This is a genomic window from Mesorhizobium shonense, from assembly GCF_040545255.1.
Taxonomy (GTDB): Bacteria; Pseudomonadota; Alphaproteobacteria; order Rhizobiales; family Rhizobiaceae; genus Mesorhizobium; species Mesorhizobium shonense.
In genome coordinates this window covers 1-56,200 of the sequence record NZ_JBEPLM010000023.1, presented here as the reverse complement: position 1 = coordinate 56,200, position 56,200 = coordinate 1, and the positions used below count along the sequence as shown (strand labels likewise).

Genomic DNA, 56,200 nt, shown 5'->3' with positions numbered 1-56,200 from the left:
CCTCTTCGCGCACCAGCGCCACCACCCCTTCCAGCGCCGGCAGGAAGCCCGCCCAGTCATTCTTGGCGCGCAGGTCGCGCCAGAGCTGCTCGGAGCGCATGCGCGCCGTCGTCTGGCGCTCGACGAACTCGACCGGCAGGCAGGTGAGATTGGTGAATTGCCGGCGCAGTTCCCGGACCGCCGCCTGCTGCTCGTCGTTCAGCGGCTCGGCTTCGGCGGCGGCGATCCAGTCGCCGATCTCCGGCGCGGTTGCCTGGGCGTGCAGCATGCCGGCAAGGGTGGACATCGCCTCGGCGCGTTTCTCGCCGCCACCGACCGCCATGTGGGTCGCCTCGTCGGCGCCGAGGATGGCTAACGCATGTTCCAGCGCTTCAAGCTTGTGGCCGAGTTGATCGAGTTTTTGGAAGGACATGGCGGATCCCAACTGGAAATTGGCTGGCGCGAAAAGATACCAACGCATGGAGCTTGGCAACCCTGATCGGCCAGCAGAAGAGCTGCCCATCTTGCCTTGCGGCAGCGCTGCGTGATCAATGCCGGGAACAAACGACTGGAGGGGACAATGGTCGGCAATATCCTGACCGGGCTGGTGGCGCTGATCCACTGCTACATCGTCTATCTGGAGATGGTGCTGTGGGATACGCCGCGCGGGCACAAGGCGTTCAATCTCAAGCCGGACTTTGCCAGCGCTTCAAAAGTGCTCGCCGCGAACCAGGGGCTCTATAACGGCTTTCTCGCGGCAGGCCTGATCTGGGGCCTCTATCTCGGCGCCGGCGGATTCCAGATCAAGATCTTCTTCCTGCTTTGCGTCGCCATCGCCGGCCTTTACGGCGCGGCGACCGTCGGCCGCAAGATCCTGTTCATCCAGACGGTGCCGGCCGTGCTCGCGATCGCCGCAGTTTGGCTAGGCTGGTGAAAAAAGGGCGCCCTTAGAGCCGGATGATTTCAGGTCGAACCGACCCGAAATCTGAATCCGGCTCTAAATCAAAGAGATAGAGCATGATGTCGCCCGAAAACCGCTTCACACTTTTCGGCATCATGCTCTAGGGCTCGGGCGCCAGGTGGTGCCCGCGCGACTCCACCCTACCCGCGCGCCAAAAAGCGCGCGGGCGCCGTCGCGGCAAAATTCGCTGCGATGGATGGGAACTCAACCGTTCGGATAGTAGCCGCCGTCGGCACCGTCGCCGATGAGCGGGCTGCTGCCGGTGGCGTTCCGCAGGCTCTGGCTCACATCATCGAGCTGCGCCACCAACTGCTGATATTGCTCGGATGGTATCGCGCCATGTCCCGCCGCGGCTTCCCGTTGCGCGACCCGGCTGATGCGGACGGCCTGCCTGTGAAGGTCTCGCGCCTCGGCTGGCTTGATCTTGTCCATCTGCCTCGCGGCCGTGATGCCTTGGTCCACGCTCTGCGCCTGATCGATGAGGCCCGCCGTGCGCGGGGTATAGAAGCCGGCCGATGCGGCATAGGCGCCGGCAAACGGAACGGCGACGACAAGTGCGGCGAGCGCCGCGGTCCTGGGTAACTTGAAAGTTAGGGGTAACTTGAAAGAGCGCATGGCTGCGTCTCCCTCTTGCTGGGGAAGGCAGCGCCGGAACGACCTGCCTTCCGGCCTGGGCCGTCCGGTTTCCGTCGCGTCGCGATGTGGGAGGCACCGCCGGCGGTCCTCGGCCCCATAGCAAACTTAGGAGCGGCACCGGGCAAAGTGGAATTAAAAAACGGTAATCTTTTGCGGCCTTGTCATGCCCGCATCCTGCCCTAAAAAGTCGCATTCGGGCGCAACGTCCGGCACGAACGGATTCGAGCGGCCACTCAGCGCTCGGTGAGCTTCAGCTCGATGCGGCGGTTCTTGCTGCGCGCCTCGTCCGTATCGGCCGGATCGAGCGGCTGGAACTCGCCGAAGCCGGCGGCGACCAGCCGGTTGGCCGGCACGCCGTTCTCGATCAGGAACTTCACCACCGAGGTCGCGCGCGCCGTCGAAAGCTCCCAGTTGTCGCGATAACGGCCGGTGCCGGACAGCGGCTTGTTGTCGGTGTGGCCGTCGACGCGCAGCACCCAGCTGATCTCGGGCGGGATTTCCTTCTGCAATTCGATAATGGCGTCGGCGAGCTTCTTCATCTCGACCTTGCCGGCATCGTTGATCACGTCGGAGCCGGTGGGAAACAAGACCTCCGACTGGAAGACGAAGCGGTCGCCGACGATGCGGATGTTCTCGCGGTCGGCGAGGATCTCGCGCAGCCGGCCGAAGAAATCGGAACGGTAGCGGTTGAGCTCCTGGACACGCTGCGCCAGCGCCACGTTCAGCCGGCGGCCGAGGTCGGCGATCTTGGTGTTGGAGTCGCGATCGCGCTGCTCGGAGACGTTGAGCGCGTCTTCGAGCGCTCCGATCTGCTTGCGCAATGCCGCGATCTGCTGGTTGAGGATCTCGACCTGGCTCAGCGCCTGCTGGCTGATCTGGCGCTGGTTGTCGAGCTCGCCTGAAAGGGCCGAGGCGCGCTTGTTAGCTGCGTCGCCGGCGCCGGCCCCTTGGTCCAGCAATTGCTGAAGGCGGCTTTTTTCCGCTTCCGCCGCCGACAGCGAGGCCTGCAGGTTGGCGAGCGTATCTTCCTTGTCCTGGCTGTTCGAGCGCTCCAGCGCCAGCAGCTGGGTCAGCTCGTTGATCTGCGAGTTGAGGCGGTTGAGCACCGTGTCCTTGCCGGAAATCTCGCGGCTGAGCAGGAACTGCGCCAGCACGAAGACGGTCAGCAGGAACATGATCGCCAAAAGCAGCGTCGACAGCGCGTCGACGAAACCCGGCCAGTAGTCGATGCGGCGATCGGCGCGCCGTCTTGCCAGCGCCACGTCAGTGGACCCCTTGCTTCTTCAGCGCGTCGGCGATCTTTTCCAGCGTGTTGCGCATCGCCTTCTGCTCGTCGGACTGGGCCTCGACCCAGTCGCGCATGATCTGCTGCTCGGAGCGCATGTTCTTGACCAGGCCGGAAATGCCGTCGGCGAGGTTGGCCATGGCGGTGGCGACGCGTGGATTGGAGCCGCCGCCATTCTCCTGCAGGCTGCGCAGCCGTTCCGACAGCAGGCGGATTTCCTCCGACGGCTCGGCACGGGCCTGATCGGAGACAACGATGTCGGACGACAGATCGGTGACCGAGGACAGCCAGTTCTCGAGCTCGGTGTAGAAGCGGGTCTGGGCGCGGCCGGCCTGCAGGTCGAGGAAGCCGAGCACAAGCGAGCCGGAGAGGCCGAACAGCGAGGACGAGAAGGCCGTGCCCATGCCGGCAAGCGGCGCCGACAGGCCCTGCTTCAGCGCATCGAGCACGGCCGCCGCATCGCCGCTGCCGGGGTCCAGCGCTTCGATGGTCTCGCGGATCGAGGCGATGGTGCCGAGCAGACCCCAGAAGGTGCCGAGCAGGCCGAGGAACACCAACAGCCCGACGAGATAGCGCGAGGTGTCGCGGCTTTCGTCGAGGCGGGTGGCGATGGAATCGAGCATAGTGCGCATCGAAGAGGTCGAGAAGGCGACCGCCGACGAGCGGCCGATCATCGCCTTCATCGGCGCCAAAAGCACCGGCTCGGTGGTCTCGGAGCCGGCACGGAAGGAATTGACCCAGCGCACTTCCCGGAACAGCCGCCCGACCTGGACAAAGGCGAGCAGGATGCCGACGGCGAGCACGCCGATGATCAGCCCGTTGAGGCCGGGATTGGCCGAGAAGGCTCTCGAGATCTGGCGGGTGAGGATGGCGGCGATGAAGGCGACGATGACCAGGAAGATCACCATGGTGAGCAGGAAGACCTGCGGGCTCGATAGTTTGTGCGGATCGTAGACCAGGACATCCGAGCGCCTGCCGAAGGATCTGAGAAAAGCCATCCGTGCCCCGTTTCCGATGCCACCCGCCGCGAATTTGCCGCGACTCTAAACGGAATTGTGACCAAATTGAATGGTGCTTGGCAATATCGCCGCCGCCAAGGTTCAGAACCGGCTGATCACCAGGCAGTCGACCATGGCGGCCAGATGCAGCCCGGCGCCGGTGACGACGAAGCCGTGCCAGACGGCATTGTGGAAGCGCAGGCCTTTCCAGGCGAAGAAGATGACGCCCAAGGAATAGACGATGCCACCGGCGATCAGCAGCACGACAGAGGCCGTGGGCAGCGTTTCGACCAGCGGTCGGGCGAGCACGACGCCGCTCCAACCGATGGCGAGGTAGAAGACGATCGCCAGACGGTCGTAGCGGCCGGGCAGGAACATCTTGATCGCGATGCCCGTCGCCGCCGCGGCCCACACCACAACGATCATCGGCAGGGCCAGCGACGAGGCCTGGAGCTGAGCGAGGAAGGGCGTGTAGGTGGCGGCGATCAGCAGGTAGATCGCGGCGTGATCGAAACGGCGCAATATCCACTTCGCCGGCCACGATATCGGCCAAAGATTGTAGGCCAGCGATACCGAGAGCACGGTGAGCAGGGATACGACGTAGAAGACCGCGGCGACATATTCACCGGGCCCGGAATGAAAGGCAGCAAGCGCCAGGAAGGCCGAACCGGCCGCGATCGCCAGCACGATGCCCACGGCATGAACGATGCCATCGGCGATCATTTCGGCGCGCGAATAATGCCAGCGGCCGATAAAGGGTATTTCGATCTGGGACCCGGTTTCGACCTGGGGCCCAATTCCGATCCGGGACTCTGCGCGCGCGTCGTTCATGAGTGATCCTGCAACCCTTATCTGGGCAGTCGCGGACCAGTATTTCAAGCTTCGGTTGCGGTTTTGCGACTACAGCCGCGCGTCCTTTCGACGCGCAAAGGACGCTATAGCACTTTGATTTGCGCATGATCCTTTCCGAACCTTCGGTTCGGGGATCATGCGTAGGCGCTTCAACGCGCCGCGCCGCCGGCGTGGCTGGCTGTCAGCGCGATGCCAGGGGCTTCTTGACGGTCTTCAAGAGCGCACGCTGGATGAGTTCGTTGCCGGCGACGATGGAGCCGGCCTCCAGCATGTCCTGTCCGCCATCCATGTCCGACACGAAGCCGCCCGCCTCGCGGATGAGCAGCGTGCCGGCGGCGATGTCCCAGGCCGAGAGACCGGTTTCCCAAAAACCGTCCATGCGGCCGGCCGCGACATAGGCAAGGTCAAGCGCGGCGGAGCCCAGGCGACGGACGCCGGAAACTTCCGCCATGACGTTGCGCAGCTCGATCAGGAAATTGCCGTGCTGGCCGCGGCCGAGATGCGGCACGCCGCAGCCGATCACGGCATCGGTGAGCTTGGTCCGTCCGGCGACCCGCAGCCGGCGGTCGTTCATGAAGGCGCCGCCGCCGCGCTCGGCGGTATAGAGCTCGTCCATCGCCGGATTGTAGACGACGCCGGCGACGATCTGGCCCTGGCGCTCGAGCGCGATCGAGACCGAGAAAATCGGGATGCCGTGCAGGAAATTGGTGGTGCCGTCGAGCGGGTCGACGATCCAGCGATGCTGGCCGTCCTCGCCTTCGACGGCGCCGCGCTCCTCCATCAGGAAAGCATAGCCCGGCCGCGCCTTGGACAGTTCGGCAAAGACGATCTCTTCCGCCTTGCGGTCGGCCTGGCTGACATAGTCGCCCGGTCCCTTCATCGAGACCTGCAGGTTCTGCACCTCGCCGAAATCGCGCGACAGGGACCGGCCGGCCTTCATCGCGGCCTGGACCATGACATTGAGCAGAGCGGAACGCGCCATTTTTTCTTCCTGCTGTCTTTTCTTCCTGTTGTCCGGGCCGTCTAGTCTGCGCGGCGCACGTAAGTGATTTCGTTGGTGTCGACGATGATGCGCTCGCCGGCGGAGATGAAGGGCGGCACCAGCACGCGGACGCCGTTTTCCAGCACCGCCGGCTTGTAGGAGGACGCCGCCGTCTGGCCCTTAACCACCGGGTCGGCCTCGGTGATGGTCAGCGTCACCTGGTCGGGCAGCGAGATGCCGATCGGCCGTTCCTCGTAGAGCTGGACCGTCACCATCATGCCGTCCTGCAGGAAAGCGGCGCGTTCGCCGACGAAGTCCTTTGCCAGTTCGAGCTGCTCGTAGCTCTCGGTGTCCATGAACACCAGCGCGTCGCCCTGCTCGTAGAGGAAGGAGAAATCCTTCAGGTCAAGGCGGATCTGCTCGACGGTCTCGGCCGAGCGGAAGCGCTCGTTGAGCTTGGTGCCGTTGATCAGATTCTTCAGCTCGACCTGGTTGTAGGCGCCGCCCTTGCCCGGCTTGACGGTGTTGGTCTTGACCGCCACCCACAGGCCGCCATCGTGCTCGATGACGTAACCTGGACGGATTTCGCTGCCGCTGATCTTGGCCATGGTGAACTGATCCGGAATGAGATTTTTTCGCGCGGGACGCGCGCTTTGGCGCTTCCAAGACCACAAATCGCCCAAGGAGGCAAGGGAGGGGAGGCAAGGGAGGGAGTGGCAAGGGAAAGCGGCGAGCGAGCGGATCTCGAACCGGTCCGGCATGGCAAGTGGTCTCAGGGCAGGCGATTCGCCTTCTGCAGCGCCTGCTTGGTCTGGCCGTCGTCGAGGCCCTGCAGGAAATCGTCCATCTGCGGGTCGATCAGCCCGGCGCGGCGGGCGAGGATGTACCAGGCTCCGGCCAGGATCAGATCGGGGTCGGTGCCGATGCCGCCCATATAGAGCTTGGCGAGTCGGTTCTGGGCGGCGACGTTGCCTCCCTCGGCCGCGCGCTTCATCCAGGCGAAGCCCGATTTCAGGTCGCGTTCGCCGCCGCGCCCCTCGATCATCCAGGCGGCGAGATCGATCTGTGCGGTGTCGTAATTTTGGCGGGCGGCCTGAGCCAACAGGACGCGTGCCTTGGCGTCGTCATGCGGCCTGCCGCCGGCGCCGTTGGAGTAGATTTGCGCCATCGCGTATTCGGCGTCGGCAAGTCCGGTCGCGGCAGCCCGCTCATAGTAGACGGCGGCCTTGGCGAGGCCGGCATCGCCCGGATCCTGCTGGACGAGCAATTGGGCGAAGTTGAACTGCGCCAGGCGGTTGCCGGCCTCGGCGGCGGCCTGCATCAGCGCATAGGCTTCCTTGCTGTCCTTCTTCACATAGCGGCCGTCGAGCAGCATCAGCGCGTACTGGAACTGCGCCTCCGGCACGCCCTGCTCGGCGGCAAGCCCATACCATTTCGCAGCCTCGGCCGCGTTGAGCGGCACGCCCAGCCCGCGCGACAGGATCTCGGCGACCAATGTCTGAGCGGCGGGGTCGCCATTCTTGGCCCGCACCATGGCGAGGTTATAGGCGGTCTTGTAGAGCCCGCGCTGGAAGGCGCCATAGGCGGCGTCCGGCGGCTTGGCGCCGAAGCGATCGGGGTTGACGGTGTCGGGCGATGGCGGCGCAAGCGTCGCCGGCTGCGGCAGCGGTGTTTCTATCGGCTTGTCGGCCCGCGCAGCGCCAGCATTAGGGGCGCCAGCATTAGGGGCGTCGGTATTAGGGGCACTCGCGTCCGGCACACTTGTATCCGGCCTGGGCTGTGGCACCGGCACCGCCTCCGCGCCTGCCGCCGCGGCCGCCTGGATCGTCAAGGCAGCGGCCAACGCCGCGAGGGGAAGCCGGGAGTAGCGCACGTCAGTCCTCGAAGCGCGGCGCGGTTTCGTCGAGCAGGGCGTTGGCGGCGGCGACCGCCGCGCGCGGATCGAGCCCGTCGGCGAAGATCGCGCTGGAGAGCGCCACGAATTCTGTCCCCGTGGCCGCCACCGTTTCCACCGAGGCGAGATCGGACCCGGCCATGACGATGCAGGGGATCTGGATCATCTGCGCCCACCATTGGCCGAGCGAGAGGTTGCGCGGATGCGGCTCCGGCTTGTTGTCGTAACCGAAGCGGCCGAAGAATATATAGTCGGGGCGCTCCTCACCGAGCTCCAGCGCGTCGTCGCGGGTCTTGGCGCCGCCGGCGCCGACCATCATCTTGTCCGCCAGGCGCTCGATCGTCTCGGCGAGCTCCTGTCGGTTGGCCTCGACATGGATGCCGTCGGCGTGAACGCGGCCGGCAATGCGGCTGTCGCCGGCGATGATGACGGCGATGCCGGCGGCTTGAGCGACCGGCACGATTTTTTCGGCGAAGGCCTGGAAGGTGGCATCGTCCATGCCGTTGTCGGGCAGGATCAGCGAGGCGATGTCGCCGCCGTCGAAGGCCGCGCAGATGTGCTCGGCCGTCGCAAGCGGCGGCGCGATCAGCACGATACGGCAGCGGTTGGGCGGCGTTAAATCGTTCATTGGCCTTCGATCCCGGTTTTCGCCTATGCCGGGCGAAGATGGTTGCATTGCGGCATAAAGCAATGCGTCCGGCTTGAACAGGAGGCGGGCGAAGATAGCCGCCGAAATGCATCGCGACAGCGAAGGCTTGCGCCATCGGGGACCCCAGGCAGGAGGCCCATGATTTCAGATGTAACCGAATTTCTCGGCCGCGAAATCACCCTGCAACGGCGCTCTTTGACGATGTGCGTGTCGTCGAACCCATTTGCAGGAGATGATCATGGAACCGACAATCCGTGAAAGGCGCACGGCGAACGCAGCGGAGCTTCCTACCGCTGTCCCGCTGATGGCGCTTTCGACCGGTTTCTGGGCCTTCAAGACCCTGGCCGCTGCGCACGAGTTGGACCTCTTCAGCCGCCTCGCGGGCGGCGCCGGCATCACGGTTGCCGGACTGGCGGAAGCGCTCGGTCTCAATCCACGCCCGGCCGAGATGCTGTTGACCGGCTGCGCCGCACTCGGGCTTCTGGAGAAGACGGACGGCCGTTATCGCAATACGCCGCTAAGCGAAGCCTATCTCGTGCGCGGGAAACCGTATTACTTCGGTGGCTTCGTGCAGATGGCCGACAAGCGGCTTTACGAGGGCTGGGGCAAACTTGCCGAAGCGCTGCGCACGAACCGGCCAACCACGTGGGACCCGGCAGTGCAATCCTCGGCGTTCGAAGGCGAGGATCCGACGATGCTGGCCCTCTTCTGGGAGGCGATGCATTCGCTCTCCATGATGACCGCGCGCAAGCTCGGCGAAGCCGTGGATCTCGGTCATTTCCGCCGCCTCCTCGATATCGGCGGCGGATCGGGCGCGTACGACATCGAGCTTTGCAAACAGCATGGGGCGCTGCGTGCGACCGTGTTCGACTTGCCGCATGTGGCCGCGATCGCCGCGGGAAAAATTGCCGAGGCCGGCTTGACCGACCGCATCGAGACCGCCGGCGGCAGCTTTTTCGAACAGCTTCCCGGAGATCACGACGTGCATCTCCTGTCGATGATCCTGCACGATTGGGACGAGGCGAAGAACCACGCCTTGCTGCGCCGGTCCTTCGAGGCTTTGCCGAGCGGCGGCGCAGTCGTGATCAGCGAACTTCTGGTCAATGACGAAAAGACCGGACCAGCGCCAGCCGCGCTGATGAGCCTCAACATGCTGATCGAGACGGAAGGGCGAAACTACACGCCGGCTGAATATTCGGCGTGGCTCAAGGAAGCCGGATTTCGGAACATCGAGACGGTCTGGTTCGAAGCACCCGCCGCGAACGGCGCCGTGATCGGCCGCAAGCCGTAGAGCGCAAGGCGGAGTGGAATAGGCGCCCCGCAGTTCAAATCGAGGGCATGGCGTTGTTTAGCGGGAAACCAACGCTATGCCCTCAAATGGGCATCGGCCAACCAGCCCGGCGATGACACGCCCGCCGGCCGCGCCCCCGCGGCGGTCACAGATCCAGCTTGTAGCCGATGTGACTGGCCTTGAAGCCGAGCCGCTCGTAGAAGCGGTGGGCGTCGAGCCGGCTCTTGTTGGTCGTCAGCTGGACGACCCTGCAGCCGCGTTCACGGCATTTTTCGATCGCCCATTCCAGCAGGCGCTGCCCGAGCCTTTCGCCGCGCCGGTTCGCCGCGACGCGCACCGCCTCGATCTGGCCGCGCCAGGCACCCTGCGACGACAGTCCGGCGAGAAAGCTGATCTGCAGCGTGCCGATGACATCGGCGCCGTCCGCCATTACCGCGAGCAACTGGTTCGGGTCGCTGTCGACCGCCGCGAAGGCATCCAGATAGGCCTGCGTCAGCGGCATGCGTGTGTCCTCGCGGGCGCGGCCAAGCACATCATCGGCAAGCATGGCGACGATCGCCGGGAGATCGGCTTGCCGCGCGCGGCGGATCAGGACTTCGCTCATCGTCAAACCTCATGCTGGGCCGCTGACCTTATGCATGGCCTTCGCGCCTGCCGCAAACCGTAAGGCTGGTTTGCGGGACAGTTGATCGCGCCGGCCGGCTGACGGGACGCATCGGCTATCGCGCTCTTCCGCTTTGTGGTCTATTGCAGGTCTCCCGTCATTCTCCCGCCGTTCTCATCCCCCGCCGTTCTCACCATGTCAGGCCTGCTCAGCGATCCCTGGTTCTATGCCGCCGCCATTCCGGCGGTCCTCCTCGTCGGCCTGTCGAAGGGCGGCTTCGGCGGCGCCGTGGGTTTCGTCGGCGTGCCGCTGATGGCGCTGACCATGCCGCCGGTACAGGCCGCGGCCATCCTGCTGCCGATCCTTTGCCTGATGGACATCGTTTCGGTGTGGACATGGTGGGGCATCTATGACCGCAAGATGCTCACCGACATGATGCCGGGCGCCATCATCGGCATCGGCCTCGGCTGGCTGACGGCGGCCCTGGTGACCGAGGAGATGGTGCGGCTCATCGTCGGCGCCGTCGCGCTGATCTTCGTCTTGCGCTGGATCTATCTGCAGTTCCGCCACGGCGCCGATCATGCGGCCGAGCCGAACCGCATCGCGGCCGCCTTCTGGGGCACGGTCGCCGGCTTCACCAGCTTCGTCGCCCATGTCGGCGGCCCGCCCTTCCAGGTCTATGCGCTGCCGATCCGGCTCGACCCAAAGGTGCTGTCGGGGACGGCGGCGATCTTCTTCGCCGCCACCAATGCGCTGAAGCTCATCCCCTATTTCGCACTCGGCCAGTTCGACAGCACCAACCTCACCGCCTCTTTTGCGCTGATGCCGCTGGCGCCGCTCTCCACCATCGCCGGCGCCTGGCTGGTGCGCCGCATGCGGCCGGAGGTGTTTTATCCGTTCACCTATGCGACGGTGGCCATGGTGGCGGTCAAGCTGCTCTGGGACGGTCTTGCGGGACTCATGTAATAGCGGGGCGGCTCGGCGGCCGCGCCTGCAATCGCGGTCTCAGGCGGTGCGCGGCACCATCTGACGGGTGCCGCCAAGGGCGAGTGCGGCGCCGACCGCTATCACCAGCGCCATGCCGGCGAGGATGCCGATGTCGTGCATAGCGGGCTTCAGCACCATGTCGGCAATGATCACCAGCATCACCGCGTAGTCGAAACGCGCCCAGCTCATCATGCGCTGGCCGATGGCGAGAACCGCCGGCGTCACGCCTTCCTTGGCGACCATGGCGCCCATGCGCTCCCCGGTCGGCTTGAAGACGAGCATGCCGATCGAAAAGGTCGTGGCGTAGCCGACAAGGCCGATGACGATCCACAGCTCGGAAAAGCCGACCCAGAAGCCGCACATGACGAGGCCGAAGATCAGGGTGAGCAGGGACATCGGCGCGAAGAAGCGGCCGCCGAGTTGGCCGCTGGCGCGCATCGCCTGCAGCTTGTCCTCGATCTTGCCGGCGCGCTCGGCAAGCACGCCGAGCAGGAACAGGACGAAACCGCCGCCGACCCACAAAATGGCCGAGACGACGTGAAGGAATTTGACGATCGAGTACCAGTCCATGATGTGCTCCAAATGTCGTTCTTGTCTTGCGGGCGGCACCGGTTTGCGCCGGCCGTCGAGAGGAGCGCGCGTTTTGCGGGGGGCGTGTTTCCGAACGATGTCGCGGCGGCGACCGTCTTGTTTCGACACCGCAATATGCGTTGCAGGAGATGGCTGGCAGGAAGAGGCGGTGTCCCGTTCCGGCACAGGAAAGTCCGTTCGGTTAAAAATTCCGCCCGGCGTTAAGGCTTCATTAAGCTTTACGGGCGTTTACTATGCGCATCCAGTTTTGCTGGATTCTTACCGAGTGGTTGGAGCCACTTTGTTTGACGCCTCCCTGTTAAACTCCTGAGAGCCGCCTTATCCGCGGCTCTTTTTTTGTCGCCGATGGCTCGTCGGCGTGCGCTCCGGCGTTAACCGTTTGTTAAACATGCGCTTGCCTTCGTGGGCATCGAAGCGCATTTTCAAGCCTCAGTCGTTTAAGGGTGCAGGACGTATCGGCAAGGATGCCGAATCGGCTTGCGGCAGTGCAGGGGCGTATCGATGACCGAGCCTTCGAAGGACAGCGCGAAGACCATAAAGCTCGCGGAACGCCGGGTTTTCTCCCAATCCTTCAAGCCGCTCTACCAGGAGGGGATGGGCCTGGTCGAACAGGCGGCCGAATATCTCGACGGCAAGGGCAGGCTCGAAGCCAAGAAGCTGTCGCGCACGGCTGCAACACTCTATGCGGCCGAATCGATGCGGCTGACCACAAGGCTGATGCAGGTCGCGTCCTGGCTGCTTCTGCAGCGGGCCGCGAATTCGGGTGAAATGACCCGCGACCAGGTCGCTTCTGAAAAATCCAAGGTGCGGCTCGACACTGCTTCGGCGCATGACGAGGCGTTGGGCTGGAACGAGTTGCCGAAGGATTTTCTGGATCTGGTGAGCCGGTCGCTGCGCCTGCAGGCGCTTGTGCGGCGCATGGACGAGGAGATTTATGGCGGCGCGATGAACGACGCGCCGGCCGCCGTCCTCCGCGCCAACCCGGTGTCCGACCAGATATCGCTTCTCAACACGGCGTTTGCACGCGGCTAGCCCAAGCTTGTTTCTGGTTTGTTCACAATTCGCTGGCATCGCCATACGCCGAGGTTAGACTTGGCGCATGGGGGAAGCGATTCGCATCATCGGCATCGATCCGGGCCTGAGGCGCACCGGCTGGGGCATCCTCGAGAGCCTCGGCAACTCGCTGCGCTTCGTCGCCTCCGGCACCGTGCGCTCCGACGACAAGGCGCCGCTGGCGACGCGACTCTGCCAGTTGCATGACGGGCTGGCCGAGGTGCTGCATCAAGCCATGCCGCACGAGGCGGCGGTCGAACAGACCTTCGTCAACAAGGACGCGACGGCGACGCTGAAGCTCGGCCAGGCGCGCGGCATCGCCATGCTGGTGCCTGCGCGCGCCGGACTGGTGGTCGCCGAATATGCCCCCAACGCGGTCAAGAAAGCGGTGATCGGCGTTGGCCACGGCGAGAAGAAGCAGATCCACATGATGGTGAAGGTGCTGATGCCGAAGGCGGTTTTCGAAACCGACGATGCCGCCGACGCGCTGGCCGTCGCCATCTGCCACGCGCATCACCGCCAGAGCGTCGCCTATCGGATGGCGGCGCCGGCTGGATAGCTTTGTTCTTGACTTGTTCTTCCGGTTGGAATATTTCTTACCGGTAAGAATGGAGAAATCCGATGCGTGTGACCAGCAAGGGCCAGGTGACCATCCCGCGCGACCTGCGGGAGACGTTCGGCATCGATGCGAACAGCGAAGTCATCTTCGGCATAGAAGGCGGCAAGATCACGATCACGCCCCGCCACGACAAGGGACGGCAGGCAGATCGCGAAAGGCTCGATCGGTTTCTCGCGGCGCTTGACCGCCTGGAGGGTAGCGGGGACCAAACGATGAATGCTGATGACGTCATGGCTTTGACGCGAGATCGCTAATCTTGGCGACACTTGTTGATACCAATGTGCTTATTGATATCGCCGTTCGCGATCCTGTCTGGCTGAAATGGTCGCGGCCGAAGATAGAAAATGCGCGCAGGCAAGGCAGCTTGGTCATCAATCAGATCATCTACGCAGAATTTTCGATGCGCTACGACGCGATCGATGAAGTCGACGACGTGTTGCCCGAGCATGAATACCGACGCGAAGGGTTGCCGTTCGAAGCGGCCTTCGCCGCGTCGAGAGCATTCTTGATCTATCGCCGGCAAGGAGGGCCACGAGAAAGGATCATGCCCGATTTTTTGATCGGTGCCCATGCCGTCATTCGGGGCTATCCCATCCTTACGCGCGATCCGGCGGGCTTCAGAAAATACTTTCCTGATGTCGAGCTTATCGCACCTGACACTCATCCCTAAGAAAGCTCTCGGACATGATCGGCAAGCTCAAGGGCACGCTGGACGAGATCGACGAGGACTCCTGCCTCGTGGACGTTCATGGCGTCGGCTATGTTGCCCATTGCTCGGCGCGCACGCTGGCTTCCCTGCCGTCGCCCGGCGAGGCGGTGGTGCTGTTCATCGAGACCTATGTGCGCGAGGACATGATCCGACTCTATGGCTTCCAGTCGGCGCTCGAGCGCGAGTGGTTCCGTCTCCTGATGAACAATGTGCAAGGCGTCGGCGCCAAGGTGGCGCTGGCTGTGCTGTCGACGCTGGCGCCGGCCGACCTCGCCAATGCGATCGCGCTGCGCGACATCGCCATGGTCTCCCGTGCCCCCGGCGTCGGCAAGAAGGTGGCCGAGCGCATCGTGACCGAATTGAAGAACAAGGCGCCGGCCTATGCCGGCTCCGCCAACGGCACGATCGCCCTCAAGCAGGAGCTTGGCGAAGGCGTGGCTGCAGCGCCGATCACCGATGCGGTCTCGGCGCTCGTCAATCTTGGCTATTCGCGCGACATCGCCGCCAATGCCGTGTCGGCGGCGCTGAAATCGGCCGGCGAGGGCGCCGACGCCTCGAAGCTGATCCGCTTCGGCCTGAAGGAACTGGCGCGGTGAGGCAGCGCTTGTCCCGATCCTTGCCGTATGCAAGGAAGGCGGCATGAGCCTTTCGCCCCGCCTCATTGCCCCCGACAAGCGCGGCGAGGATGCCGACCAGAGCTTGCGTCCGCAATCGCTCGACGAATTCGTCGGCCAGGCGGCGGCGCGTGCCAACCTCAAGGTCTTCGTCGATGCCGCCAAGAGCCGCGGCGAGGCGCTCGACCATGTGCTGTTCGTCGGCCCGCCGGGGCTTGGCAAGACGACGCTGGCGCAGATCATGGCGCGCGAACTCGGCGTCAACTTCCGCTCGACGTCTGGTCCCGTCATCGCTAAGGCCGGCGATCTGGCCGCACTTCTCACCAATCTCGAAGAGCGCGACGTGCTCTTCATCGACGAGATCCACCGGCTCAATCCGGCGGTCGAGGAAATCCTCTATCCGGCGATGGAGGATTTCCAGCTCGACCTGATCATCGGCGAAGGGCCTGCGGCACGCTCGGTCAAGATCGACCTCGCCCGCTTCACGCTGGTCGCCGCGACAACCCGGCTCGGGCTTTTGACCAATCCGTTGCGCGATCGTTTCGGCATTCCGGTCAGGCTCAATTTCTACACGGTCGAGGAGCTGGAGCAGATCGTGCGCCGCGGCGCCCGCATACTCTCGATGCCGCTCGGCGACGACGGCGCGCTGGAGATCGCGCGCCGTGCCCGCGGCACGCCGCGCATCGCCGGCCGGCTGCTGCGCCGGGTGCGCGACTTCGCCTCCGTCGCCGGGAACGGCCATGTCGACAAGCGCATCGCCGACGAGGCGCTGACCAGGCTGGAAGTCGACGGGCTCGGGCTCGACGCGCTCGACCGCCGGTATCTCTCGATGATCGCCCGCAACTTCGGCGGCGGGCCGGTCGGCATCGAGACGATCGCGGCCGGGCTCTCCGAGCCGCGCGACGCCATCGAGGACATCATCGAGCCCTATCTCATCCAGCAGGGCTTCATCCAGCGCACGCCGCGCGGCCGCGTGCTGACCGCCAATGCCTGGCGGCACCTCGGCCTCGAAGCGCCGAAGGACCTCGCCCAGCAGCAGATCAGCCTGTTCCAGGAAGAGTAACGGACATTTGTCCGCCTGTCGGGCAGAAAACGGCTTGTCTGCGTAGAATCTGCTCGCCTTGGCCTAGCTGAAGGCACAATTGCCGCCTTTAAGGCAAGGGTCGCTTAATGGATCCCAAGGGCTTGGGCTGACCGATGATCACCAGACGTGGCTTTTTGCGCCTCATCGGCGGCTCGGTCCTGTCGATGGTGTCGCTCAGTGCCTATGCGGTCGGCATCGAGCCGATGCTGCTCACCCATGTGAAGCGCTATGCCTTGACCCCGCCGCACTGGCCCTCGGGACTCACGCTGCGCGTCGTGGCGCTGGCCGACATCCATGCCTGCCGGCCCTGGATGACGCCGGAGCGGATCGCCTCGCTGGTTGAGCAGACGAATGCCTTACAGCCAGACCTGATCCTGCTGCTTGGCGATTATGTCGCCGGAATGCGCCTGGTGACGGCCGACGTATCCGCACCGGATTGGGCGTCCGCCCTTTCAGGACTGAAAGCGCCGCTCGGCGTGCTCTCGATCCTCGGCAATCACGACTGGTGGCACGATTATGCCGCTCAGGTGGCCGGAGCCGGGCCGACGGTCGCGCGCCGGGCATTGGAGAGCGTCGGCATCCCGGTGCTGGAAAACGACGTCGTGCGTCTGGAGAAAAGCGGGCATGGCTTCTGGATCGCCGGACTTGCGGACCAGCTGGCGATCCGGCCGAGCAAGGCCCTGGGCCGCCACGGCTTCAAGGGTTTGGACGATCTCAATGGCACGCTGGCCAAGGTGCGAGATAGCGACCCGATCGTCCTGCTCGCGCATGAGCCGGATATCTTTCCGAAAGTGCCCAGGCGGGTTTCGCTGACGCTGTCCGGCCACACCCATGGCGGGCAGGTGCGGCTGTTCGGCTATTCGCCGGTCGTGCCGTCCGACTTCGGCAACCGCTATGCCTACGGCCATGTCGTCGAGAACGACCGCAACCTGATCGTGTCGGGCGGGCTCGGCTTCAGCATCATGCCGGTGCGTTTCGGTGTGCGGCCGGAAATCCTGCAGATCGACTTGGGTTGAGCCACCTCAGTGAAGCGACCTGATCGCGTCCATCACGTTGGGCTCGGCCTTGTCGCCGTCGAAGGCATCGACAATGCCGAAAGCGCCGCCATAACCCCATACCGACCAGGAGAAGCCGTGCGTCTCGGCGCGCGCGATCATGTCCTTGACATAGGCGGCGCGGTATTCGGCAGGCATCACATAGGCATTGCCGTATTCCTGGCGGATCATGCCGAACTCGCCGAGCGTGATGTTTTCGGGCTTGATGCCGTTGGCTGTCGCCCAGTCCTCGACGGTCTTGAACGGCGCATCCATTTGGCCGATGAGCTTGTCGGGCGTGTCCATGCCGGCGACCTGCTCGTCGAGATAGGCAAGCATGCCGCTGCGGCGCGTCCATGGCGCCTCGGCCCCGATCCTGTCGCGGATCGTCTCCAGCGCCACGTCGAGCCGGGCGCGCGGCACGGCGGTCAGCGGATAGGGCAGGCCGGTGACGTAGCGGATGAAGTCGCCGGCCCAGGTCGCGCCCTGATGCGTCAGAAGGAACGGATCATAGGAATGGAAGGTCCAGATGACGTTGTCGTCTGGGATCGCCTTCGGATCGACCTTCGCCAGCGAGGCCGCGTTCGAATAGCAGCCGCCGGTGAGGATGAGCGTCAACCTGGTGGCGGAAGATCGCGCCGCCGCGAACAATTTCTTCTGGCGGTCCGGCCACAGGTTCGTGCCGTTCCCGTCGCAATCGACGATCGGCTCGTTCATCAACTCGAAGGCGACCTGGCTCGGGTCTTCGGCGGCGAGCGTATGCGCCATCTTGCGCACGACCTCGACATAGGCGTCGAAGGTGGCGGGATCGTCCATCACCTCGCTCATGCCGATCTTGCGGCTGCCGCCGGCCGGGATCAGATGCAGGTCGACGATCACTTTCAGCCCGGCGCGGTTGATCAGGCGCGCTGAGTCCCGCACGCTGGCATAGAGGTCGTCGCGCAGTGCAAGGGTCTCGTCGGACAGGAAGGGCGAGGGATCGACCGGCATGCGCAGGAAATCGAAACCGGCATCCTTAAGCGCCTTGAGGTCATCCTCCTTCAGGAATTTGCGCCATTCCGGATAGGGCAGGATGGCGTTCGGGTCGTTCCATTTCTCCTCGCCGGTCCAGGTCGTCCACTGGTCGAGATTGAGGCCACGCTTCATCGAGAACGTCGCCGCCTCGGCGGGCAGCACGAGAGCGCCAAGCGCCAGCAGCGCCGCCATCAAGGTCTTGATCATCGCGCCCAACAGTGCCATCCCGTTCCCGCGCCGAGCGCGCCGCTCCGAACCGTCCGGAGATCCGGGGAAGGGCGCGCGAACGAACAGGTGCCTGTTCGGGCCCAAAAAGGAAAGCGCGATGGACGATCATGGTGAATCGGCGCTCGGCGCCGGGCTTTCCGGGGTGCTGACGGAGTTCGGCCACCGCCTCATGGCTCGCGTCTATTATGCCGACACCGATTTTTCCGGCGTCGTCTATCACGCGCGTTATCTCGAATTCCTCGAGCGCGGGCGCTCCGATTATCTCAGGCTCGCCGGCGTCCATCACACCGAGCTTTTGGACGGCAAGCATGGCGAGCGCATCGTCTGGGTGGTCAGACGCATGGAGATCCATTTCCGTTCGCCGGCCCGCATGGATGACATCCTCACCATCGACACGCGCACCGAGGACATTTCGGGCGCCCGCATCTTCATGGCGCAGCAATTGAAACGCGGCGGCGAAGTGCTGGTGGAGGCGAAGGTCGAGGCGGCGATCATTGGCGAGAACGGCCGGCCGAGGCGTTTTCCGAAGGAGTGGGTTGCGGCTTTTATACCGACGGGTCGCAGTTGATCCCAACGATGGCATCGCCATACTTCTGAAGCCGTTAACCGGCCCGCTCAAAGCGTAGCGCCGGACTGCCGGGCGCGGCAATGCGCCGCGCTTTATATCCTAACCTATCCTTAACCATAACGGTTCATGAAGGAATTGGTGAAGATCGGTGCAATTCGTGCGCCTTCCTTTCACCAATATTTGCCCCGAAAAGGCCGCGAAACGGTGCATTCGGGGCTTGTCCCGCAAAGCTTCAAGCTTCGCGCGATCGGATCAGAGGGATGCCCATGGGCCAGCCGACAGCGATGCCCGGAAAATCTTAAGGACTTGAGTCATGGAAAACATCGCACTCGCCGACCCGGGCGCGCATTTGTCGATATGGGCCCTGTTCATGCAGGCCGGATGGGTGGTCAAGCTGGTCATGATCGGCCTGCTCTGCGCCTCGATCTGGACCTGGGCGATCATCATCGACAAGCTCGTCGCCTATAGCCGCATGCGGCTGGCGCTCAACCGCTTCGAGCAGGTGTTCTGGTCGGGGCAGTCGCTCGAAGACCTCTATCGCACGCTGTCAGACCGTAAGACCACCGGCATGGGCGCGATCTTCGTTGCAGCCATGCGCGAATGGAAAAAGAGTTTTGAAAAGGGCGCAAAATCGGCGCTGGCGCTGCAGACGCGCATCGACAAGGCGATGGACCTGGCGCTGACCCGCGAGATGGAAAGGCTGGAAGGACGCCTCGGCTTCCTCGCCACCACGGGTTCGGCCGCGCCCTTCATCGGCCTGTTCGGCACCGTCATCGGCATCATGACATCCTTCCAGGCGATTGCCGCCTCGAAGAACACCAGCCTGTCGGTCGTGGCGCCCGGCATCGCCGAGGCGCTACTGGCGACGGCCATCGGCCTGCTCGCGGCCATTCCCGCGGTCATCGCCTACAACAAGCTGTCATCGGATGCGAACAAGATCGCGGTGCGCATGGAAGGGTTCGCGGACGAGTTCTCCGCCATACTCTCGCGCCAAATCGATGAAAAAGTGGCGCAGAAGGCCTGAGGTACGATCATGGGTATGTCTGCTGCTAGCGCAGGTGGCATAGGGCGAGGCGGACGCGGCCACAGGCGGCGTGGCCGTCATCATGGCCTGATGTCGGAAATCAACGTCACGCCGATGGTCGACGTGATGCTGGTGCTGTTGATCATCTTCATGGTCGCGGCGCCGCTCTTGACCGTCGGCGTGCCGATCGACCTGCCGGACACGCAGGCCAAGGCAATGAATGTCGACACCCAGCCGATCACCGTGTCGATCAACGCGACCGGCGAGATCTATCTGCAGGAAACCGAGATTCCGATCGAGGAGCTGGTGGCGAAGCTGCAGGCGATCTCGAAGACCGGCTACGACGAGCGCATCTTCATCCGCGGCGACAAGTCGACGGACTATGGCACGGCAATGAAGGTCATGGCCCGCATTTCGGCGGCCGGCTACAAGAACATCGGCCTGGTCTCGTTGCAGGAACAGGATCAGTAGGACGCGAAATGCGGACCGGCCTCACCTCTTCGGTGATCTTGCATGCGGTGGCGCTGGCCTTCGGGCTGTTCACGCTGTCCTCGCCGCCGGCGATGCCGGCTTCCGACGTGGAGTCGGTGGCGGTCGATATCGTGCCGATGGAAGCGATCGCGCAGACGCTGCAAGGCGACAAGAAAGCGGTCATGCATGACAAGCCTGCGCCGCTGCCGACCAAGCGGCCGGATGTCGTCCCCGACGCCCAAAAGGTCGGCGAGAATACCGTCGACACCGAGAAACCGGTGACGGACGAGGCCAAGCCGAAGCCGGTCGAGAAGACCTCCGCGCCGCCGCCGGCGCCGACGCCGACCGAAAAGCCGGCCGTCGAGGACGTGCCGAAGCCGCAGGAAAAGCCGAAGCCGGTGCCGGCGACCGAAGTGGCGCCGACGCCTGCGCCGAAGGAAGAGGTCAAGCCCGAGCCGGTCAAGCAGACCGATCCCAAGCCGACACCGGCCAAGGAGCCGACGCCGGCGCCGCCAAAGGACACGACCGCCGCCATCCAGAAGGAAGAGGTGAAGCCGGACGCTGTCGCCGAGGCGATCGCCAAGGAACAGCCGACCGAGGAGGCCAAGCTTCCGGACTCTGCTCCAGCACCCGAGGCGCGGCCGAAGCCGCAGCCGGCCCAGGCCGAAAGCGCCAAGGCGCCGGACCGCAAGGATGCGGAAAAGCCGGTCAAGGAGGCCTCCTCGAAGCCGAAGTCGGATGAGAAGCAGTTCAACGCCGACGAGATTTCGGCCCTGCTCGACAAGCAGAAGCCGTCCGGCGGCGGCGCCAAGCGCTCGACACAGCAGTCGTCGCTCGGCGGTGACAAGGATCAGGGCCAGAAGCTCTCCAAGTCGGAGCAGGGAGCCCTGGAGGCTCAGCTCGGCGGCTGCTGGACCTTGCCTGTCGGATTGGAAGGCTCGGAGAACTTCGTCGTCGTGGTCCGGTTCAATCTCGACACCGACGGCAAGCTCGACGGTCGCCCCTCGGTCGAGCAGTCGAGCGGCAACCGGCAGTTCGACGAAAGCGCCGTGCGCGCTGTTCAGAAATGCGACGTGGCCGGCCTGCAGGTCCCCGCAGGCAAGCAGGACATCTGGAACGACATCCGCGTCACCTTCGATCCAAGGGAGATGCTTGGCCTCTAGCCCCGGCGTCTGAACCATCAAAGAAAAGAAGCGAGAAAATATGAGATCCTTCCTCAAGCCGCTCCTGACGATTGCAGCCATGGCGTTGGGCATGACGGCCAGCACCACCTTGCCGGCTTGGGCCCTCGTCGAGCTCAACGTCAACAAGGGCAATGTCGAGCCGCTGCCGATCGCCATCACGGATTTCCAGTCCAACGACGCGCTTGGCGCGCAGATCACGGAAATCGTCACCGCCGATCTGAAGCGCTCCGGCCTGTTCGCGCCGATCGACAAGAGCGCTTTCATCGAGAAGATCTCGGGCCCGGACGCCACGCCGCGCTTCGACGACTGGAAGGTGATCAATGCGCAGGCGCTGGTCACCGGCAGCGTCGGCAAGGAGGCCGATGGCCGCATCCGCGCCCAGTACCGGCTGTGGGACACTTTCGCCGGCCAGCAGATGGCCGGCGAGCAGTTCTTCGCCAATGACGCCAACACCAGGCGGGTCGCCCATATCATCGCCGACGCGATCTATGAGCGGCTGACCGGCGAGAAGGGCTATTTCGACACGCGCGTCGTCTTCGTCGACGAATCCGGCGCCAAAAACGCGCGCAAGAAGCGCCTCGCCATCATGGATCAGGACGGCGCCAATGTGCGCTATCTGTCGGACGGCCGCTCCATCGTGCTGACGCCGCGCTTCTCGCCGAACCGGCAGGAAATCACCTACATGTCCTATGAGAGCGGGCAGCCGAAGGTCTACCTGCTGCAGATCGAGACCGGGCAGCGCGAGCTGGTCGGCAACTTCCCCGGCATGACGTTCGCGCCGCGCTTCTCGCCTGACGGCCAGAAGGTGATCATGAGCCTGCTGCGCGACGACGGCAACTCCAACATCTTCGCGATGGATCTGAGAAGCCGCACGACCACGCGGCTCACCAATTCGGTCGCCATCGACACCTCGCCGTCCTATTCGCCGGACGGCTCGCAGATCGTCTTCACCTCCGACCGCGGCGGCGGCAGCGGCCGTTCGCAGATCTATGTCATGGGCGCAGACGGTTCCAACCCGCACCGCATCTCGTTCGGCGACGGCGTCTATTCCACGCCGGTATGGTCGCCGCGCGGCGACCTCATCGCCTTCACCAAGCAGTCCGGCGGCGAGTTCCAGATCGGCGTCATGAAGACCGACGGTTCGGGCGAGCGCATCCTGTCCTCCGGCTTCCAGCAGGAGGGCCCGACCTGGGCGCCGAACGGCCGCGTGCTGATGTTCTTCCGCGACTCGGCCGGCGGGCCGAAGCTGGTTTCGGTCGACCTCACCGGCCGCAACGAGCAGCAGATCCCGACGTCGAATTTTGCGTCGGACCCGGCTTGGTCGCCGTTGCTGGAGTAGGGACTGAACTGGAATTGAAGAACTGGGGAATTGAAGAACTGAAGAAGCGGGGAAATCCCGCTTTTTCACGTCGTGGTCGCGTTTTGGTCAAATTTCCGCCTACGGTTCGCTCGCATCGTGGCCCCTGCCAAAAATGGCCGAGGACGGCGGCCTGAAACCAAATATTAACCGTGTTTCTTGAATGCCGGTTAACCCAAACGTGGTTACTGGGTGATCAACGAAATCACTCGAATGCGAAGGAGAGGCGGCATGGGCCGTATCGCAGCACTTACCAGAAATCCGGCGATGATCGCGCTGGTGGCAGCGCTTGCCATCACCGGTTGCGCCTCGAAGAAGACGCCGAACAGCGCGGCCGATCTCGGCCTCAACGGCGCCGGCGCCGCTACGCCGGGCTCCGCTCAGGATTTCACCGTCAACATCGGCGACCGCATCTTCTTCGACACCGACTCCTCGTCGATCCGCGCCGACGCGCAGACCACGCTGGGGCGCCAGGCGCAGTGGCTCAGCCAGTACAGGCAGTATGCCATCGTCATCGAAGGCCATGCCGACGAGCGCGGCACGCGCGAATATAATCTGGCGCTGGGCGCCCGCCGCGCCGCCGCCACCCGCGACTTCCTGGTTTCCAAGGGCGTCGCCGCCAACCGCCTGAAGACGATTTCCTACGGCAAGGAACGCCCGGTCGCCGTCTGCGACGACATCTCGTGCTGGTCGCAGAACCGCCGCGCCGTCACCACCCTCTCGGGCGCCGGATCCTGACGCCCCACCGGGCGGCAAAAATACAACATCGCGGAACGAAAGGCGGCCTCAGGGCCGCCTTTTTCATATGCGACAGCCTGAAACAAAATTTGGCCGAAGTCTCGCGTCCTGCTAAGAGCGCGAGGGCGCTTCCTCCCATTCCGATTTGGAAAGGCGCATCAGGCCAACAGATTTCACGGCGAGAGATAGAATGCATTTCAGAACGGTCCTGAGCGGCACGCTTGCGCTGCTGCTCGTATCAAGCATCGCAGCCGTCGCCGCCCCGGCGGACAGCGGGCAATCCTCCGACAGCGGGTTCACCTTCCATCTGCCGACGCTCGGCATCTTCGGCGACAAGAAGAAGGCCGAGCAGGCTCAGATGGCGCAGCAGGACGGCACCGGCATGACCGGCCTGGAAGATCAGCTGCGCCAGATGAACGGCAAGATCGAGGAGCTCAATTTCCAGATCCTGCAAATGCAGGAGCAGATGCGCAAGCAGCAGGAAGACAACGAGTTCCGCTTCCAGCAGCTCGAAGGCGGCTCGCAAGGGGCGAAGCCAACGGGCCAGAAGAAGTCCGAGGCCGCGCCGCAGGATGGCAACACCGGCAATGGCAACACGAATCTGGGTGATGCGGGTACCGGCGACTCCAGTACGGACACCGGCGTCGCCGAAGCTCCGGCGACGCAGGCTCCGGCCGATGCGGGTGCGCAAAGCGGCAGCGGCAAGAGCGTCGGCGAGGTTATCGTCGAGTCGCAGACCGGCGATCCGGGCAAGGTGATCACCGGCGCGCCGCCGAAGACCTTCGGCACCATCACGGTCGACAAGAACGGCAATGTCGTCAACGCCGAATCCGATCCGCAGGCGGGTGCGCAGGCGCAAGCTCCCGCAGCCACGGCAAACGCGCCTTCGGCCGAGACAAGCACCAAGAGCGGCAAGGGCAAGTCCGGCGGCACGGTCATGGCTTCGCTGCCCTCGACCAATGATCCGGACGAGCTCTACCGCAACTCCTACCAGTTCATCCTGTCGGGCGATTATCCCACCGCCGAGCAGGGTTTTCGCGACCACATTTCCCGCTTCCCCAAGGACGCCAAGGCGCCGGATGCGCATTACTGGCTGGGAGAATCCCTGCTCGGCCAGCAGAAATACCGCGACGCGGCGGAGGTCTTCCTGGCCGCCAGCAAGGATTATCCGAAGGCCAAGAAGGCGCCCGACATGCTGCTGAAGCTCGGCGTGTCGCTGGTCGGCCTCAAGCAGAACGACGTGGCCTGCGCCACCTTCAGCGAGATCGGCAAGCGCTATCCGGATGTTTCCGGCACGCTCAAGGAGCGCATCAAGCAGGAAAAGGCGCTGGCGTCGTGCTAGGCTGAATGCCGTTTGTTCCAAACCCGGAACCACTCTTGGGCGACATGCGCCGATGCTCGACACCGAGCCTGACATTTCGGATCGCTTTTTCTCAGACTTCGACTTTTCCAACGGCGCCGTTGCAGCCGTGTCCGGCGGCAGCGACTCGACCGCCCTTCTCTTTCTCCTCAAACATCATCTCGACCGAACCCTGCCCGCGGCAAAACTGCTCGCGGTGACGATCGATCATGACCTCAGACCAGGTTCGGCAGCGGAAGCGCAAACCGTGGCGAGCGTCTGCGCCGAGCATGGGATCGCGCACCGCACGCTGGTCTGGTCCGGGCGCAAGCCGACGACCGGCCTGGCAGCCGCCGCGCGCGAGGCGCGCTACCGGCTGCTGGCCGAGGCGGCCGAAGCGGAAGGCATCCGCGTGGTGGTAACCGGCCACACCGCCGACGACCAGGCAGAGACGGTTCTTATGCGGCAAGTCCGCGCCGAAGGGACCCGCGATGAAAGGGCCGGCGAAGAAGAGTCGAGCGAGGAGGGTCGCGGCCTCGCCGGCATGGCGCCCGTCACGCTCTACGACTGGCGCACATGTATCGCCCGGCCGCTGCTCGGCACGCGCCGGGCGGCACTGCGCGCGATGCTGAAGCGCCGCGGCATCGGCTGGATCGAGGATCCGACCAATGTCGACCAGCGTTTCGAGCGGCCGCGCATGCGCATCTCGCTTGCCGGCGACGACGGCGAGGCGCGCTTCGCGCAGGCAATCGCAAAGGCCGGACAGGCGGCCGCCGAACGCGACGACCTCGGCCGCCGCGCGGCCGCGCTGATCCGCGCTTTTGCCGACAGGCCGGCTTCGGGGCTCATCCGCCTCGATCGCGTTTTCGCTCATGGTGAAGACAGCGAGGCGGCCGTCTATGCGCTGCGCATCCTGCTCGCCACGGTCGGCGGCGTCTCGTTCCTTGTCGATCAGGCGCGTTGCCGGGCGCTGTTCGAGCGTCTTCGGTCCGGAACGCTTTGCGCCACATTGTCGCGGACCGTGGTCGATGCGCGCCGGAGCGGCATCTTCCTTCACCGCGAGGCGCGCAATCTGCCCGCCGCCGTTCCGGCGCAGGATCAGGCCCTTTGGGACGGCCGGCGCCGGATCACATTGAGCGACAGGTCGGGCGGGTTGGTGATCGCGCCCATGGGGGCCGTCGTTGCCAAACGATCCGTCCGGGAGGGCGACGTTCCGGCAAGCCTGCTACGCAGGGCGCTCGCCGCCGAACCCGCATTGTGGCGCGGCGCTGAACGTCTTGATTTTGCTGGCGGCGGTGATGTGCCGCGGCCAATGGCCAGCGTGCCGGTGGTGTCGCCTTTCGCCCGCTTCCTGCCGTCCTTCGATTTGCTGGTCGCCGCGGCAGTCGCCGCGCTGATTGGCGCGCCGCCGCTGCCGCCTTTGCCTTTCCGCGGCCATGATCGCGATGGAGCATGGGCGAAAGCTTAACCGAGGCGTGCTGTTATGCTTGGCAAGGGGAAGCGCTCTCCCTATGTTAGGCCCAAGCCTCCATCATCATCGTGGGTCCGCATGCGGACGCCAACAGGACAATAGATGAATCCGAATTATCGCAACCTTGCGCTCTGGGCGATCATAGCGGTCCTGCTCATCGCCCTGTTCAATCTTTTCCAGACGCCGCAGACGCGCGGCGCCTCAAGCGAGGTTGCCTATTCGCAGTTCCTGCAGGATGTCGCGTCCGGCCGGGTGAAGAGCGTGACCATCGCCGGCGCCCGCATCTCGGGCAACTACACGGACAACGCCAACGGCTTCCAGACCTATTCGCCCGGCGATCCGTCGCTGGTTTCGAGGCTGCAGGACAAGAACGTCACCATCAACGCGCGGCCTGAAACCGACGGCTCCAACTCGCTGTTCGGCTATCTGATCTCGTGGCTGCCGATGATCCTGATCCTCGGCGTGTGGATATTCTTCATGCGCCAGATGCAGTCCGGCTCCGGCCGCGCGATGGGCTTCGGCAAGTCGAAGGCGAAGTTGCTCACCGAGGCGCACGGCCGCGTCACCTTCCAGGACGTCGCCGGCGTGGACGAGGCCAAGGAGGATCTCGAGGAGATCGTCGAATTCCTGCGCGATCCACAGAAGTTCCAGCGGCTCGGCGGCAAGATCCCACGCGGCGTGCTGCTTGTCGGCCCGCCCGGCACCGGCAAGACGCTGCTCGCCCGCTCTGTCGCCGGCGAAGCCAACGTGCCGTTCTTCACCATCTCCGGCTCGGACTTCGTCGAGATGTTCGTCGGCGTCGGCGCGTCGCGTGTGCGCGACATGTTCGACCAGGCCAAGAAGAACGCGCCCTGCATCATCTTCATCGACGAAATCGACGCGGTCGGCCGTCATCGCGGCGCCGGCCTCGGCGGCGGCAATGACGAGCGCGAGCAGACGCTGAACCAGCTGCTGGTCGAGATGGACGGCTTCGAGTCCAACGAAAGCATCATCCTGATCGCCGCCACCAACCGGCCCGACGTGCTCGATCCGGCGCTGCTCAGGCCCGGTCGCTTCGACCGCCAGGTCGTGGTGCCGAACCCCGACATCGTCGGCCGCGAGAAGATCCTCAAGGTGCATGTGCGCAACGTGCCGCTGGCGCCCAATGTCGACCTCAAGGTGATCGCGCGCGGCACGCCGGGCTTCTCCGGCGCCGACCTGATGAACCTCGTCAACGAATCCGCGCTGATGGCGGCGCGCCGCAACAAGCGGCTCGTCACCATGGCCGAGTTCGAGGACGCCAAGGACAAGATCATGATGGGCGCCGAGCGCCGCTCGTCGGCGATGACGCAGGCCGAGAAGGAACTGACCGCCTATCACGAGGCCGGCCACGCCATTCTGGCGCTCAACGTGCCGACGGCCGACCCGCTGCACAAGGCGACCATCATTCCGCGCGGCCGTGCGCTCGGCATGGTCATGCAGCTGCCGGAAGGCGACCGCTACTCGATGAGCTACAAGTACATGATCTCGCGGCTCGCGATCATGATGGGCGGCCGTGTCGCCGAGGAGTTCAAGTTCGGCAAGGAGAACATCACCTCCGGCGCCTCCTCCGACATCGAGCAGGCGACCAAGCTGGCGCGCGCCATGGTCACGCGCTGGGGCTTCTCCGACAAGCTCGGCCATGTCGCCTATGGCGACAACCAGGAAGAGGTCTTCCTCGGGCATTCGGTTGCGCGCCAGCAGAACATCTCGGAAGAGACGGCGCAGATCATCGACGCCGAGGTGCGCCGGCTGATCGACGACGCCTATTCCACCGCGAAGACCGTGCTGACCAAGAAGAAGAAGGACTGGATCGCGCTGGCCGAAGGGCTGCTCGAATACGAGACGCTGACCGGCGAGGAGATCAAGCAGCTGATCGCCGGCCACAAGCCCGCCCGCGACCTCGGCGACGACACCCCGCCCAGCCGCGGCTCGGCCGTGCCGAAGGCCGGCACCGGCGGCCGCCGCAAGAAGGGCCCCGAGCCCGAAGGCGGCATGGAGCCGCAGCCGCAGGGCTGAGTTCGAAGAGAACAAAGGAACTTTGGAACGCCGCGGATCAAACCGCGGCGTTTTGCTTTGGGGGATCGCAGGGATTGCCGGCCCTCGATCTGGTATTTGCAACGCTGGCGATTGGCGAAAGTCGGGGTGACAGCCAATCTCCCCCGCAAGGGGGGAGATTGGCAGTTTTAGCGACGGCGCCAACAATCTCAGCGATGGTGATTGGCGAAGACGGTGGAGCATGCAATCTTCCCCTTGTGGGTCCCACGAGGGGGAAATCGGATTGTCGCCTCGGCTTCGACCTATGGCCCAGATTTGGCCCTGACGGTCACGCGAGACCAAACAAATCCCAAAAAAAGCCCGCGCATCTTGCGATGCGCGGGCCCTTCTCTGGAAGATGTGACTAAGAGGTCAGCTCTTCAGCTTGGCGTTGCAGAGGCTGTAGAAGCCGCCGCCCTTCTGGATCCACTTCAGGCCGTTCAGCGTGTTGGCGTCCTTGTTGGCGTAGTACTGCTCGAGGCAGGTGTGCATGCGGCCCTTGGCCGGGGTCTCGGTGGCAAACTTCGGCGAGATAGCGGTCGGGAAAGTCACGCCCTTCGGGGCGGCCGCGGTCGGCTTCGCCGGTTCCTTGGTGAAAGTCGCTTCCGTTGGAGCCGGCACGGTGTCGTCGTCGGCGGCGCCGGCGCCGCACTCGGCCTTGCGGAAGTCGTTCCACTTCATGCCGTTGAGCTTGTTGGCGGTCTTCGCGGCCTGATACTTGGTGCTGCATTCGGCCATGCTCAGGCCCTTACCGCCGTCGGCTGCAGCCGCCGTCGAGGTCTCGGTCTTGGTCGCCTTGGCGGGCTTGGTGTCGGTCGCAGCGGCGGTGGCGCCGGCGGCGCATTCGGTCTTGCGGAAGTCGTTCCACTTCATGCCGTTCAGTGTGCCGGCAGCCTTGGCGGCCTGATACTTGGTGCTGCATTCCTTGGCGGTCAGGCCCTTGGCCGAGCTGTCGTCGGCCGCGGCGGTCGTGTCCTTGGCCTTCTTGGCCGGCTTGGTGTCAGCCGCCTTGGTATCGGTCGCCGCCTTGGTGTCGGTCGCGGCGGAGGCGTCGCTGCCGCATTGCGCCTTGCGGAATTGGTTCCAGGTCTGGCCGGCGAGCGTTCCGGCGTCCTTGGCCGCGTTATACTTGGTGCTGCACTCGGCCATGGTCAGCGCGTTGGCCGGCGCCGCCAGGAACAAGGTTGCGACGGCGATGCCCGTCAATGTTGCAAGTCTATGAATAAGCATGGCGTTTTCTCCCTTGCTGCCGCCAGGTGGTGTCCCTATACCAAATCAATAGCTCTCAACTTCAGACTGCGCCAGATGCTTCCGGCGCGGATGCCCTCACAAAGTGTGTTCCTCCCGATAAGGTGACGAATTGCTTGGCGTCGGTCGCGTAAACAAGGTTTTGCCAGGCGGTTTTGGGCAGAAAAGCTCGCCCCGGCTGGTATATTGCCGCTACAGTGAGGGGGCATGGTAGGCTGTCGAATCACTTGACCCGCCCGCGACAATGATTTTCTAAGGAATGGTAATATATAATCACGAAATGTGATGATCGGATGCGGCCCAATTGTGGCAATACGGGCGGCTGAAAAACCGACGGGGACATTGGCAAGCATGGCAGGGCAGTATTTCGGCACCGACGGCATCCGCGGACGCGCCAACAAATTTCCGATGACGGCCGAGGTTGCCATGCGGGTCGGAATGGCCGCCGGGCTTTCGTTCCAGCGCGGCAATCATCGGCACCGCGTCGTGCTCGGCAAGGACACGCGGCTTTCCGGCTACATGATCGAGAACGCGATGGTGTCGGGCCTGTGCGCCGCCGGCATGGACGTGTTTCTGCTCGGACCGATACCGACGCCGGCGGTCGCCATGCTGGTGCGCTCGCTGCGCGCCGACATCGGCGTGATGATCTCGGCCTCGCACAACCCCTACTACGACAACGGCATCAAGCTGTTCGGCCCCGATGGCTACAAGCTCTCCGACGAGATCGAGGAGCGCATCGAAGGCATGCTCGACAAGGACATCGAGCTTGCGCTTGCCGATTCAGACGGGCTGGGCCGCGCCAAACGCGTCGATGGCGTGCATGACCGCTACATCGAATTCGCCAAGCGCACGCTGCCGCGCTCGATGTCGCTCTCGGGCTTGCGGATCGTCGTCGACTGCGCGAACGGCGCCTCCTACAAGGTGGCGCCCGAGGCGCTATGGGAGCTCGGCGCCGAAGTGGTCGCCATCAATGTCGAGCCCAACGGCTTCAACATCAACAAGGAGTGCGGCTCGACCCATCCGGCCGGGCTGCAGAAGAAGGTGCATGAGGTGCGCGCCGATATCGGCATCGCGCTCGACGGCGACGCCGACCGTGTGGTCATCGTCGACGAGAACGGCGCCATCGTCGACGGCGACCAGATCATGGCGCTGATCGCCGAATCCTGGCACCAGAACGGGCGGCTGGCCGGCGGCGGCGTCGTCTCCACGGTGATGTCCAATCTCGGCCTCGAACGTTTCCTCGGCGACATGAAGCTGCAGCTGCACCGCACCAAGGTCGGCGACCGCTACGTCGTCGAGCATATGCGCGCGCACGGCCTCAATGTCGGCGGCGAGCAGTCTGGCCATATCGTGCTGTCCGATTTCTCGACCACCGGCGACGGCCTGGTTTCGGCGCTGCAGGTGTTGGCCTGCATCAAGCGGCAGAACCGGCCGGTCAGCGAGCTGTCGAAGAAGTTCGAACCGGTGCCGCAACTTCTGAAGAATGTCCGCATCTCCGGCGGCAAGCCGCTGGAGGAAGCGCCGGTCAAGGCGGCGATCGAGGATGCTCGCAACCGGTTGGGCAAGGCCGGCCGCCTCGTCATCCGGCCTTCCGGCACCGAGCCGCTGATCCGCGTCATGGCCGAAGGCGACGATCCGCAACTGGTCGAGACCGTGGTCAACGACATTGTCGGGATCATCTCGGAAACCCGCAGCGCCGCCTGACGGAGCCGCAAGCGCAATTCCAGGAAAAGTGTAACGGTTTTCCGTCCGGAATTGCGTAAAACAGGCAACCGCCCATCGCGTTCGGAAGCCCGCCGCCCGGCGGGCTTTTTCGTGCGCCCGCGGCGCCCGGACAACGGCATACCCTCTAAAATTGTATAGATTCGTGGTTAATCGGTACGGTTAAACGGCTTTTAACCTTTGCAATTCATTATCCACGCCGAGGTTCATCTTCGGGCGGTGTCGTCCCGAGGCTTCTTAGGGGTGACAGCATGTTCAATACAGCAAGAATGGCATTGTTTGCCGCGCTGTTCGCGGGCTTGGCCGGACCGGCGTTCGCCGCGGATATTGCGGAACCACCACCGGTCGAGGAAGCTCCGCCGCCGGTCGTGGAGGCGCAGCCGGTCGACTTCGGCGGCTGGTATATCCGCGGCGATATCGACTATCACTGGTCGCGCTTCCGCGGTGGCGACTACATCACTTACGGCGCGGCACCCCAGACCCAGGGTAGCTTCGCCAGCGGCAAGCTGAAAGGCGCCTTCTCCGCCGGTGCCGGTATCGGTTATCAGGTCAATCAGTATTTCCGCACCGACCTAACCGCAGACTGGATGGGCAAGTCCAACTTCCGGGGTTCAACGGTCGGCTTCTGCGGCGGCGGCGTACCCTGCGTATCGACCGACACCTCGTCCTATTCGGCGCTGCTGCTTTTGGCCAACGCCTATGTCGACATCGGCACCTGGCATGGTGTCACGCCTTATGTCGGCGCTGGCATCGGCGGCGCATGGGTCAAGTGGGACACGCTGCACAACAGCGACGACGACGGCGATTTCTTCCATCAGGGCGGCAAGGGCTGGCGCTTCGCCTATGCTCTTATGGCCGGTGCCTCCTACTGCCTGACCGATCGCGTCAAGCTCGATGTCGGCTACCGTTACAGCCACATCAATGGCGGCAAGATGTTCGAATATGCTTCGGATAGCAATGTCGGCCCGGGGTATGACCGCGGCATCAACGTGCATGAAGTGCGCGGCGGTCTGCGCTATCAATTCGGCAGGTCCGATTGCGCCCCGCCGCCGGAACCCTATGTGCCCGAGCCGGAGCCGATCTATACCAAGTAATCGCCCTTGCGATCCCGAGATTTGCGAACCGCCCGGCGCCAGCCGGGCGGTTTTCGTTTTTGCGCGGCTGGTAAAATCGCATCGAAATCAATTCGGTAACCATCCGTTATCCTTAACCGGCACTTAACCACTATGGTTAACAATGGCTCCTTGAAACGGCGCTCGCGTTCGCGGCTGGCGCCAATTTCGGGAGCCGGGGACCATGACACTCAAATCGCGTATCGCGTCAGCGCTTGCCGCAACCCTTTTGCCGCTGACGCCAGCGCTCGCGGCCGACTACGATCCGCCGATCTATGTCGACCAGGCCCCTGACTATCAGCCGGTCGAGGTGGGCTCAGGCTGGTACCTGCGCGGCGATGTTTCCTATCTGGTGGAAAAGAGCTTCAGGGACCAGGACTTCAGCTTCACGCCTGCCAGTCAAAGCGAGAGCGAGGACGCGTATTTCGCAAGCATCGGTTTCGGATATCATTTCAACGATTATCTCCGCGCCGATCTCAACCTCGGTTATCTGCCCGGCAACAAGTTCAGCTTCAGCTATGATGACACGGCGACCGCGGCAGAGCCGACCGTGGCATCCGGAAGCCTCAAGAACCATGCGATCTCGGGCATGCTCAACGGCTATGTCGATCTCGGCACCTATGTCGGCTTCACGCCTTACGTTGGCGCAGGCGTCGGCATCGTCCGAAGCAAATACGAGCTCTCGGCGAGCTATTTTACCGCCAATGGCGACGACACCGACGATTTTGTCGAGCGTAGCTCCAAGGCGAAATATTCGCTGGCCTATACATTGAATGCGGGTGTTGCCTACCAGGTCTCGAAGAATGTGCTGATCGACCTGGGCTACCAGTATTTTTCCGCCCCCGATGCGGAATACGTCACCGCCGCGAGCCTGAATTCGTTCCCGGTCCACAAAGGCATCAGCAATCACCAGGTCAAGCTCGGCTTGCGCTACGATCTCTGGTGAGCGGCACAAGCAGGAGATGCCGACGGCGGATCCCGGGAGATCCGTCGTTCTCGTTTGAGCCGAAGCGCAGATTGAAGCCAGTATCCCGCCAGCGACAAAAACTTTGCTCTTGACGCCGGAAGGCTGAAAGCATATCGCCGTCCGTGGGCCACCCCTCCCCAACGAGGGGCCACTATCTGGAAGGATAGACCACGATGACGACGCTTACCAAGCCTGGATTCCGTCCGGCAAATCCCAATTTCTCCTCAGGTCCCTGCGCAAAACGCCCCGGCTGGTCGGCCGAGGCGCTGAAAGCCGCCGCGCTCGGACGTTCCCATCGCGCCAAGATCGGCAAGGCGAAGCTCGAGCAGGCGATCGAGCTCACGCGCGAGATCCTCAAGGTTCCCGCCGACTACCGCATCGGCATCGTGCCGGCGTCCGACACCGGCGCGGTCGAGATGGCGCTGTGGTCGCTGCTTGGCGAGCGCGGCGTCGACATGGTCGCCTGGGAAAGCTTTGGCTCCGGCTGGGTGACCGATGTCGTCAAGCAGCTCAAGCTCGCCGACATACGCAGGTTCGAGGCCGGTTACGGCGAACTGCCGGATCTCACCAAGATCGATTTCGACCGCGATGTGGTCTTCACCTGGAACGGCACGACCTCCGGCGTGCGCGTGCCGAACGGCGATTTCATTCCGGCCGCGCGCCGCGGCCTGACCATCTGCGACGCCACCTCGGCGGCGTTCGCGCAAAGGCTCGACTTCGAAAAACTCGATGTCGTGACCTTCTCATGGCAGAAGGTGCTGGGCGGCGAAGGCGCGCATGGCATGCTGATCCTCAGCCCACGCGCCGTCGAGCGGCTGGAAACCTACAAGCCGGCCTGGCCGCTGCCGAAGATCTTCCGCCTGACCTCGGGCGGCAAGCTGATCGAGGGCATCTTCAAGGGCGAGACCATCAACACGCCGTCGATGCTGTGCGTCGAGGACTATCTCGATGCGCTTCAGTGGGCGAAATCGATCGGCGGCCTGGAGGCGCTGATCGCCCGCGCCGACGCCAACGCCGCGGTGCTGGACCGGTTCGTGGACAATTCACCATGGCTCGGCCATCTGGCCGCCGATCCGGCGACACGCTCGAACACTTCCGTGTGCCTGTCCTTCACCGATACCGATGTCGCGGCGCTCGACGCCGACGGTCAGGCGGCGTTCGCCAAGGGCATCGTCGCGGCGCTCGACAAGGAAGGCGTCGCCTACGACATCGGCTCCTATCGCGACGCGCCGCCCGGCCTGCGCATCTGGTGCGGCGCCACCGTCGAGACTTCCGATCTCGAAGCGCTGCTGCCCTGGCTCGACTGGGCCTGCGCCGCGCAGAAGGCGTCGCTGAAAGCAGCGGCCTGAAATCCGTGGCGGCCCGCGGGCCGCCACCATTTCCCAATACACTCAATTCCCTTCAAGGAGGCCGCCATGGCGCCCCGCGTTCTCGTTTCGGATAAACTTTCAACCACCGCCGTGCAGATCTTCAAGGATCGCGGCATCGAGGTCGACTACCTGCCCGATCTCGGAAAGGACAAGGAAAAGCTCGCCGAAGTGATCGGCCAGTATGACGGCCTCGCCATCCGCTCGGCGACCAAGGTCACCGAGAAGCTGATCAACGCCGCCACCAGGCTGAAGGTCGTCGGCCGCGCCGGCATCGGCGTCGACAATGTCGACATCCCGGCAGCCAGCCGCAGGGGCATCATCGTGATGAACACGCCCTTCGGCAATTCGATCACCACGGCAGAGCACGCCGTCGCGATGATCTTCGCACTGGCCCGCCAGATCCCGGAGGCCAACGCCTCGACGCATGCCGGGAAGTGGGAGAAGAACCGCTTCATGGGTATCGAGATCACCGGCAAGACGCTGGGTGTCGTCGGCTGCGGCAATATCGGCTCGATCGTCGCGACGCGCGGCGTCGGCCTGAAGATGCATGTCGTGGCTTTCGATCCGTTCCTGTCGGACAGCCGGGCGGAGGAGCTCGGCGTCGAGAAAGTGGAAATCGACGAGCTCTTCGCTCGTGCCGATTTCATCACCTTGCACACGCCACTGACCGACAAGACGCGCAACATCATCGACGCGACTGCGATCGCCAAGATGAAGGACGGCGTGCGCATCATCAACTGCGCGCGCGGCGGGCTGGTCGTCGAGGCCGACCTGGTCGCGGCGCTGAAGAGCGGCAAGGTGGCCGGCGCCGGCATCGACGTGTTCGAGGTCGAGCCGGCGGAGAACAACGCGCTGTTCGGCATGGAGAATGTCGTGGCAACCCCGCATCTCGGCGCCTCGACCACCGAGGCGCAGGAGAATGTCGCCCTGCAGGTCGCCGAGCAGATGTCGGACTACCTGATCAAGGGCGCCGTCTCCAACGCCATCAACATGCCTTCGATCACCGCCGAGGAAGCGCCGCGGCTGAAACCCTTCGTCAAGCTCGCCGAAGTGCTCGGCGCCTTTGTCGGCCAGGTCACCGAGGATCCGATCAAGGAGGTCGAGATCCTGTTCGACGGCTCGACCGCGACGATGAACACGCGCGCGCTGGTGAGCGCCACCCTTGCCGGCCTGATCCGGCCGCAGGTCTCCGACGTCAACATGGTGTCGGCGCCGATCATGGTGAAGGAGCGCGGCATCATCGTCGCCGAGGTCAAGCGTGACAAATCGGGCGTCTTCGACGGTTACATCAAGCTGACCGTCAAGACCGAGCACAGGACGCGCTCGATCGCCGGCACCTGCTTTTCCGACCACAAGCCGCGCTTCATCCAGATCAAGGGCATCAACCTCGACGCCGAGGTCGGCCAGCATATGCTCTACACCACCAACGCGGACGCGCCCGGCATCATCGGCCTGCTCGGCACCGTCTGCGGCGAGAACGGCGTCAACATCGCCAACTTCCAGCTCGGCCGCAACCGGCCGGGCGGCGATGCGATCGCACTGCTCTATCTCGACGCGCCGTTCCCGGAGAAGGTGCTGGATCAACTGCGGGCGCACCAGTCGATCGACTCGGCCAAGCCGCTGCACTTCGACGTCGGCGGTGTGTGATCCGGGCCCAAAAGGGCATGCAAAGGCGCGGCCGTTCCGCGCCTTTTTGTTTATGACCTGATACGTTAATATGGCGCAACCGAGGAGTTCGCTATGAAGATCGTGGTCGACGCATTCTGGGATGATGACGCGAAGGTTTGGGTCGCGTCGTCCCGGGAAAAGATCGGGCTCGCAACAGAAGCCGATACGATAGAACTGCTTCAGGACAAACTGGCGGTTTTAGTTCCTGACCTGCTCGGCGGCGACCACGAAGGGCCGTTCGAGATCGAGCTGATTGCGCGGAGTCACCAAACAGTCGCCGCCTAGGTATTAACCTCTGTTAGTTGCGATTTAATAGATTTTTAAGAATTTTTTATTAATTTCCGCTTAAAGTGAGCGGAATCATTTTCAAATATCGAGTTGTCTGCGGTGAATAATTTCGCCCCGTTAACGAAAAAGCTCTTGTCGCAAGCCGGTTGGCAGTTTCTCCGTTCGGGTAAAGGCGACCATGAAATTTGGACCAATCCGATTTCCGGGCGCAAGGTCACCGTGGATCACGCCATCAAGTCCCGTCACACAGCAAATGCCATTCTGAAACAGGCAGGTCTCCCGAAGGCATTCTGATTAAACGTGGTGTGACCGACAGCTCCCCGTGACGTGAGCCGTGACGGCCACCTTTCTGCCGCTGTATTCGGCGAGGGCGATGCCTCCGAGCACGAGCACAAGCGCAAGACCTTGATAGAGCTCAAACTGCTCGCCGACGATCAGCACCGAAAGCAGCGTGCCGAAGATCGGCACCAGATTGATGAACAGCCCGGCGCGGTTGGCCCCGATCAGTTCATTGCCCCTGATATAGAAAATCTGCGAGACGACGCTGGCGCCGAGCGCGGTGTAAAATGCGACCGCCCATCCGCGCGCGTCCGGGACGATGACGCGGCCTGCCGCCACTTCCCAGACGAAGAAGGGCACCGAGGTCAAAAGCGCGGCGAAAGACAAGGCCAGCATGAGGCTTTGCCAGCGAATGGCCGGCTTCAGACGCAGCCCCACCGAATAGAGGCTGTAGCAGACAACCGCGACCAGCATGATGGCGTCGCCGAAATTAAGCTCGAGCTTCAGCAACTGGCCGAGATCGCCGTGGCTCGCGGTGAGGGCGACGCCGACGGTGGTCAGCGCGACGCCGACGATCTGCAGCCGCTGCACATGCAGGCGGAACAGCACGAAATTGGCAAGGATGATGACGATCGGTATGGCGGCCTGCTCGATCGAGACGTTGATGGCGGTCGTGTAGTTCAGCGCCGTGTAGAAGATGACGTTGAAGATCGTGAAGCCGCAAGCGCCGAGGCCGGCGAGCAGCAGCCAATGCCGGCGCAATTCGGGCCAGTCCTCGCGAAACGCCCGCCAGCCGACGGGCAGCAGGATCAGCACCGCCAATACCCAGCGCAGGAAGACCAGCGTCATCGGCGACACGTGATCGACGGCAAGCTTGCCGGCCACGGAATTGCCGCCCCATAGCAGCGTGGTGGAGAGAAGGAACAGATAGGCGGCTCGATGCATTGCTCAATCCGGCTCGGAAGCTGCGTTCGAAGATCGAAGCCGGCCTATTGCGGCCGCAAGGCCAAGTAAATGATGCGAAAGCCAGAATTTGTTGTGCCTGGATCAGGATGACGATTTGTTGAGTCATCCTGATCCAACACTAGGTTGGAGCATGATCTCTTCCGAAAACCGGTTCCCACTTTTTTGCGTTCGCCGACCTTCGGTTTCGGGTTTTCGGCGGCAAAGAAAGGGTCGCATCGGCCGGCACATGAGTCTATAGAGGCCTGTCGTTTCAAGCCGCCAAGGCGGCATCTCAAGGGAAAAGAACATGGCCAATGTGGTGGTCGTCGGCTCGCAATGGGGCGACGAAGGCAAGGGCAAGATCGTCGACTGGCTGTCGGAACGCGCCGACGTGGTCGTGCGCTTCCAAGGCGGCCACAATGCCGGTCATACGCTGGTCGTCGACGGCAAGGTCTACAAGCTGTCGCTGCTGCCGTCCGGCGTGGTCAGGCAGGGCAAGCTGTCGATCATCGGCAACGGCGTCGTCTTCGATCCGCATGCCTTCGTCGCGGAAGTCAAGAAGCTCAAGGAACAGGGCGTGGACGTGACGCCCGAAAGCCTGAAAATAGCCGAAAACACCGCGCTTATCCTGTCGCTGCACCGGGAGCTGGACGGATTCCGCGAAGACGCCGCCTCGAATTCCGGAACCAAGATTGGCACGACCCGCCGCGGCATCGGCCCCGCCTACGAGGACAAGGTGGGCCGGCGCGCCGTCCGGGTAATGGATTTGGCGGATTTGGAAACGCTTCCCCTGAAGGTCGACAGGTTGCTCACGCACCACAATGCGCTGCGCCGTGGGCTTGGCCATGCCGAGGCGACGCATGAGGCGATCATGCAGGAGCTGACCTCGGTGGCCGGCGAGATCCTGCCTTACATGGACCGCGTCTGGAAGGTGCTCGACGACAAAAGGCGCGCCGGCGAGCGCATCCTGTTCGAAGGCGCGCAGGGCACGCTGCTCGATATCGACCATGGCACCTATCCCTTCGTCACCTCGTCCAACACGGTGGCGGGACAGGCGGCCGCCGGCTCCGGCACCGGCCCAGGCGCGATCGGCTATGTGCTCGGCATCACCAAGGCCTATACGACGCGCGTCGGCGAAGGCCCGTTCCCGACCGAACAGCAGAACGAGATCGGCGAGTTCCTCGGCACGCGCGGCCACGAATTCGGCGTCGTCACCGGCCGCAAGCGCCGCTGCGGCTGGTTCGATGCGGTGCTGGTGCGCCAGGCCGTCGCCGTCAACGGCATCAAGGGCATCGCGCTCACCAAGCTCGATGTGCTCGACGGGCTGGACGAGATCAAGGTCTGCACCGGCTATCGCCTCGATGGCGAAATGATCGACTATCTGCCGGCCAGCCAGGGCGCCCAGGCGCGCGTCGAGCCGGTCTATGAGACGCTCGAAGGCTGGAAGGGGACGACGGCCGGCGCCAGGAGCTGGAACGATCTGCCGGCGCAAGCGGTCAAATATGTCCGCTACATCGAGGAGCTGATCGGCGCCCCGGTTGCGCTGCTTTCCACCAGCCCGGAGCGGGACGACACGATACTTGTGACCGATCCGTTTCAAGACTAGTTTCACAGCCCTTCCCGGCGTAACAGCTGATTTGTGCGCCGGGGAAAGAATGCAGGTCAACTGACGCATGGCAGATTTCGTTAGTGTTCTGAAAAAGCAGCTTGAGAAGCACGGCGAGCCCTCGTCCGAGCTTCGCAAGCGGATCTACGAGAACGTTCGTACGGCACTGGTGAAGAAGCTCGCGGAGTATTCTCCGCCGTTGGCGCCCGATATCGTCAGCAAACAGAAACGCTCGCTGGAAGACGCGATTTCCAGCGTCGAGCGGGAGTACACCAAGCCAGCTCCGGCGCCCAAGCCCGTCCCGGCGGAAGATCCACTGGCGGAGCTGGAGCACATCTTCTCGTCGATCGACCGCAACAAGAACCAGCCGAGCCATGTCCGGCAGCCGCCGATGGCGAAGCCCGAACCTGCCAAGCCTGAGCCGTTCAAGCCGGCGCCGGCGCCGGTGCAGACGGAACCGAACTGGCAAAGCGCATCAAAGACGGAACCGAGCTGGCAAGGGGCAACGAAGACGGAGCCCGGCGGCTGGCACAAAGTGCCTTCGGCGCCACCGCCGATGCCTTCGCCGCGCGAGGACGATGTCGGCCTGCCCGGCACGGACGCCGCCGAGCCGGAGGACGGCGATGTCTTCGCCAATGACGAGCAGCCGGCGGCAGACACTTTCCAGCGGCTGCGGCCGCCGCCACGCAAGCGCAGCTATGGCGGGTTGATCGCGACCGTTGTCGCGTTGCTGGTGCTGGGCGGGGGCGGTTACGGCATCTGGCTGAACAAGGATGCGTTCAGCTCGATGCTCGGCTTGAAAGGCGGTGGCAGCAAGACGGTCTCGACCGAGCCTCTGGTCAAGCCCGCTCCAGCAAAACCGGCCACCGAGACGGCAGCCGCGCCGCCCGCCGCGGGCAACAACGCGACGGCTGCCAATGAGCCAGCCGAGACAGCGAAATTCACCCAGCGCCTGACGCCTGAGGGCAAGGAGACCGATCCCGGTCCGGCCGGTGGGCAGAGCACCATCGGCGAGGGCGAATCCGTCGCCGCGCTGACCACACCGCCGCCGGCCGCGCCGGCGACGACTACTCCGCCGGCCCCTGCCGGCACGCCACCGGCTGCGCAAACGCCGGCCGCGACACCGCCTACCGCGGGAACGCCGCCTTCCGGTGCTGCCGCCAATCCGCCTGCGCCGGCCGCCGGGACCACACCCCCTGCAGCGGGGACCACACCGCCTGCCGCCGGCGCAACGCCACCCCCCGCTGGCGCAGCGCCGGCACCTGCGACGGCGCAAGCGACCGTGCCGGTCGGCCAGAAGGCGATCTTCTATGAGGAGCGCACCAGCACGCAGCAGGGCACGGCGGAGCCCGGCAGCATCGTCTGGTCGCTGGTGCAGGAATCGCCGGGCGGCGACCTGCCGCCGGAGCCGGCGATCCGCGCCGAGGCAACCATTCCCGGCAAGGACATCCAGCTCCGCATGACGATCCGGCGCAACACGGACCAGACCCTGCCGGCGAGCCACATCATCGAGATGATCTTCCTGACGCCGGAAGGGTTTGATGGCGGCGGCGTCGACAACATCCTGCGCATCGCCATGAAGAGTTCCGAACAGGACGCCGGCAGTCCGCTGATCGGCATTCCGGCCAAGATCGCCGACGGCTTCTTCCTCGTCGCGCTCAACGACACCAAGGCCGACGAGGACGCCAACCTGACGCTGCTCAGGGGACAGGACTGGATCGACGTTCCGGTGGTCTACAAGACCGGACGGCGCGCCCTGCTCACCATGGAAAAGGGCATCCCCGGCGAGAAGGTTTTTGACGAGGCGCTGAAGGCTTGGGCGGCGAAGACGTCTGGATAAGAGCGGTTTTCGCCGGCTTAAAATCCTTGAAACAGCATGTCGAGTGCGGCGACGATCTCGTCGTGATGGTTGGCGAGATTGGTTCTGTTCTCCGCGAGCTCTGTCGCGGCCACCGTGGCGATCAGATGGGTGGCCATGACCAGCTTTCGCCCATTGATTTCGAAGACGGGGTGCAGCTTCCGCATTGGCGGCGGGGCTGACGCGAGCGGCAGAAGCGGAACGACCACTCGTGTCTTGAAGTTGTCGAGGAGATCGGACTGAACGTCGAGAAGGTAGCCGCCTTCTATGCCGCCGGCGGCGAAGACGTCATAGCGCGCCATCAGAACTGCCGATGTTCTTTGAGCGGAATGCCATGCTTTTCGACATAGTCATTCCAGGAGTCCATCGTGGCGCGGTTTTCAAGCTTCCAAAGCCGCGTTTTCTCAACGGCCACGGCTTCGGCGATGCCGGCTTCGGCGGCACGAGAGACATTCACGTTAAGCCCCTTTGCCTCCTTCATGAGCTGTGAATCGATCGACAGATTTGCCGGTTGACGGACCGCATTTGCGGCTATCTTGCGCATGATGGTCTCCGCAATATGCGTATACTATATGCGCATTTCCTTATTGCGGCAACGAGCGGGCATTGCTCGGCCTCAGCCCTCCATCTCTTCCCGCAGCATCTCCAGTTCCAGCCACTCTTCCTCAAGTGCCGCCAGTGTGGTGCGCTCCTTGTCCAGCGCGGCGATGGTCTTCTGGAACGAGACCGGGTCGCGCTCGTAGAAGGACGGATCGGCGATATTGTTCTCCAGCCGCGAGATCGAGGCCGTCACCGCCTCGATCTTCTTCGGCAGGGATTCCAGCGCGAATTTCTGCTTGAACGAAAGCTTCTTCGCCGCGCCTTTCGGGGCGGCCTGTTCGGCCTTCGGCGCGGCGCTTGCGTCGGCGGTTTCGACCTTGGGCCTTGCCCTGCGGTCCTCCAGCCTGGAGCCGCCGCGCTGCGCCAGCATATCGGAATAGCCGCCGGCATATTCGATCCAGCGGCCGCCGCGGTCGGGGGCGATCACGCTGGTGACCGTGCGGTCGAGGAAGTCGCGGTCGTGGCTGACCAGGATGACCGTTCCGGCAAAGCCGGCGACCAGCTCCTGCAGCAGTTCCAGCGTCTCCATGTCGAGGTCGTTGGTGGGCTCGTCGAGCACAAGCAGGTTCGCCGGCCGCGCCAGCACGCGGGCCAGCAGAAGACGCGCGCGTTCACCGCCCGAAAGCTCGCGCACCGGCGTGCGCGCCTGCTCCGGCTTGAACAGGAAATCCTTCATATAGGAGACGACGTGGCGCTGCTCGCCGTTGACCAGAAGGTTCTCGCCGCGTCCGTCGGTCAGATAATGCGCCAGCGTCTCCTGCGGGTCGACGGCCTCGCGCTTCTGGTCGAGCGTGGCGATCTCCAGATTGACGCCGAGCCGCACCGAGCCTGCATCCGGGGCCAGCTCGCCGGTCAGCATCTTCAACAGCGTCGTCTTGCCGGCGCCGTTCGGCCCGACCAGGCCGACGCGATCGCCACGCTGGATGCGGGTCGAAAAGCCTTTGACGACGGTAAGGCCGCCGAAACTCTTCTCGATGTTCTTGGCCTCGATCACCAGCTTGCCGGATTCGGCGGCGTCGCTCGCCAGCATGGTGGCCGTGCCTTCGGCGCCGCGATGACTGCGGAAGCGCTGGCGCATGGCCTGCAGCTCGCCGAGGCGGCGCATGTTGCGCTTGCGCCTGGCGGTCACGCCATAGCGCAGCCAATGCTCCTCGCGCACGATCTGGCGGCCGAGCTTGTGCTGCTCGCGCTCTTCCTCTTCCAGCACCTGGTCGCGCCATTCCTCGAAATGCGCAAATCCCTTGTCCAGCCGCCGCGTCTGGCCGCGGTCGAGCCAGACTGTGGCACGCGAGACGCGCTCGAGAAAGCGGCGGTCGTGCGAGATCAGGATCACGGCGGATGAGGTGCGGGCGAGCTCCTCTTCCAGCCATTCGATGACCGACAGGTCGAGATGGTTGGTCGGCTCGTCCAACAGCAGGATGTCGGGTTCCGGCGCCATCACCCGGGCAAGCGCGGCGCGTCTTGCCTCGCCGCCGGAAAGGTCGTTCGGCCGTTCCTCGCCGCTGAGGCCGAGATGGTCCATCAGATAGGTGGCGCGATGCGGGTCGTCGGCCGGCCCAAGGCCGGCCTCCACATAAGCGCGCACGCTGGCGAAGCCATCCATGTCGGGCATCTGCGGCAGGTAGCGAACCGTGGCCGAAGGCTGGCGAAAGACCTCGCCGTCCTGCGGCTCGATCAGCCCGGCGGCGATCTTGAGCAGCGTCGACTTGCCGGAACCGTTGCGGCCGACCAGCGCGATCTTCTCGCCGGCGGAGGCGCTCAGCGCCGCGCCGTCGAGCAGCGGCGTGCCGCCGAAGGTCAGTTTAATGCCGTCGAGATTGAGGAGTGGCGGCGCCATGTCAGCTTTCGGGAAGAGGATAGGGGTGGGCGAGCAGCAGCGCCCGGCCGCGCTCCAGCGCGATGCCAAGCTGCCCTTTGACCTCGTTTGATATAGTGAGCGAGGAGCCGAACGCCACCTCGACACGGTCGAGCGGCCATTTGGCGCCGGTGACCGTCAGGCCGGCGAGGTCGGAGAAGCCGAGCACCGAGAACAGCGTGCCGTCGGCGTAGTCGAAACTGGCTTTGCCCGGCAGGACGGGCACGCCTTCCTGCGCGCCGCTGGTCAGCAGCACCGTCGTGCCCGCCTCGGCCAGCCGCACGCTGAGAGCCTGATGCAGGAAGGCATGGTCGGCGCGCTTACCGCCAAAGGCGCCGGCCAGCACCAGGCTGGTGGCGCCGCGCGCAAGCGCCTCGGCGATGGCGAGCTCGCCATCGGTCATGTCCTTTTCGGCCGGAAAGATTTTACGCGGGACGGCGGCGAGATCATCCGGCAGGTTCGCCGGCACCGAGTCGAAATCGCCGACCCAGAGCTCCGGCACGAGGCCGAGCATGTGCGCATGGCCGATGCCGGCGTCGGCGGCGATGACGCGAGAGCCTTCGATCTGGCGCTCGAGTCGAGGCGTGCGGACGAGTTCGCCGCCAAGCAGGATGGTGAATGTGCCCATGGGCGTCGCCCTTACCAGCCCTGCCCGCGAAACGGAAGCCGGGCGCATCCAAACGCAACGGAGCAGCGTTCCGGAGTTAGCGGCGATGCAACTGGATGCCCGGCAACTTCCGCTTGCGCGCCGCTTCGGCCGGGCCTATGTCTCGCAGTGCTCTAACGGGGTGCCGGACGCTGACTTTGCGAACCGGCTGAGAGGCGACAATGCCAACCCGCTGAACCTGATCCGGTTTGTACCGGCGGAGGGATTAGACGTTTCGGACCATCCGGCGCCTCAATTCCTTGTCACGCGAACGACGGAGGCGCCGATGCGCTCACTATTGTCCCAGCTTATTCTCGCAACGGGCCTGGTTTCGCTTTTGGCGGGCGTCGGGCCTGCCGAGGCGAAGGACAAGCTCACCGTCTACACCTATGAAAGCTTCACCGCCGACTGGGGTCCGGGGCCCGCGGTGAAGAAGGAATTCGAAGCCGAATGCGGCTGCGATCTCGAATTCGTCTCGGTCGCCGACGGCGTGGCGCTGCTCAACCGCGTCAAGCTGGAAGGCGCCGGCACCAAGGCCGACGTCGTGCTCGGGCTCGACACCAACCTGACGGCGGACGCCAAGGCGACCGGTTTGTTCGCGCCGCATGGCGCGGTCGCTGACATAAACGTGCCCGGCGGCTGGAAGGACGACACCTTCGTGCCCTTCGACTACGGCTATTTCGCCGTCGTCTACGATACCCAGAAGCTGAAGAGCCCGCCGAAGAGCTTGAAGGAACTGGTCGAGGGCAGCGCCGCCGACAAGATCGTCATCCAGGATCCGCGCACCTCGACGCCGGGCCTTGGCCTGCTGCTCTGGGTGAAGTCGGTCTACGGCGACAGGACGCCGGAAGCCTGGGCCAAGCTCAAGTCAAAGGTGCTCACGGTGACGCCTGGCTGGAGCGAAGCCTATGGCCTGTTCACCAAGGGCGAAGCGCCGATGGTGCTGTCCTACACCACCTCGCCGGCCTACCATATGGTCGCCGAAAAGACCGAGCGCTACCAGGCGGCTTCCTTCGAGGAGGGCGAATACCTGCAGATCGAGGTTGCCGGCATCACCACGACCGGCGCGAAGAACCCACTGGCGGAAAAGTTCATCGCTTTCATGACCGGGCCGAAATTCCAGGACGTCATCCCGGAAACCAACTGGATGTTCCCGGCCGGCAAGACCGACAAGCCGCTCAACCCGGCCTTCGACAGACTGGTGAAGCCGACCAAGACCCTGCTTTTCAGCCCCGAAGAGGTCGCGGCCAACCGCAAGGCCTGGGTGGATGAGTGGCTGGCGGCGATGAGCAAGTAAAGTTTTCGATGGTTGCGCCAAGCCACCCCCCTCTGTCCTGCCGGACATCTCCCCCTCAAGGGGGGAGATTGGCTGTCACCTCGACCTTCGCCAATCTCAAACGTTGCAGGACTGAGCGGGGCGCTCGAGCTTCCAATCTCCCCCCTGGAGGGGGAGATGTCCGGCAGGACAGAGGGGGGCGCGAAGGAACTCAGCGTTCGCTAGCTCAAACCCAAGTGGTGCAGCGTGCAGTCCGCGCCGCGCTCTGACTTCCGCGTCACCGCCGGCATCGTTGCCCTCGCGGTAATCGCCTTGCTCATCGGCGGCGCCTTCGCCGGTCTCGCTGTCGAAGGCGTGCACGACCCGTCCGGCGCTCTCGCTGCCTTCGACGGCTATCTCTTGCGCGTCGCCCGCTTCACGCTGTGGCAGGCGCTGCTGTCGACGCTGTTGTCGGTCGCGCCGGCGATGCTGGTCGCGCGCGCCCTGTCCAGGCACCCGACCTTTCCCGGGCGTCGGCTGATCCTGCAGCTCTTCACCGTCCCGCTGGCGCTGCCGGCGATCGTCGCGGCGCTCGGCGTGCTGGCGCTCTATGGCCGCGCCGGTTATTTCGCCGGCGTCCTCGGTAAATTCGGCGGCGGGGAATGGCCCGGCATCTACGGCCTGTCCGGTATCCTTATCGCGCATGTCTTCTTCAACCTGCCTTTGGCCACGCGCCTGTTCCTGGAATCGTTGGCTACCGTGCCCACCGACCAGTGGCGGCTGGCGAGCCAGCTCGGCATGGGCGCCCGGCCGGCGTTGCGGCTGATCGAATGGCCGGCGCTGCGCGCGGCATTGCCGGGCGTCGCCGGACTGGTGTTCATGCTCTGCATCACGTCCTTCACCATCGTGCTGACGCTCGGCGGCGGGCCGTCGGCGACGACGCTGGAGGTCGCCATCTACCAGGCGCTGCGCTTCGATTTCGATCCGGCCCGGGCGGTGGTGCTGACGCTGCTGCAGATCGGCCTGACCGTCGTTGTCGTCGCCGTGCTGATGCGGCTCGGCGCCAACACGGTCGGCGACGCCAATCTGCCGGTGGCGCCGCGCCGCTATCTTGCAACCGGCAAGGTCGAGGCCGTTCTGAACGCCGGCCTGATCGCGCTTGCCCTGCTGTTCGTCGCCGGGCCGATGGCGGCGACCGTACTCGCCGGGCTGGATGCGGATCTCGGCCGGCTGGCTGGCGAGGACGCCGTGCGCCTGGCGACGCTCACCAGCGCCGGTCTCTCTTTCGTCTCGGCGCTGCTTTCGGTGACGCTATCGCTCTCGCTCATCGCGGCGCGGCGCGCGCTGGCCTTGCGCCGTCGCGCGGGCAGCGCCATGTCGCTGCTCGAGCATGCCACCGACACCGGCGCCGGTTTCGTGCTCGTCGTGCCGCCGATCGTGGTCGGCGCCGGCTGGTTCCTGGCGCTGCGCGGCGTCACGGATGTCTTCGCCATCGCGCCCGTCATGGTCGTCGCCGTCAATGCGGTGATGGCGATGCCTTTCGCCATCCGCGCCGTTCGTCCGGCCTACGATGCGGCAAGCGAGCGCCATGAGCGGCTCTGCGTAGCGCTCGGCATTTCCGGCTGGAATCGGCTGCGCCTGGTCGACTGGCCGTCGCTCAGGCGGCCCTTGGCCACCGGCTTCGCCTTCGCCATGGCGCTGTCGCTCGGCGATCTCGGCGTGATCGCGCTGTTCGGCAGCGATGCGGTGCAGACCTTGCCCTATCTTCTGCTCGCGCGCATGGGCAGCTACCGGACCGCCGACGCCGCGGGGCTGGCCTTGCTGCTCGGCCTCGTCTGCCTGATGCTGGTGGTCGCCGCCGATTGGCTGGGGCGGGAAGCAAAGGCATGACGACGACCAACAACGGCATTGTGGCGGGGGCCGGGCTGGCCGTCAGGCTGGAGGACGTTTGGTTCAGCTATGGCGAGGCATCGTTCCGCTTCGATGCCGAATTCGCCGCCGGCAGGATCACCGCCATCATGGGACCGAGCGGTTCCGGAAAATCGACGCTGCTCAATCTGGTCGCCGGCTTTGAAAAGCCAAGCGCGGGCAAAGTGCTGATCGGTGGGATCGATGTCGGCAATGCGCCGCCTTCGGCGCGCCCGATGTCGATGGTGTTCCAGGAAAACAATCTGTTCGCCCATCTCTCTGTGGAGGGCAATGTCGGGCTCGGCCGCTCGCCATCGCTCAAGCTCACCTCCGCCGACCGCCACGCGGTCGCGGAAGCGCTGACGCGCGTCGGCCTTGCCGGCAAAGAGAAACGGCTGCCGCGCGAGCTTTCCGGCGGCGAGCGGCAGCGCGTCGCGCTGGCGAGGGTGCTCTTACGCGACAGGCCTGTGCTTCTGCTCGACGAGCCTTTTGCCTCGCTCGGTCCGGCGCTGCGCGACGACATGCTGGATCTGGTCGCCGACATCCACGCCGAACGGCACATGACTGCACTCTTCGTCACCCACCAGCCGGAGGATGCGCGCCGCATCGGCCAGGAGATCGTGTTTGTGGACGAGGGCAGGGTCGCGGCAACGGGGCCGGCCGCCGACTTCTTCGACCGCTCTGGACCGGACGCCTTCCGGCGCTATATCGGTGATCGAGGCGGCAGCGTTGCCGGATCACAACACATTGCCCGGAAGCGGACATAATTTACGGCCAAACCGGCAACGGGTGATCCGGCGTTTGCTTGCCTTGTCCGGGGGAGTGTGGCTAGGTCCGGCCATGCTGGTCCGGGTGGGCCGCGATTTGCCGAAAGAGTTTCGAAAGGAAGCCGATCTGCCGACCGGCGCGGAGAAAGTGTGGATGAAGCCGCTGACGCGATTTTTCGCGTTGGCCAGCTTTGCCGTGGCGCTGGCGAGCTGCCAGATGTTCACGCCGCCGGATGTCCAGGAATCCGGCTTCCAGCCCTCCGACAGGCCGATCACGGTCGACAATGTCGTCGCCAATGCCAAGCTCGCCGACATGGCGAAGGCGCAGCACCCGCGCATCCTGGCAACCTATGGCGGCGAATATTCCGATCCGAAGCTCGAGCGCATGGTGGCCAAGGTCGTCGGCAACCTGACGGTGGTGTCGGCCAATCCGACGCAGACCTATCGCATCACCATCCTCAATTCGCCCAACGTCAACGCCTTCGCGCTGCCGGGCGGTTATCTCTATGTCACGCGCGGGCTGCTCGCGCTGGCCAATGATTCCTCCGAGCTCGCCGCCGTCATCGCGCATGAGATGGGCCACGTCACCGCGAATCATGGCCTGCAGCGGCAGCAGCTCGAGGCCGAGGAAGGTCTGGCGACCAAGGTGGTCTCCGACGTGCTCGGCGACAGCCCGACCGCCAAGGCAGCACTCATCCGCGGCAAGCTGAAGCTCGCGCAGTTCTCGCGCAACCAGGAACTGCAGGCCGACGCCATCGGCATCAAGTCGATCGGCGAGGCAGGGTACGATCCGTATGCCGCCGGCCGCTTCCTGCAGTCGATGTCGGCCTATACCGATTTCCGCTCGGTGAGCGGCGCCACCGATGCCAGCCTCGACTTCCTGGCCACGCACCCCAACACGCCGCAGCGCATCGAACTGGCGCAGCGGCTTGCCCGCAACTTCGGGGCGCCGGGCGTCGGCACGCGCGACCGCGATGCCTTCCTCGCCGGCATAGACGGCCTGCTCTACGGCGACACGCCGGAAGAGGGCTATGTGCGCGGCCAGACCTTCATGCATCCCGGCCTCGGCGTCTCGTTCTCGGTGCCGGAAAGCTTCGTCATCGACAATTCGGCGGCCGCGGTGACCGCGACCGGACCTGGCGACATCGCCATCCGCTTCGACGGCGTGGCGATCGACAAGTCGGTGGCGCTGGCCGATTACATCCGCAGCGGCTGGGTCGCCGGACTGGAAGACTCAAGCGTGCGCCAGGAAACGGTCAACGGCAACGAAGCCGCGATGGCGCATGCCAGCGCGCAAGGCTGGCAGTTCGATATCGCGGTCATCCGGGCCGGCGCGCAGGTCTACCGGCTTCTGACCGCCGCCCCTTCGGCCAGCACCGCGCTGGAGCCGGTCGCGCGCTCGGTCAGCGGTTCCTTCCGCACGCTGAGCGCAACCGAGAAGGCGGCGCTGAAGCCGCTGCATATCCGGGTGGTGACCGTCCAGGCCGGCCAGACCATGGGCACGCTTGCCGCGCAGATGGTCGGCGTCGACCGCAAGCTCGACCTGTTCCGCGTGCTGAATGCAATGTCGCCCGGCGCGACCGTGTCGGCCGGCGACAAAGTAAAGATCGTCACCGACAAGTAGGGGCCGGCGTCCGCGTTCATGCGGCTCCGCCAGGATTTGGCTCGACGCCGTCTATTCGGTCGGTCCGGGCATGCCGTCGCTGCCGCCGTCGTCAGAGCCCATCGCCGCTGACGGTGTCGAAGCCGCCGCTGGTACCGCTGTCAGTGCCGCCGGTGGTGCTCCCGTCAGTGCCGCCGGTCGTGCCGCCCTCAGTGCCGCCGGTGGTGCCGCCTTCGGTGCCGCCGGTGGTGCCGCCTTCGGTGCCGCCGTCGGTGCTGCCACTGTCGGATCCGCCGCCGCTGCCGCCGCGGGGCTCGGGACGATCACCGCCATTGCCGCGCCAGGACGCCGGACCAGTATCTTTCTGTCTTGGCTTGACCGGTGTCTCGACGGCCTTTGGCGTGGGTATGCGGACCACCTTTATCTTCGTGACTGTTTTTCGCACGATCTTGGGCTTGCACACCGCAACCGTTAACTCGCTGCGCGCGGGAAGACCGAGAATGCTCATCGAATATACGTCTTGCCGCTTGATGCCGGCTTTGAGAAAAGCCAGGGCGCGGGCCGGATCGGCGGGCACGCCATTGCGGCCTTCCTGGAAGATCAGCGCGAGATCGTTCATGGCATTGACATGCCCCATCGCCGCCGCCTTGAGCAGCAGGTCCAGCCCCTTGTCGGTATCGCGCTGGACGCCGAGACCATTGAACAAGGCGCGTCCCCACGCGGCCATGGCGTAGGGGTCTCCCTTGTCGGAAGCTTGCGAATAGAAGCCGCTCGCTTTCACTGGATCTACGGCCGTCCCTATTCCGGACGAGGCAATGTAGCCGAGCTCGAAGACGGCGCGGACATGTCCCTTGTCGGCAGCATCCTGGATGGCCTTCCTGGCCTCGTCGACCTTGCCGGCCGCCAGCAGCGCCCGCCCGAGTTCGTAGTGGAAGCGGGCGACATCGGGGTAAGCCTTCACAGCCGCCTCGCAGGCCTCGACAGCCGCGCCGCCGATCTCGTTCGGCAACCTGCCGGGGACGACGCCCTGCAGGTCGAGCTGTGCGCCCGCGGCCTGGTCGCAGGGGTTGAGGCTTGGCGACAGCTTCATCGTCGCCGACCTGGACGCGTTGCCGGCGCGGATTTCGAAGCCAACCTCGACAGGAGTTGCCGAGCCGATCTGCGGCTCGTAGCGCAAATCGTCGACTTCATCGGCCGTCAGGCTCGATTGAGGCGGCAGCGCGCGATCCGGCAGGGACAGCGTTCCGGTTGCCGGATAACTCGCGAGCTTGAGGCTGACCGCGGGATCCCTGGTCGGGAAGTCCAGCTTCAACGAAACCGGACCGACGCCGACAGGAATGCCGATGTCGCGGCTTTCGATCGCCTCGGCGGCACCGCTGGGCAGGTTCAGCGCGACAGGTGCGACGCCCGACGGCTGGACTGTCTCCGGTGCCGGTTGGCTTGCGCTGCGCACCAGCACCACGTCGTCGATCAGCGAGGAGTTCTCCCACGGAACCTGCCTGCCGTTGGTGGCCTTGACCACGTCGCGGCGCACGGCCGCCATCACCGTGCGTATCTCCTGGTTCGGCGCCAGAGCGCGGCGGGAGAAGGCGGATGAGAACGGGCTGAGGTCGCCGGTACCGTCATAGGCGACAGCGCCGGGCTCGGTGGCGAAGGCAATCAGCGTGTTCAGCGAGCTCTTCACCTGCGCCAGGCCGGCGCCGCCGGCGACGATCAGCTGGTCGCGCAGCCAATAGTCCTTGCGCGGAAACGGATTGTTGCGGCAAGCGTCGAGGATGATCACCTGGATCTTCGACTTCGAGCGCAGTTGCTGCAGCACGTCGTCGAGCTTGATCGCCTGGACCTCGATATCGGCCGCGGCCTTCAGCGACGCATCGACCGGGATCAGGAAATTCTCGCCGCCGATCTGAAAGCCGTGGCCCGAATAATAGACGACGGCGAGATCGGCGCCGTCCGCCGCGGCGAGATAGTTTCGGAACTGCGCCTCGAACTGAAGCTTGGTGAGATCCTTGGCGACGAACACGTCGAAGCCGGCCAGCCGGAACGTGTTCGCCACGTCCTGAGCATCCTTGTCCGGGTTCTTAAGCGCCGGGATTTCTCGGTATTCGGAATTGCCGATCACAAAGGCAACCCTGCGATCCGCATGCGCTTCGAACGCCGTGAGGCCCACGAGGATCAAGGCTGCAAGGAACGCGTAGCATCGCAGCATGGCAAATCCCCCATCCGCTATGGTCTATTGGCTCACAAAGACCAATTGCGGCACGCGGGTCTGTTAAAGAATTCACAATACGCCGATATGGAAAAGAAGAAAGGCTGCTGCGATGGCGAGATATGTTTATTTAATAAATATTCACGCTAGCAACTTCAAGTTGTTGCTTAGGCTGCTTCCGCAAGGAATTCAGGGTTCTGCTTGACCAGCGCCGCCCGCAGCTTTTCCATGGCGCGCGCTTCGATCTGGCGGACGCGTTCCTTGGAGATGCCGAGCGCCTCGCCGAGCGATTCCAGGGTGGCGCCGTCATCGCTCAGCCGCCGTTCCTCGATGATCCGAAGCTCGCGGGCGTTGAGCGCGCCAAGCGCGCTTTTCAGCCAGACCGCGCGACGCTCGATGTCGATCGTTTCGCCGACCACCTCGTCGGGAAGCGGATCCTCCGAGACCAGGAAATCCATCCGCTCGGCGGCGCCGTTCTCGTCGGCTAAAGGGGTGTTGAGTGAGCTGTCGGGAGCCGAAAGACGCGAATCCATCATCGCCACGTCGGCCTCCGGCACGCCGAGCGCGGCCGAGACCTCGCGGTAGAGCGAGGCGTTGGAGATCGGCTCGGCGCCATTGGCGAGGCGCGCGCGCAACCGCCTCAGATTGAAGAACAGCGCCTTTTGCGCCGAACTCGTGCCGCCGCGCACGATCGACCAGTTGCGCAGGATGTAGTCCTGCATCGAGGCGCGGATCCACCAGGTGGCGTAGGTCGAGAAGCGCACCTCGCGGGCAGGCTCGAAGCGGGCCGCAGCCTCCAGCAGGCCGACATGGCCTTCCTGGATCAGGTCGCCGAGCGGCAGGCCGTAGTGGCGGAATTTCGACGCCATGGAAATCACCAGGCGCATATGGGCGACGGTGATCAGGTGCAGCGCGTCCTGGTCGTTCTTTTCCTTCCAGCGTATCGCCAGGAGATGCTCCTCCTCGCGCTCGAGATAGGGAGCCTTCATCGCCGCCCGGACCAGTGTCCGTCCTGCCACGTCCTCGATCATGCCGGCTCCTCTTGGCGGTCGTTACGCTGATGAAGGTTGAAAAGACGCTGCCGCGCCCTACAACAGCCTGCAACGTGTCAGGCGCATGGATGGTTCCGTTGCGGCGGAGGCGCACGCCCGATGCGCGGGCATGGTTTTGTTATCGGCCCGGCATGTTCGCCTGCCGCGATTTGCATGGATTTTGAGGATCGGATTTCTGGCTGAGCCAATTTTTGAAATCTGGTTCCTTATTTCGTGGACATCTATCTGCCAGTTTGCGGCTCTCACAATGCGCCGGGGCACCGGTCAAAACGGGATCACAGAAAAATGAAATGGCTCAAATCGCTTCTCGTCGCCGGAACCCTGCAGGTTCTGGCGGTTACCGCCGGCCATGCCGGCGCCAATCTGGACCAGATCAAGCAGGCAGGCGTCATCAAGGTCGGCACGGAAGGCACCTACGCGCCCTTCACCTATCATGACGAATCCGGCGCGCTGGTCGGCTTCGACGTCGAGATCGCCAAGGCGATCGCCGAGAAGCTCGGCGTCAAGGTCCAGTTCCTCGAAGGCAAGTGGGACGGTCTGATCGCCGGTCTCGACGCCAATCGCTACGACGCCGTCATCAACGAGGTCGGCATCACCGATGCCCGCAAGGCCAAGTATGATTTCTCCGACCCCTACATCGCTTCCAAGGCCGTGCTGATCGTGCGCGCCGACAACAGCGACATCAAGACCTTCGCCGATCTCAAGGGCAAGAAGTCGGCGCAGTCGCTGACGTCCAATTTCGGCAAGCTCGCCGAAACCAACGGCGCCGAGCTGGTCGGCACCGACGGCTTCGACCAGTCGATCCAGCTGCTGCTCACCGGCCGCGCCGACGCCACCATCAACGACAGCCTATCCTTCCTCGACTTCAAGAAGCACAAGCCGGACGCCAATGTGAAGATCGCCGCGCAGGAAGAGAACGCCGACTATTCCGGCGTCATCGTGCGCAAGGGCGATCCGGAACTGGTCGCCGCGATCAACAAGGCGCTGGCCGACATCAAGGCCGACGGCACTTACAAGAAGATCGCGGACACCTATTTCGGCCAGGACGTCTCGCAGTAAACCATACGTATTTCCTTTTGAGTTCCGGCGGGTCGTCTTTGACGGCCCGCCGGTTTTTGCATGATATTCTTCGGGCATTGCCGGCCGGAGGTGGTCGCAGCATCCGGAAAGGAGAAGGGCTCCGTGCCGCACTGGTTGCAACTGATGATGGAGTCGCTGCCGACGCTGCTGTGGGCGGCGCTGATCTTCACCGTGCCGCTGACGCTGCTGTCCTTCGCGCTTGGGCTCATCGCCGGGCTGGTCACGGCGCTGGTCCGGCTGTTCGGCCCCAAGCCTCTGGTTGCGCTCGTCCGCTTCTATGTCTGGATTTTTCGCGGCACGCCGCTCTTGGTCCAGCTCTTCCTGATCTTCTACGGCCTGCCGTCGGTCGGCATCCTGCTCGATGCCTTTCCCGCCGCGCTGATCGGCTTCACGCTCAACATCGGCGCCTACACGTCGGAGATCATCCGCGCCGTCATCGGCTCGGTGCCGAAGGGGCAGTGGGAGGCGTCCTACTCGATCGGCATGACCTGGAGCCAGGCGATGCGGCGCACCATTCTGCCGCAAGCGGGCCGGGTCGCGGTGCCGCCGCTTTCCAACACCTTCATCTCGCTGGTCAAGGACACCTCGCTCGCGGCGGCAATAACGGTGCCCGAGATGTTCCAGGCAGCGCAGCGCGTCGTCGCCACCACGTACGAGCCGCTGATCCTCTATGTCGAGGCGGCCGCGCTCTACCTGGCGATGAGCTCGGTGCTGTCGGCGCTGCAGGCGCGGCTGGAGGTGCGGCTCAACCGCTATGGCGGGTTCCTGGAGGCCAACGCATGATCGGCCTCACCGACATCGAGAAGCGTTTTGGCGACAACCTTGTCCTGAAGGGCGTCACCGTCAGCATCGACGAGGGCAGCGTGACGGCGCTGGTCGGCCCCTCGGGCGGCGGGAAAAGCACGCTTTTGCGCTGCATCAACCTGTTGGAGATCCCGACCTCCGGCATCTTGCGCATCGGCGACGAGACGCTTGCGTTCCGGCCGGGCGGCAAGGTGCCGGCGGCGGATGTGCAGCGCGTGCGCCTGCAGACCGGCATGGTGTTCCAGAATTTCCAGCTTTTTCCGCACCGGACCGCGATCGAGAATGTCATGGAAGGACTGATCACGGTGCTGAAGTGGTCCGAGACAAGGGCGCGCGAGCGGGCGATGGCGCTGCTCGAAAAGGTCGGCATGGCGCACAAGGCCGATGCCTGGCCGGCGACATTGTCGGGCGGCCAGCAGCAGCGGGTGGCGATCGCCCGGGCGCTGGCGCCGTCGCCGCGCGTGCTGCTTTGCGACGAGCCGACCTCGGCGCTCGATCCGGAACTGGCGCAGGAAGTGGTCGACGTGCTGGGGCAACTGGCCCGCGAAGGCACCACCATGGTGATGGCCACGCATGATCTGCGGCTTGCTTCCAAGATCGCGCAGGAAGTGGTGTTCCTCGATGCCGGCTCGATTGTCGAAAAGGGCCCGGCTTCGGTCGTGTTCGACAATCCGGAGCGCGAGCGGACCAAGCGCTTCATCGCCTCGCTGCGGCAGGAGGAGGCGCAAAGGGAAGGCGGCAGAGAGGGATCAGGTACGATTTCTTCGTAGGCCTGCGCTGCCCCTCATTGCCCTGCCGGGCATTTCTCCCCGTATAGTGACGGGGAGAAAGACGCCGTCATGAATGATTTCGCCAACTGTCGACGTGCAGAATGATTGCCGAGGCCACGGCCGTCTTCCTTCTCCCCGTCACTATACGGGGAGAAGGTGCCGGCAGGCGGATGAGGAGCAGCGCTGACTTTGCCAACGTTGCTCGCAACGAAAAAACCCGGCTCGTGAACTGACCCCCGAAAGTTGGACACAACCTTCGGGGGTTTTGCATGTCCAAACACAGTGCGCGTTTCAAGCGCTCGGTTGTCGATAGCTAT

General features: G+C 64.4%; 55 protein-coding genes and 1 riboswitch (1 of these 56 cut by a window edge). Of the genes, 35 read left to right on the top strand and 20 right to left on the bottom strand.

Translation table 11 applies throughout. The annotated features are described in order from the left end of the window. Window positions 1-412: the start of a carboxypeptidase M32 gene (locus ABID26_RS33810; RefSeq protein WP_292345114.1), read on the bottom strand. The gene continues 1,073 nt to the left of window position 1, outside the view; the window shows 412 of its 1,485 coding nt (coding positions 1-412); it begins with the start codon at window positions 410-412; the stop codon falls past the left edge of the window. Between the two features lie 147 nt (window positions 413-559). Between ABID26_RS33810 and ABID26_RS33805 the strand changes: the two genes are divergently transcribed. After that, complete coding sequence (locus ABID26_RS33805; RefSeq protein ID WP_126097428.1) at window positions 560-913, top strand: DUF1304 domain-containing protein; 354 nt, start codon at window positions 560-562, stop codon at window positions 911-913. Window positions 914-1,144: 231 nt separating this feature from the next. Here the strand turns inward: ABID26_RS33805 and ABID26_RS33800 are convergent, their stop codons facing one another. From ABID26_RS33800 to ABID26_RS33765, 8 genes are all read right to left on the bottom strand, one after another. Then, a complete protein-coding gene (locus ABID26_RS33800; protein ID WP_292302595.1) occupies window positions 1,145-1,555 on the bottom strand; it encodes a hypothetical protein in 411 nt (136 codons plus the stop codon). Window positions 1,556-1,809: 254 nt separating this feature from the next. Beyond that, window positions 1,810-2,838, bottom strand: coding sequence for a peptidoglycan -binding protein (locus ABID26_RS33795; protein WP_126097430.1), 1,029 nt, complete (start codon window positions 2,836-2,838; stop codon window positions 1,810-1,812). A gap of 1 nt (window position 2,839) precedes the next feature. Further along, on the bottom strand, window positions 2,840-3,859 hold the full coding sequence (locus tag ABID26_RS33790; protein WP_126097431.1) for a MotA/TolQ/ExbB proton channel family protein: 1,020 nt from the start codon (window positions 3,857-3,859) through the stop codon (window positions 2,840-2,842). Window positions 3,860-3,961: 102 nt separating this feature from the next. Continuing rightward, window positions 3,962-4,690 carry a PAQR family membrane homeostasis protein TrhA gene (trhA, locus tag ABID26_RS33785; protein WP_126097432.1) on the bottom strand — a complete coding sequence of 243 codons (729 nt, stop codon included), beginning with the start codon at window positions 4,688-4,690 and terminating at the stop codon, window positions 3,962-3,964. Between the two features lie 202 nt (window positions 4,691-4,892). Continuing rightward, window positions 4,893-5,693: an inositol monophosphatase family protein gene (locus ABID26_RS33780; RefSeq protein WP_126097433.1), complete on the bottom strand. Its 801-nt coding sequence runs from the start codon at window positions 5,691-5,693 to the stop codon at window positions 4,893-4,895. 41 nt (window positions 5,694-5,734) lie between these two features. Continuing rightward, entirely contained in the window at window positions 5,735-6,301 is a 567-nt protein-coding gene (gene efp / locus ABID26_RS33775; RefSeq protein WP_059190016.1) for an elongation factor P, read from the bottom strand. 164 nt (window positions 6,302-6,465) lie between these two features. Further along, window positions 6,466-7,566 (bottom strand): tetratricopeptide repeat protein, encoded by a 1,101-nt coding sequence (locus tag ABID26_RS33770; protein ID WP_126097434.1) that lies wholly within the window; start codon window positions 7,564-7,566, stop codon window positions 6,466-6,468. 1 nt (window position 7,567) lies between these two features. Continuing rightward, on the bottom strand, window positions 7,568-8,215 hold the full coding sequence (locus tag ABID26_RS33765; protein ID WP_292374766.1) for a thiamine phosphate synthase: 648 nt from the start codon (window positions 8,213-8,215) through the stop codon (window positions 7,568-7,570). 259 nt (window positions 8,216-8,474) lie between these two features. Between ABID26_RS33765 and ABID26_RS33760 the strand changes: the two genes are divergently transcribed. Beyond that, a complete protein-coding gene (locus ABID26_RS33760; protein WP_210211912.1) occupies window positions 8,475-9,527 on the top strand; it encodes a methyltransferase in 1,053 nt (350 codons plus the stop codon). 145 nt (window positions 9,528-9,672) lie between these two features. Here the strand turns inward: ABID26_RS33760 and ABID26_RS33755 are convergent, their stop codons facing one another. After that, on the bottom strand, window positions 9,673-10,131 hold the full coding sequence (locus tag ABID26_RS33755) for a GNAT family N-acetyltransferase (protein WP_126097436.1): 459 nt from the start codon (window positions 10,129-10,131) through the stop codon (window positions 9,673-9,675). Between the two features lie 195 nt (window positions 10,132-10,326). Here ABID26_RS33755 and ABID26_RS33750 point away from each other — a divergent pair, with 195 nt between their 5' ends. Continuing rightward, complete coding sequence (locus ABID26_RS33750) at window positions 10,327-11,097, top strand: sulfite exporter TauE/SafE family protein (RefSeq protein WP_126097437.1); 771 nt, start codon at window positions 10,327-10,329, stop codon at window positions 11,095-11,097. Between the two features lie 39 nt (window positions 11,098-11,136). On the opposite strand, the gene ABID26_RS33745 is transcribed toward ABID26_RS33750, so the two are convergent. After that, complete coding sequence (locus tag ABID26_RS33745) at window positions 11,137-11,688, bottom strand: DUF2269 family protein (protein ID WP_126097438.1); 552 nt, start codon at window positions 11,686-11,688, stop codon at window positions 11,137-11,139. 522 nt (window positions 11,689-12,210) lie between these two features. On the opposite strand from ABID26_RS33745, the gene rcdA reads away from it, so the two are divergent. The 7 genes from rcdA (at window position 12,211) to ABID26_RS33710 (ending at window position 16,804) form a co-directional block, all read left to right on the top strand. Then, window positions 12,211-12,741, top strand: a complete 531-nt coding sequence (gene rcdA, locus ABID26_RS33740) for a protease adaptor protein RcdA (RefSeq protein ID WP_126097439.1) — start codon at window positions 12,211-12,213, stop codon at window positions 12,739-12,741. 67 nt (window positions 12,742-12,808) lie between these two features. Then, window positions 12,809-13,321 (top strand): crossover junction endodeoxyribonuclease RuvC, encoded by a 513-nt coding sequence (gene ruvC / locus ABID26_RS33735; protein WP_126097440.1) that lies wholly within the window; start codon window positions 12,809-12,811, stop codon window positions 13,319-13,321. Between the two features lie 62 nt (window positions 13,322-13,383). Continuing rightward, complete coding sequence (locus tag ABID26_RS33730; RefSeq protein ID WP_126097441.1) at window positions 13,384-13,635, top strand: AbrB/MazE/SpoVT family DNA-binding domain-containing protein; 252 nt, start codon at window positions 13,384-13,386, stop codon at window positions 13,633-13,635. Window positions 13,636-13,637: 2 nt separating this feature from the next. Further along, entirely contained in the window at window positions 13,638-14,051 is a 414-nt protein-coding gene (locus ABID26_RS33725; RefSeq protein ID WP_126097442.1) for a type II toxin-antitoxin system VapC family toxin, read from the top strand. Between the two features lie 14 nt (window positions 14,052-14,065). After that, entirely contained in the window at window positions 14,066-14,686 is a 621-nt protein-coding gene (ruvA, locus tag ABID26_RS33720) for a Holliday junction branch migration protein RuvA (RefSeq protein WP_126097443.1), read from the top strand. Between the two features lie 43 nt (window positions 14,687-14,729). Then, window positions 14,730-15,767: a Holliday junction branch migration DNA helicase RuvB gene (gene ruvB, locus ABID26_RS33715; protein ID WP_067002199.1), complete on the top strand. Its 1,038-nt coding sequence runs from the start codon at window positions 14,730-14,732 to the stop codon at window positions 15,765-15,767. A 134-nt stretch (window positions 15,768-15,901) separates the two neighbouring features. Then, window positions 15,902-16,804 carry a metallophosphoesterase gene (locus ABID26_RS33710; protein ID WP_126097444.1) on the top strand — a complete coding sequence of 301 codons (903 nt, stop codon included), beginning with the start codon at window positions 15,902-15,904 and terminating at the stop codon, window positions 16,802-16,804. Window positions 16,805-16,810: 6 nt separating this feature from the next. Here the strand turns inward: ABID26_RS33710 and ABID26_RS33705 are convergent, their stop codons facing one another. Continuing rightward, window positions 16,811-18,061, bottom strand: a complete 1,251-nt coding sequence (locus tag ABID26_RS33705; RefSeq protein ID WP_126097445.1) for a glycoside hydrolase family 5 protein — start codon at window positions 18,059-18,061, stop codon at window positions 16,811-16,813. Between the two features lie 100 nt (window positions 18,062-18,161). On the opposite strand from ABID26_RS33705, the gene ybgC reads away from it, so the two are divergent. The 9 genes from ybgC to ftsH all read left to right on the top strand — a co-directional run bounded on the left by ybgC (window position 18,162) and on the right by ftsH (window position 28,253). Continuing rightward, a complete protein-coding gene (gene ybgC, locus ABID26_RS33700; RefSeq protein ID WP_126097446.1) occupies window positions 18,162-18,632 on the top strand; it encodes a tol-pal system-associated acyl-CoA thioesterase in 471 nt (156 codons plus the stop codon). 313 nt (window positions 18,633-18,945) lie between these two features. Beyond that, a complete protein-coding gene (gene tolQ, locus ABID26_RS33695; protein ID WP_126097447.1) occupies window positions 18,946-19,656 on the top strand; it encodes a protein TolQ in 711 nt (236 codons plus the stop codon). 9 nt (window positions 19,657-19,665) lie between these two features. After that, the gene (tolR, locus tag ABID26_RS33690) at window positions 19,666-20,127 is read left to right on the top strand and encodes a protein TolR (protein ID WP_126097448.1); all 462 of its coding nucleotides are present in this window, start codon (window positions 19,666-19,668) and stop codon (window positions 20,125-20,127) included. Between the two features lie 8 nt (window positions 20,128-20,135). Beyond that, window positions 20,136-21,290 (top strand): energy transducer TonB family protein, encoded by a 1,155-nt coding sequence (locus tag ABID26_RS33685; protein ID WP_126097449.1) that lies wholly within the window; start codon window positions 20,136-20,138, stop codon window positions 21,288-21,290. A gap of 79 nt (window positions 21,291-21,369) precedes the next feature. Beyond that, on the top strand, window positions 21,370-22,650 hold the full coding sequence (gene tolB / locus ABID26_RS33680) for a Tol-Pal system beta propeller repeat protein TolB (protein ID WP_245460314.1): 1,281 nt from the start codon (window positions 21,370-21,372) through the stop codon (window positions 22,648-22,650). Between the two features lie 249 nt (window positions 22,651-22,899). Beyond that, window positions 22,900-23,406 (top strand): peptidoglycan-associated lipoprotein Pal, encoded by a 507-nt coding sequence (gene pal, locus ABID26_RS33675; protein WP_126097451.1) that lies wholly within the window; start codon window positions 22,900-22,902, stop codon window positions 23,404-23,406. Between the two features lie 190 nt (window positions 23,407-23,596). Then, window positions 23,597-24,748 carry a tol-pal system protein YbgF gene (gene ybgF, locus ABID26_RS33670; protein WP_126097452.1) on the top strand — a complete coding sequence of 384 codons (1,152 nt, stop codon included), beginning with the start codon at window positions 23,597-23,599 and terminating at the stop codon, window positions 24,746-24,748. 52 nt (window positions 24,749-24,800) lie between these two features. Then, window positions 24,801-26,213 (top strand): tRNA lysidine(34) synthetase TilS, encoded by a 1,413-nt coding sequence (gene tilS / locus ABID26_RS33665; RefSeq protein ID WP_126097453.1) that lies wholly within the window; start codon window positions 24,801-24,803, stop codon window positions 26,211-26,213. Between the two features lie 105 nt (window positions 26,214-26,318). Beyond that, window positions 26,319-28,253: an ATP-dependent zinc metalloprotease FtsH gene (gene ftsH, locus ABID26_RS33660; protein WP_126097454.1), complete on the top strand. Its 1,935-nt coding sequence runs from the start codon at window positions 26,319-26,321 to the stop codon at window positions 28,251-28,253. A gap of 390 nt (window positions 28,254-28,643) precedes the next feature. Here ftsH and ABID26_RS33655 read toward each other — a convergent pair whose 3' ends face one another. Then, complete coding sequence (locus ABID26_RS33655) at window positions 28,644-29,501, bottom strand: hypothetical protein (protein ID WP_126097455.1); 858 nt, start codon at window positions 29,499-29,501, stop codon at window positions 28,644-28,646. Window positions 29,502-29,870: 369 nt separating this feature from the next. Here ABID26_RS33655 and glmM point away from each other — a divergent pair, with 369 nt between their 5' ends. The 7 genes from glmM to ABID26_RS33620 all read left to right on the top strand — a co-directional run bounded on the left by glmM (window position 29,871) and on the right by ABID26_RS33620 (window position 36,940). Next, on the top strand, window positions 29,871-31,223 hold the full coding sequence (gene glmM / locus ABID26_RS33650) for a phosphoglucosamine mutase (RefSeq protein WP_126097456.1): 1,353 nt from the start codon (window positions 29,871-29,873) through the stop codon (window positions 31,221-31,223). 269 nt (window positions 31,224-31,492) lie between these two features. Beyond that, the gene (locus tag ABID26_RS33645) at window positions 31,493-32,335 is read left to right on the top strand and encodes an outer membrane protein (protein WP_126097457.1); all 843 of its coding nucleotides are present in this window, start codon (window positions 31,493-31,495) and stop codon (window positions 32,333-32,335) included. Between the two features lie 202 nt (window positions 32,336-32,537). After that, window positions 32,538-33,299, top strand: coding sequence for an outer membrane protein (locus ABID26_RS33640; RefSeq protein ID WP_292302590.1), 762 nt, complete (start codon window positions 32,538-32,540; stop codon window positions 33,297-33,299). A 194-nt stretch (window positions 33,300-33,493) separates the two neighbouring features. Further along, window positions 33,494-34,669, top strand: a complete 1,176-nt coding sequence (locus ABID26_RS33635; protein WP_126097459.1) for a phosphoserine transaminase — start codon at window positions 33,494-33,496, stop codon at window positions 34,667-34,669. 66 nt (window positions 34,670-34,735) lie between these two features. Then, window positions 34,736-36,337, top strand: a complete 1,602-nt coding sequence (gene serA / locus ABID26_RS33630; protein WP_126097460.1) for a phosphoglycerate dehydrogenase — start codon at window positions 34,736-34,738, stop codon at window positions 36,335-36,337. Window positions 36,338-36,430: 93 nt separating this feature from the next. Continuing rightward, window positions 36,431-36,643 carry a DUF1902 domain-containing protein gene (locus ABID26_RS33625; RefSeq protein ID WP_126097461.1) on the top strand — a complete coding sequence of 71 codons (213 nt, stop codon included), beginning with the start codon at window positions 36,431-36,433 and terminating at the stop codon, window positions 36,641-36,643. Between the two features lie 102 nt (window positions 36,644-36,745). Further along, window positions 36,746-36,940 (top strand): type II toxin-antitoxin system HicA family toxin, encoded by a 195-nt coding sequence (locus ABID26_RS33620; RefSeq protein ID WP_126097462.1) that lies wholly within the window; start codon window positions 36,746-36,748, stop codon window positions 36,938-36,940. Here ABID26_RS33620 and ABID26_RS33615 read toward each other — a convergent pair whose 3' ends face one another. Then, the gene (locus ABID26_RS33615; protein ID WP_126097463.1) at window positions 36,941-37,870 is read right to left on the bottom strand and encodes a DMT family transporter; all 930 of its coding nucleotides are present in this window, start codon (window positions 37,868-37,870) and stop codon (window positions 36,941-36,943) included. Between the two features lie 307 nt (window positions 37,871-38,177). On the opposite strand from ABID26_RS33615, the gene ABID26_RS33610 reads away from it, so the two are divergent. Both ABID26_RS33610 and ABID26_RS33605 read left to right on the top strand, forming a co-directional pair. Then, the gene (locus ABID26_RS33610; RefSeq protein WP_126097464.1) at window positions 38,178-39,476 is read left to right on the top strand and encodes an adenylosuccinate synthase; all 1,299 of its coding nucleotides are present in this window, start codon (window positions 38,178-38,180) and stop codon (window positions 39,474-39,476) included. Between the two features lie 67 nt (window positions 39,477-39,543). Next, window positions 39,544-41,316 (top strand): hypothetical protein, encoded by a 1,773-nt coding sequence (locus ABID26_RS33605; protein ID WP_126097465.1) that lies wholly within the window; start codon window positions 39,544-39,546, stop codon window positions 41,314-41,316. 17 nt (window positions 41,317-41,333) lie between these two features. Here the strand turns inward: ABID26_RS33605 and ABID26_RS33600 are convergent, their stop codons facing one another. The 4 genes from ABID26_RS33600 to ABID26_RS33585 form a co-directional block, all read right to left on the bottom strand. Further along, complete coding sequence (locus tag ABID26_RS33600) at window positions 41,334-41,636, bottom strand: CcdB family protein (RefSeq protein ID WP_126097466.1); 303 nt, start codon at window positions 41,634-41,636, stop codon at window positions 41,334-41,336. Beyond that, window positions 41,636-41,878, bottom strand: a complete 243-nt coding sequence (locus tag ABID26_RS33595) for a type II toxin-antitoxin system CcdA family antitoxin (RefSeq protein WP_126097467.1) — start codon at window positions 41,876-41,878, stop codon at window positions 41,636-41,638. Before ABID26_RS33595 ends, ABID26_RS33600 begins: the two co-directional genes overlap by 1 nt. Window positions 41,879-41,950: 72 nt before the next feature. Further along, window positions 41,951-43,771 (bottom strand): ABC-F family ATP-binding cassette domain-containing protein, encoded by a 1,821-nt coding sequence (locus tag ABID26_RS33590; RefSeq protein WP_292304014.1) that lies wholly within the window; start codon window positions 43,769-43,771, stop codon window positions 41,951-41,953. Between the two features lies 1 nt (window position 43,772). Further along, entirely contained in the window at window positions 43,773-44,417 is a 645-nt protein-coding gene (locus tag ABID26_RS33585; protein ID WP_126097469.1) for a thiamine diphosphokinase, read from the bottom strand. A gap of 146 nt (window positions 44,418-44,563) precedes the next feature. Continuing rightward, window positions 44,564-44,678: riboswitch (TPP riboswitch) on the top strand. Between the two features lie 43 nt (window positions 44,679-44,721). On the opposite strand from ABID26_RS33585, the gene thiB reads away from it, so the two are divergent. The 4 genes from thiB (at window position 44,722) to ABID26_RS33565 (ending at window position 49,989) form a co-directional block, all read left to right on the top strand. Then, on the top strand, window positions 44,722-45,732 hold the full coding sequence (gene thiB, locus ABID26_RS33580) for a thiamine ABC transporter substrate binding subunit (protein WP_126097470.1): 1,011 nt from the start codon (window positions 44,722-44,724) through the stop codon (window positions 45,730-45,732). Between the two features lie 225 nt (window positions 45,733-45,957). Next, window positions 45,958-47,580, top strand: coding sequence for a thiamine/thiamine pyrophosphate ABC transporter permease (gene thiP / locus ABID26_RS33575; protein WP_126097471.1), 1,623 nt, complete (start codon window positions 45,958-45,960; stop codon window positions 47,578-47,580). After that, window positions 47,577-48,365 carry a thiamine ABC transporter ATP-binding protein gene (gene thiQ, locus ABID26_RS33570; protein WP_126097472.1) on the top strand — a complete coding sequence of 263 codons (789 nt, stop codon included), beginning with the start codon at window positions 47,577-47,579 and terminating at the stop codon, window positions 48,363-48,365. Before thiP ends, thiQ begins: the two co-directional genes overlap by 4 nt. A gap of 154 nt (window positions 48,366-48,519) precedes the next feature. Next, the gene (locus ABID26_RS33565; protein WP_126102510.1) at window positions 48,520-49,989 is read left to right on the top strand and encodes a M48 family metalloprotease; all 1,470 of its coding nucleotides are present in this window, start codon (window positions 48,520-48,522) and stop codon (window positions 49,987-49,989) included. Between the two features lie 91 nt (window positions 49,990-50,080). Here ABID26_RS33565 and ABID26_RS33560 read toward each other — a convergent pair whose 3' ends face one another. After that, complete coding sequence (locus ABID26_RS33560) at window positions 50,081-52,177, bottom strand: caspase family protein (protein ID WP_189521427.1); 2,097 nt, start codon at window positions 52,175-52,177, stop codon at window positions 50,081-50,083. 167 nt (window positions 52,178-52,344) lie between these two features. Further along, window positions 52,345-53,208, bottom strand: coding sequence for an RNA polymerase factor sigma-32 (locus ABID26_RS33555; RefSeq protein ID WP_126097473.1), 864 nt, complete (start codon window positions 53,206-53,208; stop codon window positions 52,345-52,347). Between the two features lie 306 nt (window positions 53,209-53,514). Here ABID26_RS33555 and ABID26_RS33550 point away from each other — a divergent pair, with 306 nt between their 5' ends. The 3 genes from ABID26_RS33550 to ABID26_RS33540 all read left to right on the top strand — a co-directional run bounded on the left by ABID26_RS33550 (window position 53,515) and on the right by ABID26_RS33540 (window position 55,883). Then, window positions 53,515-54,288, top strand: a complete 774-nt coding sequence (locus ABID26_RS33550; protein ID WP_126097474.1) for an amino acid ABC transporter substrate-binding protein — start codon at window positions 53,515-53,517, stop codon at window positions 54,286-54,288. Between the two features lie 123 nt (window positions 54,289-54,411). After that, on the top strand, window positions 54,412-55,092 hold the full coding sequence (locus tag ABID26_RS33545) for an ABC transporter permease subunit (protein WP_126097475.1): 681 nt from the start codon (window positions 54,412-54,414) through the stop codon (window positions 55,090-55,092). Beyond that, complete coding sequence (locus ABID26_RS33540) at window positions 55,089-55,883, top strand: amino acid ABC transporter ATP-binding protein (protein WP_126097476.1); 795 nt, start codon at window positions 55,089-55,091, stop codon at window positions 55,881-55,883. The genes ABID26_RS33545 and ABID26_RS33540 overlap by 4 nt, the downstream gene beginning before the upstream one ends. The last annotated feature ends 317 nt before the right edge of the window (window positions 55,884-56,200 follow it).

Coding starts and splice junctions, on each gene's coding strand:
- ABID26_RS33805 (WP_126097428.1), top strand. CDS start 560: ATGGTCGGCAATATCCTGACCGGGCTGGTGGCGCTGATCCACTGCTAC.
- ABID26_RS33800 (WP_292302595.1), bottom strand. CDS start 1,555: ATGCGCTCTTTCAAGTTACCCCTAACTTTCAAGTTACCCAGGACCGCG.
- ABID26_RS33790 (WP_126097431.1), bottom strand. CDS start 3,859: ATGGCTTTTCTCAGATCCTTCGGCAGGCGCTCGGATGTCCTGGTCTAC.
- trhA (WP_126097432.1), bottom strand. CDS start 4,690: ATGAACGACGCGCGCGCAGAGTCCCGGATCGGAATTGGGCCCCAGGTC.
- ABID26_RS33780 (WP_126097433.1), bottom strand. CDS start 5,693: ATGGCGCGTTCCGCTCTGCTCAATGTCATGGTCCAGGCCGCGATGAAG.
- efp (WP_059190016.1), bottom strand. CDS start 6,301: ATGGCCAAGATCAGCGGCAGCGAAATCCGTCCAGGTTACGTCATCGAG.
- ABID26_RS33765 (WP_292374766.1), bottom strand. CDS start 8,215: ATGAACGATTTAACGCCGCCCAACCGCTGCCGTATCGTGCTGATCGCG.
- ABID26_RS33760 (WP_210211912.1), top strand. CDS start 8,475: ATGGAACCGACAATCCGTGAAAGGCGCACGGCGAACGCAGCGGAGCTT.
- ABID26_RS33755 (WP_126097436.1), bottom strand. CDS start 10,131: ATGAGCGAAGTCCTGATCCGCCGCGCGCGGCAAGCCGATCTCCCGGCG.
- ABID26_RS33750 (WP_126097437.1), top strand. CDS start 10,327: ATGTCAGGCCTGCTCAGCGATCCCTGGTTCTATGCCGCCGCCATTCCG.
- ABID26_RS33745 (WP_126097438.1), bottom strand. CDS start 11,688: ATGGACTGGTACTCGATCGTCAAATTCCTTCACGTCGTCTCGGCCATT.
- rcdA (WP_126097439.1), top strand. CDS start 12,211: ATGACCGAGCCTTCGAAGGACAGCGCGAAGACCATAAAGCTCGCGGAA.
- ruvC (WP_126097440.1), top strand. CDS start 12,809: ATGGGGGAAGCGATTCGCATCATCGGCATCGATCCGGGCCTGAGGCGC.
- ABID26_RS33730 (WP_126097441.1), top strand. CDS start 13,384: ATGCGTGTGACCAGCAAGGGCCAGGTGACCATCCCGCGCGACCTGCGG.
- ruvA (WP_126097443.1), top strand. CDS start 14,066: ATGATCGGCAAGCTCAAGGGCACGCTGGACGAGATCGACGAGGACTCC.
- ruvB (WP_067002199.1), top strand. CDS start 14,730: ATGAGCCTTTCGCCCCGCCTCATTGCCCCCGACAAGCGCGGCGAGGAT.
- ABID26_RS33710 (WP_126097444.1), top strand. CDS start 15,902: ATGATCACCAGACGTGGCTTTTTGCGCCTCATCGGCGGCTCGGTCCTG.
- ABID26_RS33705 (WP_126097445.1), bottom strand. CDS start 18,061: ATGGCACTGTTGGGCGCGATGATCAAGACCTTGATGGCGGCGCTGCTG.
- ybgC (WP_126097446.1), top strand. CDS start 18,162: ATGGACGATCATGGTGAATCGGCGCTCGGCGCCGGGCTTTCCGGGGTG.
- tolQ (WP_126097447.1), top strand. CDS start 18,946: ATGGAAAACATCGCACTCGCCGACCCGGGCGCGCATTTGTCGATATGG.
- tolR (WP_126097448.1), top strand. CDS start 19,666: ATGGGTATGTCTGCTGCTAGCGCAGGTGGCATAGGGCGAGGCGGACGC.
- ABID26_RS33685 (WP_126097449.1), top strand. CDS start 20,136: ATGCGGACCGGCCTCACCTCTTCGGTGATCTTGCATGCGGTGGCGCTG.
- tolB (WP_245460314.1), top strand. CDS start 21,370: ATGGCGTTGGGCATGACGGCCAGCACCACCTTGCCGGCTTGGGCCCTC.
- pal (WP_126097451.1), top strand. CDS start 22,900: ATGGGCCGTATCGCAGCACTTACCAGAAATCCGGCGATGATCGCGCTG.
- ybgF (WP_126097452.1), top strand. CDS start 23,597: ATGCATTTCAGAACGGTCCTGAGCGGCACGCTTGCGCTGCTGCTCGTA.
- tilS (WP_126097453.1), top strand. CDS start 24,801: ATGCTCGACACCGAGCCTGACATTTCGGATCGCTTTTTCTCAGACTTC.
- ftsH (WP_126097454.1), top strand. CDS start 26,319: ATGAATCCGAATTATCGCAACCTTGCGCTCTGGGCGATCATAGCGGTC.
- ABID26_RS33655 (WP_126097455.1), bottom strand. CDS start 29,501: ATGCTTATTCATAGACTTGCAACATTGACGGGCATCGCCGTCGCAACC.
- glmM (WP_126097456.1), top strand. CDS start 29,871: ATGGCAGGGCAGTATTTCGGCACCGACGGCATCCGCGGACGCGCCAAC.
- ABID26_RS33645 (WP_126097457.1), top strand. CDS start 31,493: ATGTTCAATACAGCAAGAATGGCATTGTTTGCCGCGCTGTTCGCGGGC.
- ABID26_RS33640 (WP_292302590.1), top strand. CDS start 32,538: ATGACACTCAAATCGCGTATCGCGTCAGCGCTTGCCGCAACCCTTTTG.
- ABID26_RS33635 (WP_126097459.1), top strand. CDS start 33,494: ATGACGACGCTTACCAAGCCTGGATTCCGTCCGGCAAATCCCAATTTC.
- serA (WP_126097460.1), top strand. CDS start 34,736: ATGGCGCCCCGCGTTCTCGTTTCGGATAAACTTTCAACCACCGCCGTG.
- ABID26_RS33625 (WP_126097461.1), top strand. CDS start 36,431: ATGAAGATCGTGGTCGACGCATTCTGGGATGATGACGCGAAGGTTTGG.
- ABID26_RS33615 (WP_126097463.1), bottom strand. CDS start 37,870: ATGCATCGAGCCGCCTATCTGTTCCTTCTCTCCACCACGCTGCTATGG.
- ABID26_RS33610 (WP_126097464.1), top strand. CDS start 38,178: ATGGCCAATGTGGTGGTCGTCGGCTCGCAATGGGGCGACGAAGGCAAG.
- ABID26_RS33605 (WP_126097465.1), top strand. CDS start 39,544: ATGGCAGATTTCGTTAGTGTTCTGAAAAAGCAGCTTGAGAAGCACGGC.
- ABID26_RS33600 (WP_126097466.1), bottom strand. CDS start 41,636: ATGGCGCGCTATGACGTCTTCGCCGCCGGCGGCATAGAAGGCGGCTAC.
- ABID26_RS33595 (WP_126097467.1), bottom strand. CDS start 41,878: ATGCGCAAGATAGCCGCAAATGCGGTCCGTCAACCGGCAAATCTGTCG.
- ABID26_RS33590 (WP_292304014.1), bottom strand. CDS start 43,771: ATGGCGCCGCCACTCCTCAATCTCGACGGCATTAAACTGACCTTCGGC.
- ABID26_RS33585 (WP_126097469.1), bottom strand. CDS start 44,417: ATGGGCACATTCACCATCCTGCTTGGCGGCGAACTCGTCCGCACGCCT.
- thiB (WP_126097470.1), top strand. CDS start 44,722: ATGCGCTCACTATTGTCCCAGCTTATTCTCGCAACGGGCCTGGTTTCG.
- thiQ (WP_126097472.1), top strand. CDS start 47,577: ATGACGACGACCAACAACGGCATTGTGGCGGGGGCCGGGCTGGCCGTC.
- ABID26_RS33565 (WP_126102510.1), top strand. CDS start 48,520: ATGAAGCCGCTGACGCGATTTTTCGCGTTGGCCAGCTTTGCCGTGGCG.
- ABID26_RS33560 (WP_189521427.1), bottom strand. CDS start 52,177: ATGCTGCGATGCTACGCGTTCCTTGCAGCCTTGATCCTCGTGGGCCTC.
- ABID26_RS33555 (WP_126097473.1), bottom strand. CDS start 53,208: ATGATCGAGGACGTGGCAGGACGGACACTGGTCCGGGCGGCGATGAAG.
- ABID26_RS33550 (WP_126097474.1), top strand. CDS start 53,515: ATGAAATGGCTCAAATCGCTTCTCGTCGCCGGAACCCTGCAGGTTCTG.
- ABID26_RS33540 (WP_126097476.1), top strand. CDS start 55,089: ATGATCGGCCTCACCGACATCGAGAAGCGTTTTGGCGACAACCTTGTC.